Source organism: Heyndrickxia sp. FW510-T9, assembly GCF_058781025.1.
The window spans coordinates 1-57,671 of sequence record NZ_JBYSWK010000025.1 but is presented as its reverse complement, the minus strand read 5'-3'; the positions used below and the strand labels follow the sequence as shown (position 1 = coordinate 57,671).

Annotated in this window: 54 protein-coding genes and 2 riboswitches; of the genes, 35 read left to right on the top strand and 19 right to left on the bottom strand. The window is 35.4% G+C overall.

The window, feature by feature from the left end; all coding sequences use genetic code 11:
• Positions 1-435 precede the first annotated feature (435 nt).
• Entirely contained in the window at positions 436-1,635 is a 1,200-nt protein-coding gene (locus AC3WJF_RS13800; protein ID WP_492453114.1) for an MFS transporter, read from the top strand.
• A 38-nt stretch (positions 1,636-1,673) separates the two neighbouring features.
• Here the strand turns inward: AC3WJF_RS13800 and AC3WJF_RS13795 are convergent, their stop codons facing one another.
• Positions 1,674-1,952, bottom strand: a complete 279-nt coding sequence (locus tag AC3WJF_RS13795) for a hypothetical protein (protein WP_492453100.1) — start codon at positions 1,950-1,952, stop codon at positions 1,674-1,676.
• A gap of 127 nt (positions 1,953-2,079) precedes the next feature.
• On the opposite strand from AC3WJF_RS13795, the gene AC3WJF_RS13790 reads away from it, so the two are divergent.
• From AC3WJF_RS13790 to crcB (AC3WJF_RS13755), 8 genes are all read left to right on the top strand, one after another.
• Positions 2,080-3,495 (top strand): SpoVR family protein, encoded by a 1,416-nt coding sequence (locus AC3WJF_RS13790; RefSeq protein ID WP_492453098.1) that lies wholly within the window; start codon positions 2,080-2,082, stop codon positions 3,493-3,495.
• A gap of 211 nt (positions 3,496-3,706) precedes the next feature.
• Positions 3,707-4,942: an MFS transporter gene (locus AC3WJF_RS13785; RefSeq protein WP_492453096.1), complete on the top strand. Its 1,236-nt coding sequence runs from the start codon at positions 3,707-3,709 to the stop codon at positions 4,940-4,942.
• Between the two features lie 292 nt (positions 4,943-5,234).
• Positions 5,235-5,570: an ArsR/SmtB family transcription factor gene (locus AC3WJF_RS13780; protein WP_492453094.1), complete on the top strand. Its 336-nt coding sequence runs from the start codon at positions 5,235-5,237 to the stop codon at positions 5,568-5,570.
• Positions 5,571-5,590: 20 nt separating this feature from the next.
• Positions 5,591-6,880, top strand: coding sequence for an arsenic transporter (locus tag AC3WJF_RS13775; RefSeq protein WP_492453092.1), 1,290 nt, complete (start codon positions 5,591-5,593; stop codon positions 6,878-6,880).
• A gap of 12 nt (positions 6,881-6,892) precedes the next feature.
• Complete coding sequence (gene arsC / locus AC3WJF_RS13770) at positions 6,893-7,309, top strand: arsenate reductase (thioredoxin) (RefSeq protein WP_492453090.1); 417 nt, start codon at positions 6,893-6,895, stop codon at positions 7,307-7,309.
• 804 nt (positions 7,310-8,113) lie between these two features.
• Complete coding sequence (locus AC3WJF_RS13765) at positions 8,114-8,716, top strand: cell wall hydrolase (protein WP_492453088.1); 603 nt, start codon at positions 8,114-8,116, stop codon at positions 8,714-8,716.
• Positions 8,717-8,783: 67 nt separating this feature from the next.
• Positions 8,784-8,843, top strand: a riboswitch (Fluoride riboswitch).
• A 60-nt stretch (positions 8,844-8,903) separates the two neighbouring features.
• On the top strand, positions 8,904-9,308 hold the full coding sequence (crcB, locus tag AC3WJF_RS13760; protein WP_492453087.1) for a fluoride efflux transporter CrcB: 405 nt from the start codon (positions 8,904-8,906) through the stop codon (positions 9,306-9,308).
• A 22-nt stretch (positions 9,309-9,330) separates the two neighbouring features.
• Complete coding sequence (gene crcB, locus AC3WJF_RS13755) at positions 9,331-9,687, top strand: fluoride efflux transporter CrcB (RefSeq protein WP_492453112.1); 357 nt, start codon at positions 9,331-9,333, stop codon at positions 9,685-9,687.
• A 133-nt stretch (positions 9,688-9,820) separates the two neighbouring features.
• On the opposite strand, the gene AC3WJF_RS13750 is transcribed toward crcB (AC3WJF_RS13755), so the two are convergent.
• Positions 9,821-10,807 carry an acyltransferase family protein gene (locus AC3WJF_RS13750; protein WP_492453085.1) on the bottom strand — a complete coding sequence of 329 codons (987 nt, stop codon included), beginning with the start codon at positions 10,805-10,807 and terminating at the stop codon, positions 9,821-9,823.
• A 561-nt stretch (positions 10,808-11,368) separates the two neighbouring features.
• Between AC3WJF_RS13750 and AC3WJF_RS13745 the strand changes: the two genes are divergently transcribed.
• Both AC3WJF_RS13745 and AC3WJF_RS13740 read left to right on the top strand, forming a co-directional pair.
• Complete coding sequence (locus tag AC3WJF_RS13745) at positions 11,369-11,941, top strand: GNAT family N-acetyltransferase (RefSeq protein WP_492453083.1); 573 nt, start codon at positions 11,369-11,371, stop codon at positions 11,939-11,941.
• 358 nt (positions 11,942-12,299) lie between these two features.
• Positions 12,300-13,214 carry a cation diffusion facilitator family transporter gene (locus AC3WJF_RS13740; RefSeq protein ID WP_492453110.1) on the top strand — a complete coding sequence of 305 codons (915 nt, stop codon included), beginning with the start codon at positions 12,300-12,302 and terminating at the stop codon, positions 13,212-13,214.
• Between the two features lie 641 nt (positions 13,215-13,855).
• Here the strand turns inward: AC3WJF_RS13740 and corA are convergent.
• Together corA and AC3WJF_RS13730 are read right to left on the bottom strand one after the other, a co-directional pair.
• On the bottom strand, positions 13,856-14,806 hold the full coding sequence (corA, locus tag AC3WJF_RS13735; protein ID WP_492453082.1) for a magnesium/cobalt transporter CorA: 951 nt from the start codon (positions 14,804-14,806) through the stop codon (positions 13,856-13,858).
• A 369-nt stretch (positions 14,807-15,175) separates the two neighbouring features.
• Entirely contained in the window at positions 15,176-16,036 is an 861-nt protein-coding gene (locus AC3WJF_RS13730) for an alpha/beta fold hydrolase (protein WP_492453080.1), read from the bottom strand.
• Positions 16,037-16,217: 181 nt separating this feature from the next.
• On the opposite strand from AC3WJF_RS13730, the gene AC3WJF_RS13725 reads away from it, so the two are divergent.
• Positions 16,218-16,931 (top strand): gamma-glutamyl-gamma-aminobutyrate hydrolase family protein, encoded by a 714-nt coding sequence (locus tag AC3WJF_RS13725; protein WP_492453078.1) that lies wholly within the window; start codon positions 16,218-16,220, stop codon positions 16,929-16,931.
• Between the two features lie 10 nt (positions 16,932-16,941).
• The gene (locus tag AC3WJF_RS13720) at positions 16,942-17,871 is read left to right on the top strand and encodes a dipeptidase (RefSeq protein WP_492453076.1); all 930 of its coding nucleotides are present in this window, start codon (positions 16,942-16,944) and stop codon (positions 17,869-17,871) included.
• Here AC3WJF_RS13720 and AC3WJF_RS13715 read toward each other — a convergent pair.
• Positions 17,856-18,209, bottom strand: coding sequence for a DUF3899 domain-containing protein (locus AC3WJF_RS13715; RefSeq protein WP_492453108.1), 354 nt, complete (start codon positions 18,207-18,209; stop codon positions 17,856-17,858). The genes AC3WJF_RS13720 and AC3WJF_RS13715 overlap by 16 nt on opposite strands.
• A gap of 170 nt (positions 18,210-18,379) precedes the next feature.
• Here AC3WJF_RS13715 and AC3WJF_RS13710 point away from each other — a divergent pair, with 170 nt between their 5' ends.
• The 8 genes from AC3WJF_RS13710 (at position 18,380) to AC3WJF_RS13675 (ending at position 25,658) form a co-directional block, all read left to right on the top strand.
• Entirely contained in the window at positions 18,380-20,026 is a 1,647-nt protein-coding gene (locus AC3WJF_RS13710) for a peptide ABC transporter substrate-binding protein (protein WP_492453074.1), read from the top strand.
• A gap of 94 nt (positions 20,027-20,120) precedes the next feature.
• Positions 20,121-21,053, top strand: a complete 933-nt coding sequence (opp3b, locus tag AC3WJF_RS13705; protein ID WP_492453072.1) for an oligopeptide ABC transporter permease — start codon at positions 20,121-20,123, stop codon at positions 21,051-21,053.
• Positions 21,050-22,120: an oligopeptide ABC transporter permease gene (gene opp3C / locus AC3WJF_RS13700; protein ID WP_492453071.1), complete on the top strand. Its 1,071-nt coding sequence runs from the start codon at positions 21,050-21,052 to the stop codon at positions 22,118-22,120. Before opp3b ends, opp3C begins: the two co-directional genes overlap by 4 nt.
• Positions 22,121-22,134: 14 nt before the next feature.
• The gene (locus AC3WJF_RS13695; RefSeq protein ID WP_492453069.1) at positions 22,135-23,154 is read left to right on the top strand and encodes an ABC transporter ATP-binding protein; all 1,020 of its coding nucleotides are present in this window, start codon (positions 22,135-22,137) and stop codon (positions 23,152-23,154) included.
• The gene (locus AC3WJF_RS13690) at positions 23,154-24,122 is read left to right on the top strand and encodes an ABC transporter ATP-binding protein (protein ID WP_492453067.1); all 969 of its coding nucleotides are present in this window, start codon (positions 23,154-23,156) and stop codon (positions 24,120-24,122) included. Before AC3WJF_RS13695 ends, AC3WJF_RS13690 begins: the two co-directional genes overlap by 1 nt.
• 169 nt (positions 24,123-24,291) lie before the next feature.
• Complete coding sequence (locus tag AC3WJF_RS13685; protein WP_492453065.1) at positions 24,292-24,942, top strand: GDSL-type esterase/lipase family protein; 651 nt, start codon at positions 24,292-24,294, stop codon at positions 24,940-24,942.
• A gap of 99 nt (positions 24,943-25,041) precedes the next feature.
• On the top strand, positions 25,042-25,185 hold the full coding sequence (locus AC3WJF_RS13680; RefSeq protein WP_492453063.1) for a YjcZ family sporulation protein: 144 nt from the start codon (positions 25,042-25,044) through the stop codon (positions 25,183-25,185).
• 194 nt (positions 25,186-25,379) lie between these two features.
• Positions 25,380-25,658 carry a hypothetical protein gene (locus AC3WJF_RS13675; RefSeq protein WP_492453062.1) on the top strand — a complete coding sequence of 93 codons (279 nt, stop codon included), beginning with the start codon at positions 25,380-25,382 and terminating at the stop codon, positions 25,656-25,658.
• Between the two features lie 257 nt (positions 25,659-25,915).
• On the opposite strand, the gene AC3WJF_RS13670 is transcribed toward AC3WJF_RS13675, so the two are convergent.
• Positions 25,916-27,025: a histidine kinase N-terminal domain-containing protein gene (locus tag AC3WJF_RS13670; RefSeq protein ID WP_492453060.1), complete on the bottom strand. Its 1,110-nt coding sequence runs from the start codon at positions 27,023-27,025 to the stop codon at positions 25,916-25,918.
• A 165-nt stretch (positions 27,026-27,190) separates the two neighbouring features.
• A riboswitch (TPP riboswitch) is annotated at positions 27,191-27,295 on the top strand.
• 249 nt (positions 27,296-27,544) lie between these two features.
• Between AC3WJF_RS13670 and thiT the strand changes: the two genes are divergently transcribed.
• The 4 genes from thiT to fumC all read left to right on the top strand — a co-directional run bounded on the left by thiT (position 27,545) and on the right by fumC (position 34,000).
• Complete coding sequence (gene thiT, locus AC3WJF_RS13665) at positions 27,545-28,126, top strand: energy-coupled thiamine transporter ThiT (RefSeq protein ID WP_492453058.1); 582 nt, start codon at positions 27,545-27,547, stop codon at positions 28,124-28,126.
• Positions 28,127-28,520: 394 nt separating this feature from the next.
• Complete coding sequence (locus AC3WJF_RS13660) at positions 28,521-30,587, top strand: transglycosylase domain-containing protein (protein WP_492453056.1); 2,067 nt, start codon at positions 28,521-28,523, stop codon at positions 30,585-30,587.
• 588 nt (positions 30,588-31,175) lie between these two features.
• Positions 31,176-32,447 (top strand): MFS transporter, encoded by a 1,272-nt coding sequence (locus tag AC3WJF_RS13655; RefSeq protein WP_492453055.1) that lies wholly within the window; start codon positions 31,176-31,178, stop codon positions 32,445-32,447.
• Between the two features lie 170 nt (positions 32,448-32,617).
• Positions 32,618-34,000: a class II fumarate hydratase gene (fumC, locus tag AC3WJF_RS13650; protein ID WP_492453106.1), complete on the top strand. Its 1,383-nt coding sequence runs from the start codon at positions 32,618-32,620 to the stop codon at positions 33,998-34,000.
• A gap of 220 nt (positions 34,001-34,220) precedes the next feature.
• Here fumC and AC3WJF_RS13645 read toward each other — a convergent pair whose 3' ends face one another.
• Positions 34,221-34,424 (bottom strand): alpha/beta-type small acid-soluble spore protein, encoded by a 204-nt coding sequence (locus AC3WJF_RS13645; protein ID WP_492453104.1) that lies wholly within the window; start codon positions 34,422-34,424, stop codon positions 34,221-34,223.
• Positions 34,425-34,829: 405 nt separating this feature from the next.
• Between AC3WJF_RS13645 and AC3WJF_RS13640 the strand changes: the two genes are divergently transcribed.
• On the top strand, positions 34,830-35,084 hold the full coding sequence (locus AC3WJF_RS13640) for a hypothetical protein (RefSeq protein ID WP_492453053.1): 255 nt from the start codon (positions 34,830-34,832) through the stop codon (positions 35,082-35,084).
• A 72-nt stretch (positions 35,085-35,156) separates the two neighbouring features.
• On the opposite strand, the gene AC3WJF_RS13635 is transcribed toward AC3WJF_RS13640, so the two are convergent.
• The 8 genes from AC3WJF_RS13635 to AC3WJF_RS13600 form a co-directional block, all read right to left on the bottom strand.
• The gene (locus tag AC3WJF_RS13635; RefSeq protein ID WP_492453051.1) at positions 35,157-36,257 is read right to left on the bottom strand and encodes an ABC transporter ATP-binding protein; all 1,101 of its coding nucleotides are present in this window, start codon (positions 36,255-36,257) and stop codon (positions 35,157-35,159) included.
• An 84-nt stretch (positions 36,258-36,341) separates the two neighbouring features.
• Positions 36,342-37,274 (bottom strand): PucR family transcriptional regulator, encoded by a 933-nt coding sequence (locus AC3WJF_RS13630; RefSeq protein ID WP_492453049.1) that lies wholly within the window; start codon positions 37,272-37,274, stop codon positions 36,342-36,344.
• 120 nt (positions 37,275-37,394) lie between these two features.
• Positions 37,395-37,586 carry a hypothetical protein gene (locus AC3WJF_RS13625; protein WP_492453047.1) on the bottom strand — a complete coding sequence of 64 codons (192 nt, stop codon included), beginning with the start codon at positions 37,584-37,586 and terminating at the stop codon, positions 37,395-37,397.
• 289 nt (positions 37,587-37,875) lie between these two features.
• The gene (locus tag AC3WJF_RS13620; protein ID WP_492453045.1) at positions 37,876-38,088 is read right to left on the bottom strand and encodes a YheE family protein; all 213 of its coding nucleotides are present in this window, start codon (positions 38,086-38,088) and stop codon (positions 37,876-37,878) included.
• Positions 38,089-38,295: 207 nt separating this feature from the next.
• Positions 38,296-39,480, bottom strand: coding sequence for a YheC/YheD family endospore coat-associated protein (locus AC3WJF_RS13615; RefSeq protein WP_492453043.1), 1,185 nt, complete (start codon positions 39,478-39,480; stop codon positions 38,296-38,298).
• Positions 39,477-40,838 (bottom strand): YheC/YheD family endospore coat-associated protein, encoded by a 1,362-nt coding sequence (locus tag AC3WJF_RS13610; RefSeq protein WP_492453041.1) that lies wholly within the window; start codon positions 40,836-40,838, stop codon positions 39,477-39,479. Before AC3WJF_RS13610 ends, AC3WJF_RS13615 begins: the two co-directional genes overlap by 4 nt.
• An 11-nt stretch (positions 40,839-40,849) precedes the next feature.
• A complete protein-coding gene (locus AC3WJF_RS13605) occupies positions 40,850-41,938 on the bottom strand; it encodes a YheC/YheD family endospore coat-associated protein (protein WP_492453039.1) in 1,089 nt (362 codons plus the stop codon).
• On the bottom strand, positions 41,898-43,283 hold the full coding sequence (locus tag AC3WJF_RS13600) for a YheC/YheD family endospore coat-associated protein (RefSeq protein ID WP_492453037.1): 1,386 nt from the start codon (positions 43,281-43,283) through the stop codon (positions 41,898-41,900). Before AC3WJF_RS13600 ends, AC3WJF_RS13605 begins: the two co-directional genes overlap by 41 nt.
• A 317-nt stretch (positions 43,284-43,600) precedes the next feature.
• On the opposite strand from AC3WJF_RS13600, the gene AC3WJF_RS13595 reads away from it, so the two are divergent.
• The 3 genes from AC3WJF_RS13595 to AC3WJF_RS13585 all read left to right on the top strand — a co-directional run bounded on the left by AC3WJF_RS13595 (position 43,601) and on the right by AC3WJF_RS13585 (position 45,559).
• Positions 43,601-43,951 carry a YlbF/YmcA family competence regulator gene (locus tag AC3WJF_RS13595; protein ID WP_492453035.1) on the top strand — a complete coding sequence of 117 codons (351 nt, stop codon included), beginning with the start codon at positions 43,601-43,603 and terminating at the stop codon, positions 43,949-43,951.
• 170 nt (positions 43,952-44,121) lie between these two features.
• Entirely contained in the window at positions 44,122-44,988 is an 867-nt protein-coding gene (locus AC3WJF_RS13590; RefSeq protein ID WP_492453034.1) for a Cof-type HAD-IIB family hydrolase, read from the top strand.
• Positions 44,989-45,322: 334 nt separating this feature from the next.
• Positions 45,323-45,559: a hypothetical protein gene (locus tag AC3WJF_RS13585; protein WP_492453032.1), complete on the top strand. Its 237-nt coding sequence runs from the start codon at positions 45,323-45,325 to the stop codon at positions 45,557-45,559.
• 91 nt (positions 45,560-45,650) lie between these two features.
• Here the strand turns inward: AC3WJF_RS13585 and AC3WJF_RS13580 are convergent, their stop codons facing one another.
• A complete protein-coding gene (locus tag AC3WJF_RS13580) occupies positions 45,651-45,836 on the bottom strand; it encodes a YhzD family protein (protein WP_492453030.1) in 186 nt (61 codons plus the stop codon).
• Positions 45,837-45,996: 160 nt separating this feature from the next.
• Here AC3WJF_RS13580 and AC3WJF_RS13575 point away from each other — a divergent pair, with 160 nt between their 5' ends.
• The 5 genes from AC3WJF_RS13575 (at position 45,997) to yhaM (ending at position 53,503) form a co-directional block, all read left to right on the top strand.
• The gene (locus AC3WJF_RS13575) at positions 45,997-46,896 is read left to right on the top strand and encodes an ABC transporter ATP-binding protein (RefSeq protein ID WP_492453028.1); all 900 of its coding nucleotides are present in this window, start codon (positions 45,997-45,999) and stop codon (positions 46,894-46,896) included.
• Positions 46,889-48,142: an ABC transporter permease gene (locus AC3WJF_RS13570; RefSeq protein WP_492453026.1), complete on the top strand. Its 1,254-nt coding sequence runs from the start codon at positions 46,889-46,891 to the stop codon at positions 48,140-48,142. Before AC3WJF_RS13575 ends, AC3WJF_RS13570 begins: the two co-directional genes overlap by 8 nt.
• Before the next feature lie 116 nt (positions 48,143-48,258).
• Complete coding sequence (locus AC3WJF_RS13565; protein WP_492453024.1) at positions 48,259-49,494, top strand: metallophosphoesterase family protein; 1,236 nt, start codon at positions 48,259-48,261, stop codon at positions 49,492-49,494.
• Positions 49,495-49,509: 15 nt separating this feature from the next.
• Positions 49,510-52,479: an ATP-binding protein gene (locus AC3WJF_RS13560; protein ID WP_492453022.1), complete on the top strand. Its 2,970-nt coding sequence runs from the start codon at positions 49,510-49,512 to the stop codon at positions 52,477-52,479.
• Between the two features lie 79 nt (positions 52,480-52,558).
• Positions 52,559-53,503, top strand: a complete 945-nt coding sequence (yhaM, locus tag AC3WJF_RS13555) for a 3'-5' exoribonuclease YhaM (RefSeq protein ID WP_492453020.1) — start codon at positions 52,559-52,561, stop codon at positions 53,501-53,503.
• A 286-nt stretch (positions 53,504-53,789) separates the two neighbouring features.
• On the opposite strand, the gene AC3WJF_RS13550 is transcribed toward yhaM, so the two are convergent.
• The 3 genes from AC3WJF_RS13550 to AC3WJF_RS13540 form a co-directional block, all read right to left on the bottom strand.
• The gene (locus AC3WJF_RS13550; protein WP_492453018.1) at positions 53,790-54,521 is read right to left on the bottom strand and encodes an EcsC family protein; all 732 of its coding nucleotides are present in this window, start codon (positions 54,519-54,521) and stop codon (positions 53,790-53,792) included.
• A gap of 133 nt (positions 54,522-54,654) precedes the next feature.
• Positions 54,655-55,881, bottom strand: a complete 1,227-nt coding sequence (locus tag AC3WJF_RS13545; RefSeq protein WP_492453016.1) for an ABC transporter permease — start codon at positions 55,879-55,881, stop codon at positions 54,655-54,657.
• A complete protein-coding gene (locus AC3WJF_RS13540; RefSeq protein ID WP_492453014.1) occupies positions 55,868-56,614 on the bottom strand; it encodes an ABC transporter ATP-binding protein in 747 nt (248 codons plus the stop codon). Before AC3WJF_RS13540 ends, AC3WJF_RS13545 begins: the two co-directional genes overlap by 14 nt.
• 523 nt (positions 56,615-57,137) lie before the next feature.
• On the opposite strand from AC3WJF_RS13540, the gene AC3WJF_RS13535 reads away from it, so the two are divergent.
• Positions 57,138-57,560, top strand: coding sequence for an HIT family protein (locus tag AC3WJF_RS13535; RefSeq protein WP_492453012.1), 423 nt, complete (start codon positions 57,138-57,140; stop codon positions 57,558-57,560).
• Positions 57,561-57,671: the final 111 nt, after the last annotated feature.

The following is a 57,671-nucleotide window of genomic DNA, read 5'->3' as shown; positions in this document are numbered from 1 at the left end:
TAAAAAATGAAAGCAGGTAACCAATTCATCGAAATAAGGCACAATAATTTATCCAAGGCACATAGAATCGCGTTTGGGTCACATAAAAAAGGAAAAAGGGCACATTAAAACGAAAGCGAGTCACAAAATCATCTAAATGAGGCTCAATAAATCGCTCCGGGCACATAAACATGATTCTGGGCCACATAAAAAAGGAAAAAGGGCACAATAAAACGAAAGCAGGTCACAAAGCCATCAAAATAAGGCCCAATAAATCATCCAGGGCACATAAACACGAATCCGGGTCACATAAAAATTCACCCAGATCACAAATAATCTCTAAACAACAAAATACCCGAATATGTTAAAATAATGAAAAAACGAATGAAAGGTGATATACATATGTGATGTAAATTCCTCTATAAAGACAAATTAATAAATGAGGAGGAATGACATCTGCGATCGAAAGCCTTTCGATATTTATGGGTTGGACAGTCCTTTGCAAGTGCCGGCGATGTATTATATATTGTTGCATTAATTGCAGCCATTTATCAAACTACAGGATCAGCATTTCAGATGACGCTAGTCCCTTTTGTGATAACCTTTTCCAAATTTATCAGCAGCGTAATCACACCATTATTTTTGGATAGATATACGATAAAGCACTTATTAGCCACTTCACAAGCATTAAAAACAATTTTAATGTTTTGTTTATTTATAGTCGTTTTAAAAAGTATTCCTTTCGTTTGGATCATCTTTTTATTGGCAGCTATCATTGCTGTTTTAGATGGATGGGCACTCCCTGCGTCTAATGCACCTGTTCCATCAATTGTAAAAAGAGAAGAATTGATGAAAACAACTGGATTTTTATCCAGCTTGGGACAATCGATTCAATTTACCGGATGGGCCGCAGGTGGAATAGTAACAGCAGTGATTCAGCCTGCAGGTACTTTATTTATAACCGGAATATTTTTTTTAGTAAGCACTATTTTTATGTATAGTATCCCTTTCTACCATGAGAACAATGCACCGAAAACAAGTGAGCACAAATTTTCAACCTATATGTCACAGCTTTCTGTGGGCTGGAAAGAAATATGGAAAAATAAAACACTCCGTCAAATCCAATGTATCAGCTGGATTGAAACGATTGCGGGTGTAGTGTGGATAGCCGCCATTATGTACTTATTTGTAGACAAACGGTTGCATGCACGTGAGGATTGGTGGGGATTTATTAACAGTGCGTTTATTGCTGGGCTGCTTATAGCAAGTATCGTTTTGTTAAAATTTCATGCCTTTTACCGTAAGTATCAAAGGAAGATATTGGTCATTTGTGGTTTCGGTACAGCCTTTGTTACCTTAGCATTTGGAATTAACGAAATTCCCATTTTTGCACTCGTTCTATCTTTACTATTTGGGGTGTTTGACCAGCAAAAAGCAGTAATTTTGCTAACCTTGGTTCAAACGAAAACGAGTCCGGATAAATTACCGAATGTTTATGCCACCCAGGCTGCTATTTCTGCATTATCATTTGGATTGGCATCATTACTTTCAGGTACTCTTATAGAAATTGTAGGGGTTCGAAATATCTATATTTTCGCTTCAATCCTTCTTTTTATTGGCGTTTTACCTATGTATATACTAAGAAAGAATATATAAAAAAAAGCGAACCAATTGGCCGAAAACCAATCAGTTCGCTATTTTTTTGACAAAAAGACGGAAAAATACACAATACCAGAGGCAAAGAATAGCCCCATATTCAAAACCATCCAGCTAAGGGAAGTATCAATAGTCAGCTGAATATTTTTTGAAACTATTAGAAAGATAATTTCCGATATTAAAGCGATCACAAACGTTATTCCAAACGGAAGAAATTTTTTCGAATGATTTTCTTTAAACAATTTAATGGAATAACGGGAACCTATTATGGTACCTATGATAAGTAGGATAAAAACGGCGATAAACAGCCATAACATGTAATCAACCTCCTTCTTAATATTAGCACAAAAACAATATAGTGAAAGGTAATAAAACTACATGATTTCTACTTTTTTCTCATACATTGTTGTGAGAGGAAGAATTAATTGAAAAGGGGAGAAGTGGATGAATATGGAAGAAGAGAAAGCCTTAGAAAAAGCTATATCGGAAATAACCGAGATCGCTAGTGGCTTTGGCCTAGATTTCTATCCGATGCGCTATGAAATTTGTCCAGCAGATATAATATACACATTTGGTGCTTATGGAATGCCGACACGCTTTTCCCATTGGAGCTTTGGAAAACAGTTTTTCAAAATGAAACTGCACTATGACCTAGGTCTAAGCAAGATTTATGAACTTGTCATTAATTCTAATCCTTGTTATGCCTTTTTACTTAACTCTAACTCATTGATTCAAAATAAATTGATTGTTGCACATGTTCTAGCACACTGTGATTTCTTTAAAAATAATGTGCGTTTTCAAAATACAAAACGAGATATGGTCGAAAGTATGGCGGCCACAGCCGAAAGAATTCGCGCATATGAAATTAAATACGGAAAACGTGAAGTCGAGACGTTCATCGACGCTGTTTTATCAATTGAAGAGCATATTGATCCTTCCTTAATGAGGCCAAAACTGGCTTGGAATGCAGAGGATGAAGAGGAATGGGAGGAAGAAGATCATACTCCAGTTACGCCATATGATGATTTATGGTCAATAGACGATCGAAATAAGAAACCTTTAAAGAAAAAGACAAAAAAGAACTTTCCACCTCAGCCAGAAAAGGATATTATGCTCTTCATCGAACAATATAGCCGTGAATTAACCGATTGGCAACGAGACATTATGACGATGATCAGGGAGGAAATGCTGTATTTCTGGCCGCAACTAGAAACGAAAATCATGAACGAAGGCTGGGCATCCTACTGGCATCAACGAATTCTTCGAGAAATGGATCTAACAAGTGATGAATCAATTGAGTTTGCTAAACTAAATGCGGGAGTAGTGGTACCTTCAAAAACGGGGATCAATCCATATTACCTTGGGGTAAAAATATTTGAGGATATTGAAGAAAGGTATAATAACCCAACAGAGGAGATGCTCAAACGCGGAGAAAAGCCAAATTCAGGAAGAGAAAAAATGTTCGAAGTCCGTGAAATCGAATCAGATATATCTTTTTTAAGAAACTATTTAACAAAAGACCTTGTGATGAGAGAGGATATGTATCTATTTCAAAAACAAGGACGTGAATATAAAATTGTTGATAAAGAATGGAAACAAGTTCGTGATCAGCTTGTCAGTATGCGTGTAAATGGAGGATTTCCTTATATCACGGTAAATGATGGAGATTATATGAAAAATGGAGAGTTGTATTTAAAGCATTGGTATGAAGACGTTGAGCTTGATTTGAAGTATCTTGAAAAGGTCCTTCCATATGTTCATCAGCTTTGGGGAAGAACCGTTCATTTGGAATCTATCGTCGAAAGCAAGGAAATGTTGTTCAGCTATGATGGACGGAGTGTTCAGAGGAAGTATTTATAAAATTGCTGAATTTATTCAGCAATTTTTTTGTGCGTCGTGCAATCGTATAGAAAGACAGGAGTTTGTAAAATTAATTTTTCGACAAATGCAAGTTCTTGTCACGGAGGTCCAGTGCCGGTTATATTAGAAGTGAAAAATAGTTCTTGTTGCGGTTAAAAGATAATAACCAGTCCAACAGCCATGGACTGGTTTTTCATTTAGGGGGTGACACATGAGTCCAAAATATAAACAATCGATCATTGCCATCGCACTTATCACAGCCATTTGCCTAGCTGGGGACTCCATGCTTTATATTGTGTTGCCGACACACTGGAAGTCAGTTGGATTAACATCCTTGGTGCAGGTAGGAGTTCTTTTATCTGTTAATCGGTTTGTTAGGCTACCGTTAAATCCGTTGATTGGGTATATCTATAAGAAATTTAGTTTTCGGAATTTGATTTTATTTGCAGTTCTATTAAGTGGATTGACTACGTTAAGTTATGGTTTTGTTAAAGACTATCCGATCTGGATTTTGCTGCGTTCTGTTTGGGGACTATCATGGTCGCTATTTAAACTAGGTGCGTATTTATTGGTGCTCCAATACTCAACGGATTCAAACCGTGGAAACCTAATGGGAACCTATAATGGACTGTATCGTCTTGGCAGTCTAATTGGAATGCTGTTAGGCGGATTTTTAGCCGACCTTTTTGGGCTGAAATTGATTGCTGTGCTTTTGGGCTGCATGGTCTTTTTGAGCATTCCGTTGGTTTTTAAATACTTACCGAAAACAATCCTTACAGAGCAGGTGAATAAACCAACAATACAAGCTCGGACTACATGGTTGAGACCAATCAAAAACAAAATGTTTCTAAAAATCCTTATTACCGCCTTCCTTTTAAGCATGCTTTTGGATGGCATGTTAACAGCAACTTTAAGCCATATTATTGAGGAGAAATTTTCGAATCAAATTCGTTTTTTTGGTCTTATGATAGGTGCAGCAACCCTTTCAGGGGGAATGCAGGCGTTACGGTGGGGGATTACACCATTTTTAACACCGAAAATTGGGGTAATATTTGATAGAGCTAAACAAAAAAACAAAGTATTGGTCCTTTTCTTAATAAGTGCATCAATCTTTTTATTCCTGATTCCATTGCCGCTTAAACTAGTTATTTGGCTACCTGTACTTCTTGTTCATCTTTTAGTGGCAACCGTAATTACCTCCGTTCTAGACGGTGTTACAACAGATTATGCTTCAAAAATGACAAACCGCTTATTTTTAATGACGACTTTTACCATCGTCCTTGATTTAGGAGCAGCTCTTGGACCCATTGCAGGATATAGTTTGGAACAACAAATCGGACTTTCCAATCTGTTTCGGCTCGCATCGGCAATTTGCCTAATACTAATGATTTCATGGGCTATTCCTCATAAAAGACAGTTAAAACAAAGTGTGTTTAAAAATATGTAACGAATAAAAGGAAGCGTTCTGTGCTATTCAGAACCCTTCCTTTTAATTGGTTAAATGACGATAGGAATAATCTTATTGATAAAATAGCAATTTATAATATGCCAGGTGTACTTGAAAAGTTGTAAAGCATTGGTACAAAGAGACAATCTGATATTTCTGCGTGCTTTTTTTATTGAAAAAAGAAGTGTATTAACTAATATGATTTAAACAAGTACTTGATTATATAAGTAAATGCTTATATAATCGTTATATAAGTAAATGCTTATATTGATTATGCATATGGAGGTTTTATATGCCAACTATAGAAAATATTAATATCACTGCCGCAGCGGGAATCCTAAAACTCTTAGGGGATAAAACGAGATTATCAATGATAAAGATTATGTCAGAGCATGAAGTCTGTGTTTGCGAAATGGTTGATTTATTCGAAATAAGCCAGCCAGCCATCAGTCAGCATGTGAAAAAACTAAAAGACAGTGGACTTATCAAGGAAAGACGAGGAGCTCAGTGGATTTATTATTCATTAAATTCAGATTTTCCTCATTACGAATATCTACTAAATATCATAAAAGATTTACCTAGTCAGAGGTACAAAATCGAAGAAAAATGTCAAAATTGTTGTGACTAGACACAGGGAGAAATACATCAGTGATTATTTTATCTATCATGATCTTTTTAATTACATTAACGCTTGTCATATGGCAGCCGAAAAATTTATCTATCGGTTGGTCAGCTTGTGGAGGGGCCGTTTTAGCCCTTCTTGTGGGAGTCGTTGATTTCCACGATGTTATCGAAGTAACGAAAATTGTATGGAATGCAACTTTTTCTTTCATCGCAATCATTATAATATCTTTAATCTTAGATGAAATTGGTTTCTTTGAATGGGCAGCCCTTCATATGGCTAAAACGGCTAAAGGCAACGGAATTAAGATGTTTGTATATGTAAGTATTCTAGGTGCGTTAGTGGCAGCATTCTTTGCCAATGACGGGGCAGCACTTATCCTTACACCAATCGTATTAGCCATGGTAAGGAACTTAAATCTTGAAGAAAAAATGATTTTTCCGTTTATTATTGCAAGTGGATTTATCGCGGATACGACATCTCTTCCACTTGTAGTGAGTAACCTTGTTAACATTGTTTCAGCCGACTTTTTCGGGATAGGATTCGTTCATTTTGCTTCCAAAATGATCATTCCTGACTTATTTTCTTTAGTTGCTAGTATACTCGTTTTATTTCTGTATTTCCGAAGAAATATACCGAGACAATATGATTTATCCAAATTAAAAAATCCTTCCTATGCGATCAAAGATAACAAGATGTTTCGAATGTCTTGGATTGTGCTAGCAGTATTATTAACAGGTTATTTTATCAGTCAAACGTTCCATATTCCTGTATCCATTATTGCGGGTGTTGTCGCCATCTTCTTTCTACTTATGGGAAGAGAAAGTAAGGCGATTGAAATCAAAAAGGTTTTAAATGGTGCACCTTGGACAATCGTATTTTTCTCTATCGGAATGTATGTTGTCGTTTATGGATTACGAAATGCTGGTTTAACTAACGTATTAGGTGATGTGATTCAAGTGGCTGCAAATAATAGTTTACTGGTTGGAACCGTTTCGATGGGATTTTTGGCGGCATTTCTGTCTTCTGTTATGAATAACTTGCCAACCGCTATGATTGATGCTCTCGCCATCTCTGGAACTCATACGGTAGGAGTGGTAAAAGAAGGTCTTATTTATGCGAATGTCATTGGTTCCGATTTGGGGCCAAAAATTACACCAATCGGCTCTTTAGCAACCCTTCTATGGCTTCATGTATTAAAAACAAAAGGTGTAAAAGTATCATGGGGAACGTATTTTAAAACTGGTATTGTTTTAACAATACCAGTTCTGCTAATTACTCTTTTAGGACTATATCTAAGCTTAAAACATGTTTAAAGGAGAATAGGAATGTCAAAAACAATCTACTTTTTATGCACAGGGAACTCCTGCCGCAGCCAAATGGCTGAAGGTTGGGCAAAGAAATATCTAGGGAATGATTGGATTGCTAAAAGTGCTGGTATAGAAGCACACGGTTTAAATCCCAATGCGGTAAAAGCAATGAAAGAAGTAGGGATTGATATATCGAATCAAACATCAGATATCATTGACAATGAAATATTAAACAATGCGGAATTAATAGTCACTCTTTGCGGGGATGCAGCGGATAAATGTCCCATAACACCACCGAAAGTAAAACGAGTTCATTGGGGATTTGATGATCCTGCAAAAGCGCAAGGAACTGAAGAAGAAAAATGGGCTTACTTTGGACGAGTTCGTGATGAGATAGGGGAGCGAATTAAATTTTTCGCAAATACTGGAAAATAAAACTTGTTGCTAAAGCAGAGAACCTAGCAAAAAGTAATAATGTCAAAACCTCGTCTCTTTAAAAGTGACGAGGTTTTGAAAAATGTGGAAAGAAATACTTACCATTATCTAAAAGCTAACATCCTTAATGAAAATGTATATCTATAGCTTGAATTTTCTAGTAAGAATATAGCTTTCTTTACAAATGAAATGATTGTAGATAACATGCTGATAAGTAAATTCAAAATATATCCCTCCACATTCATATTAGTGTTAAAAATAACACTAATTTTATTTTTACGTTGCGACATAAATTTATTCATTTTCAGTAATTAATGGAGATCGCTCTTCCATTTATGGCGGTTCCTCTTAATCATGAGTTTAATTCGTTCGCTACTAATACAGTTTGCATAGAAACATCTTTTCTTAAACTGAAGATGGAGCCAAAGTTGCTTCCGACTATTCCGAAACCATTAAGGAGATATATACAAAACATCATAAGCATTTCGGAAAACTGAGCAATTTATGAAGTCGTTACAATGCACCTGAAGTTTAAGCATATAGTTTCGCTCCATGATACAAAAACCTAACATTGATACACATTTGAAACAATTTGTAAAAATGAATCCTGTTTTTTCCCTGACTGGTTTATTTACGGTAATATTGATTTTTTGGGTAAAAATACCTAAAGTGGAGTGAACAGTTTGATATCAATGAATCATTTGGTTTTATTTTGATTACTAATTTTTGGATAATGAATAACTATGTTACAACTGATAGTCTAGTAGATAAGCAGAACAGCGAAACTACTAGGAGGTTATATACATGAAAAAACTAAAAAAACTAGTAATTGTTGCTGGATTAATGGTATCAATATCAGCATTTACTTTATCAAATCAAATAGATGCAGCAACAACTACTCACAAGGTACAAAAAGGTGAAACGTATTGGAAGCTTGCAGAACAATTTGGAGTTTCTGTTAATAGCTTAATGCAAGTTAACAATGCAAAGAATTCTAAACTTTATGTTGGTCAAAATATTGTCATTCCTAATTCTACTATTTCAGCAGCAGACAAAGAATTAATGGCAAAACTTGTTCATGCAGAAGCAGGTGGCGAACCTTATTCTGGGAAGGTTGCAGTAGCAACAGTCATTTTAAATCGATTAAAGAGTCCTGATTTTCCATCTACTGTTAAGGGTGTTATTTACCAAATAGATTCAGGGCATTATGCATTTACACCTGTTCAAGATGGAAGAATTAATCTGCCAGCAGATGATGATTCAAGAAGAGCGGTTAATGAAGCAATAGCTTTTAATGGACAAGGTAAAGGATCATTGTATTTCTACAATCCAAAAACAGCCAAAAGTACATGGATATTATCACGTCAAGTAACCGTGACAATAGGTAACCATCGTTTTGCAAAATAAGTAGTGTAGCGCCAATCATTCCGATTGGCGCTATTGGCATTTATGCCTTCATCTGCTAAAATAGTTATAAAAAATAGGCGATGGAGTTCGCCATAATCGCTTTTAAGCTAATGACTCCTACCAGTAATTTTATTATTGTTGGTAGGAGTTTATTTTTTTGCACAAATTAATAAAAAGAGGTGAGATAATGATTTATATTGTTGTAGGGATTGCTGGTGTAGTAGGAGCTTTACTAAGATACTATTTAGGATTAACCGTCGATTTATGGTGGCATCAAGCATTTCCACTAGCTACTCTTATTACTAATTTGATTGGTTGCTTTGTTTTAGGATGGTTAACGACATATGTATCTCGCTTGAATATTTTCAATCCAATCATTATTACAGCACTGGGAACAGGCTTAATTGGATCATTTACAACTTTTTCAACTTTTAGTTTTGAAATGGTTCAACTTATGGAAAAATCCCATTGGATATTGGCTTTTACATATATTTTAATAAGTCTTTGGGGTGGACTATTTATGGCCGGGATAGGCTATCACTTTGGAAAATGGAGGTTTCTAGAATATACAAACAGAAAGTCTTCTAACTGAAGGATGGAGGAACTATTTCATGATATTAAATAGTCTTTTTGTAGCGATTGGTGGATTTTTTGGGGCTATCACGCGTTTTGGGATAAGCAACTGTATAAAAAAACGATATCAATCTTCTTTTCCATTAGCTACATTTATCGTCAATATGCTTGGTGCTTTCTTACTAGGCTATATTAAAGGGAAAGGGTTGGGAAATGTAGGAACATTTCTTCTCGGTACAGGGTTTATGGGGGCATTCACGACATTTTCAGCGTTTAAACTTGAAAATGTACAGCTTTTTGAAGATAGAAAATGGTTTGTTATGGTAATTTATTTAGGACTTACTTATACTATAGGTATTTTGCTTGCCTTCCTCGGAATGGAATTAGCTAAAATGTAAATAAATAAAACTATCATGTGCGACAGCTCGAAGGCAAAGTATGTGAATGTTGGCAGATCTACTTTCACTAGTTCAAGTAGATCTGTTTTCATATAGAAAAATGAAAGAAGGAGCGGGACAACTGCTCCTTCTCTTATATCCTTAGCTCTATTAATGGTCGTGTATATTTTTTGATAAAATAGCTACCAAGTACTAAACAGATTCCTAATGAGAAGACCATAAGGGCTAAGTAATGGTCAGACATTGTATTTAATGTATCATCAGAAACAAATGTTTCAATTAATTTAATGATAAAGCCATGTAAGAGATAAACGTACAAAGTACGTTCCCCAATTGTCGTCCATTTAAATCCGTTCGATGGGACGATGGCTAAAAACCCGTAAATAACGATTGCTGTTAATAAATATTGTGAGGCACGGATAAGCCCATCTGTTAATTCTTTATTTCCCATACCTGCATAAGAAGTGTCACCTAGTAGCCATGGAACAGCTTCCTTTGGAAATAAAGTCCAGAACAGAACCATCGTTCCAATAAGGACAATAAAACCGATGAAGGTAGAATATTTTACTTTTTTAACAAGCAGAAAATGCTTTCTCTCTATCAAATATCCTAAGAGAAAATAAGGGAAGAACACAAAAGTCCTGGAAAGAGATAGATAACTACCTACATTGTCCAAATATCCAATGCCGATTCCAATCCCAACAGCAATTACCAAACCTATCCATTTTAATCTCGCAAAGACATAGAGTAGAAGATTCCAAAAAAATAAGCTAAGTAAAAACCATAATGTCCAATGTGGTTGAAGTAGATTGAATGTAAGATCTGAGTCATTACCATTCCAATAATAGAAAATAGAATAAATTACTTGAAAAATAATATACGGTAATAAAATCTTTTTGAACGATTGCCAAAGATGTCCTTTCTTTCGAAATCCTTTTGAAAAATACCCAGAAATAAGGATAAATGCAGGCATGTGAAATAAAAAGATTACTGTATATAAGGTAAATAAAACATCATCCTTTCCTTTTAAAGGACTAATGACATGACCAAATACCACTAAAAAAATTAAAATAAATTTTGCATTGTCAAAGTAAAGACTCCTTCTTGTAGAGGAAGTCATACTTAACACCTCCAGAAATTTCTTCACAAAATGAAATTAATCCTATTTTAGGATAGCTTTTTATACCCGTTTTCAACCATGATTAAACTAGTGGAAATACCGTTTTTACAATGTGGTTTCAATAGTTGGTTTTCTAAATGGATTTGTCCAATCTGCATTAATACTACTCTACGATATTAATGTTACAGAAATATGAAAAGCCGTTTAAATTGAAATGATAATATTTATCTAATTTGCCATTTTTGAAAAAAAAGAAACAAAAGAAAGAGATCCAAAGCGAAAATAAAAGATTTATTAAAAATACATAACAAAAAGACACCTTTATCACAAATGAAAAAAGTGTCTTTCGAAATTTTCTTTAACTACAGCGGTTTACTTTTCCCCCTTCAATACCCTCTTGATAAATTTTACATGTGCAAAAAACAATGGAAGGTACCTTCGAGTACAATTTTATAAACGCTGCTGTGAGTGCTGGTGGGAAATCGGCCATGCCACACTCGGTAATCACCATTATTGTTTGTTTTTGTTACAATGTAAGTAACAACTAAGGAGGAGAACAAATTGATTAGATTTGCAAAAAAGAATGAACCGCAACATATCGTTGAAGAAATAGCAGAATTAACGTATGAGATATTAAAGGATTTAGGAATTGGTGTCCTACAAAATCAATCACAAAAGAAAATAGTGAGTTTTCTCACAAAGATATTCTATATGGATGGAAATCGATTCAGCTATCATAATTTGTTGGTAAAAGAATCAGATGGACATATATTAGCAATTGCAATCATTTACCACGGGAAGGATGCGGAAGAGTTCGATCGGAGTTTTGTAACCTATCTTCAACAGGAATTTAATTCTGACCAAATAGAGCTTTCTAAAGAAACGGAGCATGATGAATTTTATTTGGATTCATTAGCAGTTTCTCCAACTCAGCGAAAAAAAGGAATCGGCAGTCAATTGCTAAGAGCGTTTGAAGACATAGCCAACCAGAAAGGCTTTCACAAAATAAGCTTGAATGTTGATGAAGAAAACACAAACGCATATCGTTTATATTTGAAAAGTGGATTTGTGTATCAGTCTACTTTCGACTTATATGGGCATCCTTATTTACATATGGTTAAACAATTATCATAATTAAATGTTGTTTATATATTTGAAATGTGCCCAACATTTCCTTAAAGTTTCGTTTGAACAACATTTTTTGAATAATTTCAAAGAGTTCACCTCATATTAAAAGCGTATATATAGGCAAAATTCTTTCTCTAGACCCACCAGATCAATGTTTGTTAAGATTACAATACTGTTGTTTTCTAATAAGTTATTACTTTTCGTCATTGCTTAATATCCCAAACAAGTATCGTTTTGGGTATCTTTTCTTAAGGTGATTTCCATTCTAAAATCTGATGGAGAAAGCTATGGAATTTCAATTTATGTAACAACAAAGTCTAAGAAAAAGAGCCGTGACAAAAGATTATTTAATTGAGGTGTTTATATAGTGGGTGCACGAGAATCTTTAGCGAGAAGAGTCGCTTGGATAAGTGTTTGGAGTAATCTGGTTTTAACCATTGGAAAGCTAACTGCTGGCTGGTTTGGCCATAGTGATGCCGTTTTGGCAGATGGTATTCACTCTTCCGCAGATGTATTTGCGTCTATTATTGTGCTACTCGTAATAAAGTTAGCCAATAAACCTGCGGATGAAGATCATCCATACGGACATGGAAAGGCGGAAGTAATCGTCTCTGGTGTAGTAGGGATATTACTATTGCTTATTTCCTTTTACATACTTTACGAAGGAATAATGGGCTTTTTTCAGCCGATTGAGACTCCTATGCTTTTGGCAATGTGGATTGCTCTTCTTTCATACATTATTAAAGTATTATTATACAGATGGTCCTATAAGGTTGCTAAACAACACAGTAGCAAGGCGATAGAAGCAATAGCTTTAGACCATAAAGCTGATATTGTAGCATCAATTGCTGCAGCAATAGGGGTTTTCATCTCATATTTGGGCAGCAAACTTGATTTGCACATTTTATTATATGGAGATAAGCTTGCGAGTATTTTTGTTGCTTATTTAATATTTAAAATTTCGAAAGATATGCTAAACGAGGCATTTCAAATTCTAATTGAACGTAACATTGATATGGAAATCCTCCAAGGTTATCTCTCTATCATCTCCGAATTCGAGGAAGTAAGAAGAATTGATAAAATACGTGCTCGTGAACACGGGAACTATATTTTAGTGGACTTGAGAATTTCCGTTGATCATTTTAAGACAATAAAAGAAGGTCATGATCTTTCTCGGAAAATTAAAGAGGAACTAATGAAGGAAAATGATAATATTAGGGAAGTACTAATTCATCTAAACCCATATTTCCCCAAAGAGACAAATATGAAAGATAAATAAAGAATGGTAAATAATAGGGTGAAGGTTAAACTTTTAAGATGTAAAAAGGAAAAAACAAGACATATAAATTTCTCGTTATCAAAGTTTTTCACTATTAAATTTTCAAAACAATTTACAGATAGGTTTATGAGAGAGGTTAGTTTAATCGAACAATTTTGGTAACCAAACGAAGATATTGATGACCGAAAAAAGGGAACAAAAGCGATTAGGGTAATCAATCAAGTCTATTGATGACCGAAATGAAGGAACAAGAGTGATTAGGGTAATCAATCAAGACTATTGGTGACCGAAATGAAGGAACAAGAGCGATTAGGGTAATCAATCGAGTCTATTGACCACCTAAATATAATTAAAAGACAAAAGGTATGCCAAATTTCAATTATTAACTTCTTACTCCAAATTCGCATATACTCCAATAATTATTTCATTGTTTAGAATAACTATGTAATTTTGGATGCGAAAAAGTAGAAAAAGTCTAACTAATCCTTGTAAAAGCAATAAAAAACACACTGCAAATTCAATTGTGAATACCAGTGTGTTTTGCTTTATTATTTGATCATTTATACCTCTAAACTGAACCAGTTAATTATTAATAAGCAGCTCTTATATATATTTTTTTGTCTCTCTATACTTTTATCCATCTATATTTTGTCATTGAACCAGCCTTTTTTCTTAAAGTAAAGTGGAAGCCCTATTCCAATAGTAAGCATAATTATCCAAACCAATAAGTATCCATACTTCCATTTCAACTCAGGCATTCGATCGAAATTCATCCCATATACCCCAACGATGAAGGTAAGAGGTAGAAAAATGGCGCTTAATATCGTTAGTTTTATCACAATTTGATTTCCGTGAAATGCATTTAATGATATGTAAGAATCACGAATATCTGCTGTAAGTTCTCTTGAATCCTCCACTATTTCCGATAATCTCAGCAAGTGATCATAAATATCACTAAAATAACCACGATATTCTTCAAAATCGGTTATGCGACTAGAATTTAAAATTCGATAAACTAAATCTCTCATAGGATAAATGGTTCTTCTTAGACGTAATAGATCGCTTCTAATATCGAATACTTCGTCCATTAATGCCGTAGTCGATAATCCTTTCGTATTTTCTTCCGCATCATTTAAGCGATCTTCCATCGTATAGATGATTGGAAAATACAAATCCACCGCTTCGTCAAGAATGGAGTGAAATATAAGCAAAGGTGTATTCAAGGCACCAGATTCAATTTTTTTATAAATTTTATCCAAGTATCTAAGCGGTTCAAAATGAAAAGTAACAATAAAATTTTTGCCAAGGAAACAATCTATCTCTTTAACTTCCGAAGTATCAGGATTTAAAGCATGAAAAACAAAAAATGAATAGTCCTCATAATGGTCTAGCTTAGGTCTCTGTATATAATGAAGGCAATCTTCTATTGCCAAAGGGTGAAAATGAAAAAAGGATGATAGTAGTGCCGATTCATTTTCCGTTGGTTTTTCCAAATCAACCCAGTACCATTTGTATGAATCACTGGAAATATCTTTTAGTTCCACGTTTTTCTGCAGTTTTCCATCGTGTGTTAGTGCAACAATCTTTAACATAATATTCACCTTGTCCCATCAATAAAAACGTTATCCTAAGGCTCTTTTCTTAAACTTTGTTGTTTTTGTAAAGAAGATGTTATTACTTTCCTTATGCGACTTAAGTTTGGCAAGTATTTTTTAGATAAAATGCAATTCACGAAAAACAACAATACATACGAAAACAGCAAAATAAAATCTAATGTATTTACTAATATACCCTTGAAAGACAGAGAAATCATCATTTTTAGTGAAAATATCCTTCATTTTATGGTGAAAAACATAGTAATCGGATTTAAAGTACTTTAGGGATGTATCAACGGGTACTGACTATAAATGAAAAAAGCTTGGGATTTATAAGATAATAAAGTCCCAAGCTTCTATTTTCATTTAATTGTGTGTCAAATATCGTACTACTTCTGCCAAAGGAGCAACAACTGCAACATAGTGATTCAAGCCGGAAAGTCTATGCAGCTCTGAATTTGGAAGCCTTTCAGCTAAGTATTTGCCATTCTCAATCGGTACATTTGTGTCATCCTCACTATGCCATAAATGAACGGGAACAATTATTTTTTCAAAAGGAATATCCCATGGTTTTGAAAAAATAAGATAGTCGCTTAGCATGCCTTCATAACTTTTACATGCTTCATCAAGCGACTGAATATATATTTTGATGAGTTCAGCAGGGATTCGTTTTTTCTCTTCTTCTGAAAAATTTGCTAACATTCGGTTTACAAAGGCTGCTGGATCTTGATGAATTCTTTCCATCATGTTTTTTAATTGTTCTGGAGCGTAAAGTGCTGCATTTAATGCATTTTGTTCTTCTACAGAAACATATTGTTTTAATTCAGGTTCGGTAAATGGGCCAATTCCACTAAGTAAAGCAATTTTCATTACTCGATCCTGCAGCCCATATCCACAAGCCAATGCATAAGGTGAGCCTCCAGATGTTGCGAGGATAGAAAATTGATTAATATTTAACGAATCAGCCAATTCTTCTACATCTTTTATCCAATCGTGTAGGGTACGATTTGGCGATGGGTCTGATAAACCGTAGCCTGGTCTATCTATTGCGATAATTCTCAAAGGGATTTTATTTTCTAATATGGCTGTGTGTAAAGTTTCGGATACAGTATTGATTCTAGATGAAGGTGTACCATGAAATAATAAAACGGGAAAACCATCGGGGGTTCCTAAATCTGCGTAACCTAATTTTCTTCCATTAGACAGAACTTCTATATTATTCCTCATTTTTTCACTCCCTTGTTTTATATTTTAGTAGATGAATATACAGTTTTTATATTCGATAAGCGGAGGGAAAACCCTTTAAAGGAAAATAAATAATAAAAAAATTCACAATATTAGTCGTTATTCCAACAAATTGCGATATAATAATTTCACAACAAAAGTATTAAAACAAGGAGGATTGTTAATGAAACCGATAATTGGGGTAACAGCAAATGTTGAATTAGATGGAAAACATACTCTTGCCAATGACTATATTCAAGCAGTGATAAAGGCGGGAGGAATTCCAGTTATCCTACCGATTGGAATTGATTCGGATGTGAAGCAATTAGCTGATAAACTTGATGGATTGGTATTATCAGGGGGCGGAGATATTGATCCCACACTTTTTGGAGAAGAGCCGCATCCAAATCTTGGATCGATTTCGCCTGGACGCGACAGCTTAGAGATATTACTTATCCAAGAAATGCTGCAAAAGGATAAGCCAATCCTTGCTATCTGCCGTGGTATTCAAATTTTGAACATTGCTGCCGGTGGTGATATGTATCAAGACATCTATAACCAAATCAACGCGCCATTGCTTCAACACTCACAAAAAGCAACTAGATCCCATTTATCGCATTATGTAAAAGTGGAGCCTAATAGTTTATTAGCAAAAATAGCAGGTCAAAAAGAATTTAAAGTCAACTCCTTCCATCATCAGGCGGTAAGAGATGTAGTCCATCCGCTTATGATATCAGCTCAGTCATCCGATGGGGTAATTGAGGCGATTGAAAGTGTGGCACACTCATTTGTAGTCGGAGTTCAATGGCACCCTGAACCATTAGCTTTAAATGATGATCATATTTCGGAACAATTATTCCGCGAATTTGTAGATAGCTGCTGCAATTATTTTAAATGAGGTGATAGGAATGAATATAATCGATTTACATTGTGATGCATTAATGAAACTAGCTGATAGTAAAGGAACGCTAAATTATGCAGATGCCCCTGAATTAGATACGAACAAAACTCGTCTTCAAAAAGGAGGGGTTAAGGTACAGTGCTTCGCTATCTTTATTCATCCAAATATGAAAGCTGAACAAAAATTTCAAGCTGCACTTGACCAAATCGATTATTTTTATAACGAGGTACTCGCAAAAAATCCTGAGATGAAGCAAATAAAGGATTGGGAGGATTTTGATCATTTACTAGCCGGGGAAATTGGTGCAATGCTTACACTTGAAGGTGTCGATGCCATCGGAAATGATATGCAAAAGTTAAGCATTTTATATCAACTAGGTGTACGATCTGTCGGATTAACCTGGAATAATGCTAATTTAGCAGCAGACGGTGCCGGCGAACCACGTGGTGCCGGCTTAACTTCATTTGGCAAGGAAATAGTTCAATTTAATAATCGGAATCGTGTGTTTACAGATGTATCGCATCTTTGCGAAAAAGCGTTTTGGGATGTCATGGAGTATTCTGATTATCCAATTGCAAGTCATTCGAATGCAAGGGCAGTTTGTGATCATGTCAGAAATTTATACGACCAGCAGGCACAAGCAATGTTTGACCGCGGTGGATTAGTCCATGTAGTTTACTGTCCGCCTTTCGTCAAATCAGGTGGTCAAAATGTAAGGATTTCGGATTTAATTAAGCATATTGATCACTTTTGTGCACTAGGCGGAGTAAACCAAATTGGATTTGGATCGGATTTTGATGGAATCGACACATATATTCATAAGTTGGAAGATTCATCTATGTATCAAAATTTAATTAATGAACTATTAAAGTATTATTCTGAAGATCAAGTAAAGGGATTTGCCTCCCAGAACTTTTTAAATCATCGACCAAAATAAACAATTTGCAGTGAAAAGATAATACTCACTAAACAGTAGCATAACCCAATAAAAATCCAAGGCTTTGAGGGGATAGGCGGTTTCTTCTTTTGAAGAAATTCTGTCATATTCCCCTCTATTTCTTGGATTACCTGTTCCTTTTTACTTATTATTTGAAAAAAATGCTTGCAACTATATAAAAAGGCAGAGAAAAAATTACTCGACCAAACTATAATAATGCAGCCAATTAATAAATAAACCAATCCAATATAGAATAATACATTCGTCCAATGCAAAAAACTCCATCTATGAAAAAGGACAATAACGTACAAGATTGAAAATATGAATGTAATGTACATACTGAAATAGATTTTTTTCAAAGAATCTCTTCCCTTCTTTTTGATTAATTAGTATTCTATCATATTAAATATTTTTGGAATATTATAATTAGTATTGAAATTAATTTACAAAAAGTATAAACTATTCCATAAATAGAAATATTATTTCAAATGAAAACGGGAGGAAACGCATGAGTAGAAAAAAAATTACATCTTTTATTATTTTTATGGTTGTTGCTGTCTTATCACTTTCTGGTTGTGGTTTCGGTTCCAATAAGGAAACAGGATCGCAGGAAACCGGTAAAGGAAATACTGGGAGTAAAAAACAAGTTTTAAATGTAACCGCGTCATCAGAAATTCCTACGATGGACTCCACAAAAGCTCACGATGCAGTAGCCTTTACAGTATTAAATAATACAAATGAAGGGCTTTACCGCCAAGATCAAAATAATCAACCAATTTTAGCAATGGCCGAAAAGGATAATGTAAGTTCGGATGGGTTAGTACATACCTTTACAATCCGAGATGCTAAATGGAGTAATGGTGACCCAGTAACCGCACATGACTTCGAGTATGCATGGAAACGGGTTCTGAAGGAAGCTGGCGCATACAATTATATGTTTGTTACAGCTGGTGTCAAAAATGCCCAAGATATTATTGATGGGAAAAAGTCAGTAGACGAATTAGGCGTGAAAGCAGTAGATGATAAGACATTGCAGGTAACATTAGAAAATCCAAATCCATTATTAGAAACTTTACTTACATTCGGAACTTTTCTCCCGCAAAATCAAAAATTTGTAGAGAAAATGGGAGATCAGTACGCACTTGAGGCGGAAAATCTTCTTTCCAATGGTCCCTTTAAATTAGCGGAATGGAAGCATGAATCCAGCTGGAAATATGTTAAGAACCCAACTTATTGGGATGCCAATAATGTAAAACTTGATGAAATTAATGTGTATGTTGTAAAAGATGATGCAACTGGTCTAAACCTCTATGAAAGTAAAAAAATCGATAGAGTCGGATTAACTGCTTCTTCTGTTGATAATTACCGCGATGATAAAGAATTTAAAACAAACACACTAGCAGGTATTGGGTTTTTGCGATTTAATTTAAACAATTCGATTTTAAAGAACAAAAATATTCGTAAGGCTATCAATATGGCTATTGATAAAAAGGGCTTAACTGATATTGCTTTAAATAATGGTTCAGTACCTTTATATGGGATTGTACCAAAAAATTATTATTTCTCACCTGATAAAAAGGACTTCAGGGAATTAAATGGGGGTTTGCTAAAAGGAACAACGGAAGAAGCAAAACAATATTGGAAACAAGGATTGAAAGAAACAGGTGCAAAATCTGTTAAACTATCTATCAATATTTCAGATGCCGAATCTAGTAAGCAAATGGCAGAGTTTATTCAATCCCAGTTGGAGACAAATCTTCCAGGATTTAAGCTTGAAATTAAAGCAGTTCCATTTGAACAAAGACTAGAAATAGAAAAGTCGATAAAGTACGATATCTCTTTATCAACATGGGGACCTGATTACAGTGATCCAATGACATATTTGGATATGTGGGTAACTGGAAGTTCTTCTAACCGTGAAGATTACTCAAATCCAAAATACGATGCATTAGTTGAGCAAGCTCGTCTCGAAACAGACAAGTCAAAACGCTACGAAATGCTTTTACAGCTAGAAAAAATGTTGATAGAGGATGATGTGGCGATCGCACCATTATATCAATCTGGAGAAGCAATATTACAGCATAATAATGTGAAAGACTTAGTAGAACACCCTAGTGGAGCAGATTATAGCTATAAATGGACATATATAGAATAAAAAAAGCTGCTAACAAGACAAGGGATGTATCGATTGGTGCATCCTTTTTCTTTTTCTACTTATGTTTGAAATCCCAACGAATTGAGGTGCACTAGTGAAAAATTATATTCTAAAAAGAATCGTTTACATGCTCGTTACCCTTTTTATCATCATCACATTCACCTTCTTTTTAATGCATCTTTTGCCCGGTACACCTTTCAGCAATCCTGAGAAGCTTTCGGACAAGCAATTGAAAATATTAAATGCGAAATATGGATTAGACGAGCCTGTTTCACTTCAATATATTCGTTATTTAGGTAACTTAATTCACGGAGATTTAGGCATGTCCTTTCAATATCCAGGAAGAACAGTGGATAGTATGATTATTAGTCGGATTGGACCATCTGCTCTTATTGGTTTTCAGGCAATGGTATTCGGAACGATCGCTGGCTTAATTTTTGGGGTTATTTCCGCGCTTAAGCATAATACCATATTAGATTACGGTTCAGTCACATTGGCGGTCTTGGGAATGTCAATTCCATCCTTCGTATTTGCTGCATTACTACAGTACTATGTTGGAGTTAAACTTGGATGGCTTCCACCTGCATTATGGGAGAGCTATGAATATACATTGCTTCCTTCATTTGCACTATCAGTAGGTGTAATAGCAACAGTTTCTCGATTTATACGAACTGAAATGCTGGAGGTATTGGGTCATGATTATATAACTACTGCACGAGCGAAAGGACTTTCTGAGTCGAAGGTAATTTCACAACATGTTCTGAGAAATGCATTGATTCCGGTGGTTACGATGCTTGGACCAATTGCGGTTGGGATCATGACAGGTACCTTGGTTATTGAGAAAATTTTTGCAGTTCCAGGGTTAGGTGAACAATTTACTTTATCCATATTAGTAAATGATTATAGTGTGATTATGGGAATTACTATATTTTACAGCGCATTATTTATTTTTGTCGTGTTTATTGTAGATATCCTCTATGGAGTACTTGATCCCCGAATTAATTTCAAGAGAGGGGCAGAAATATGAATCTAGAAATAAAGAATAACAATGCATCCCTCCCAATAAAAAATAAAGAATGCTTTGAAAGCCATCAGATTCCAACAGAAATTACGGATGATCTTTTCGTTTCAGCACCAATTGATTTGAATAAACATGATGAATTAATCTCAGCTCCAATTACTTTTTGGAAAGAAGCCGTAGGAAGACTTTTGAAAAATAAAGGGTCAGTTCTCTCTATTTTTATTTTAGTGATTATGATTTTGCTGGCAATTGTTGGGCCTCAAATAAGTGGTTACACAGATAAACAACAAAATATAGCCCACACGAATTTGCCCCCGAAAATATCAGGCTTGGAATGGCTTGGTTTTAACGGTAAGGATGTACATGGCATTGATCAATATAAAAAAAGAAACATTACATCCAACCATTGGTTTGGGACTGATGAATTTGGCAGGGATTTATGGACAAGGATATGGAAAGGAACACAAATATCCTTATTTATCGCATTAGTGGCTGCATTACTCGACCTTTTTATAGGTGTCTTGTATGGAGGGGTTTCAGCTTTTTACGGTGGTAAAGTAGACAATTTCATGCAAAGGATTATTGAGATTTTAGTAGGAATTCCAAATTTGATTGTTATTATTCTATTTATCTTGATTCTTGAACCAGGTATCAAATCAATTATTTTAGCTATGGTTATTACTGGATGGGTCGGTATGGCCAGAGTTGTACGTGGACAGGTTCTGCAATTAAAAGGACAGGAGTTTATACTTGCCTCTCGTACACTTGGGGCTTCCAATCGGAGGTTGATAGGCAAACATTTACTTCCGAATGTCATGGGACCCATCATTGTTACCTTAATGTTTACAATTCCAACGGCAATTTTCTTCGAGGCGTTTTTAAGCTTCATCGGACTTGGTTTACAAGCGCCACTGGCATCTCTTGGAGTATTAATTGAAGATGGATATAAAGCGTTGCGCTTTTTTACATACAAGCTTATTTTTCCAGCGGTTGTGATAAGCGCTATCATGATAAGTTTTAATCTTTTAGGAGATGGACTTAGAGATGCGCTTGATCCGAAGATGAGAAAATAAAGGAGGCACTGTAAATGAAGGAGCAGATATTAAATGTAGAGGATTTACATGTTTCCTTTCACACGCAAAATGGTGTGGTTAATGCAGTTAGAGGTGTGGATTTCACTTTAAACAAAGGCGAAACACTAGCAATAGTTGGGGAATCAGGATCGGGAAAATCGGTAACAGCAAAAGCAATTATGCGTTTATTACCAAAACAAAATGCAAGAATTACTTCTGGGAAAATTATTTATGAGAATAATAATTTATTAGAGATGCCAATCAGGAAGGTTCAACAAATAAGAGGCTCGCAAATTTCAATGGTATTTCAAGATCCGATGACCGCATTAAACCCTACAATGAAAATAGGCAAGCAAATTATGGAAGGACTTAAAAAACATCAAAATCTGACAAACCAACAGGCGAAAACAAAAGCAATTGAAATGCTCAAATTGGTTGGCATTCCAAATGCGGAAGAACGTCTCGATTCCTATCCTCATCAATATTCGGGTGGAATGAGACAACGGGTAGTAATTGCCATGGCATTAGCCTGCAATCCGAAAATTTTAATTGCAGATGAACCAACAACTGCGTTAGATGTAACCATTCAAGCACAAATCCTAGAGTTAATGAAAGATCTACAGAAGAAAACTGGTGCTGCAATTATTATCATTACTCATGATCTCGGAGTTGTAGCTAATATGGCCGATCGGGTAGCAGTAATGTACGCTGGAGAAATTGTTGAGATGGGAACGGTAGATGAATTATTCTACAGTCCTCAGCATCCATATACGATGGGGTTACTGCATTCAATGCCAAAGCTTCATGAGAGTCGTACGAAACCATTAATTCCGATTCCTGGCTCTCCACCGGATTTAGCAAGTATTGGCGCAGGATGTCCTTTTGCGTCAAGATGCCCTTATACAATGAAAGTTTGTCATTATTTTTCACCTGATAAAATAGAACAAAAAACGGGTCATTTTGTTTCGTGCTGGCTCCAAGATCAAAGGACACCAAAAGAACTACAGCCTACAAGTATTGGAGGGACCTTCTGATGCAGAGCATGACACCATTAATCGAAGTTGAAAATTTATCAAAGCACTTTTCGGTAGGTAAAAATAAAACCCTACATGCTGTAGACGACATTAGTTTTACCATCTATAAAGGAGAAACACTAGGATTAGTGGGTGAATCTGGATGTGGAAAGTCTACAGTTGGACGAACACTTATTCAACTTTATACACCGACTTCCGGTCATATTAAATTTGCTGGGCAAGATTTGGGGGATAAGATAGGAAAGACGAACAAAATCGATATTCATAAAAATATGCAAATGATATATCAAGATCCGTATTCATCTTTAAATCCGCGCATGACCGTTTTAGAAATAATTTCTGAAGGGCTGGTTATCCACTATCCGAATATGGGCGGGAAGGAAAGAAGAACGCGTGTATTAGAACTTTTGGAACTAGTAGGATTAAATCAAAACCACGCTAATCGGTACCCACATGAATTTAGTGGTGGTCAACGACAACGAGTGGGAATTGCCCGAGCGTTAGCAGTTGATCCAGAGTTTATCGTTGCCGACGAACCGATAGCAGCCTTAGATGTTTCCATTCAAGCACAAATTGTTAATTTGCTGAAAAATTTGCAAGAAGAAAAAGGGTTAACATACTTATTTATTGCACATGACTTATCGATGGTAAAACATATCAGTGATAGAATTGCTGTTATGTATTTAGGGCATATGGTGGAACTATCTGAAAGTGAAGAATTGTATGAAAATCCACTTCATCCTTATACCGAGGCACTTCTTTCCGCGATACCTTTACCTGACCCTAAATTAGAGCGTGCCCGTGAACGGATTATTCTTAAAGGGGATGTTCCTAATCCTATAAACCCTCCGAGCGGATGTAGGTTTCAGACAAGATGTCCGAAGGCAATGGATATTTGTTCACAAAAATCACCAGCATGGTTGGAGGTAAAACCAAGTCATTATGTAGCTTGCCATTTATACGAATAATTAGGAGAAGGAGGAACGAATATGTGTTTCTCCTTTTTTATTTTATATCAAATAGATTTAAGAAAAAATTTTGTTAAAAGCCTATTTTTATCGAACCATGTGACCTCGGTTATAAAAAATGAATACACATGAATAAGGATACATCATGATTTTTGTTGGGGGGATAACGATGAGGTATCTAGCAATAGGAGATGGTTTATGCGCTGGGATAGGAGCATCGTTTTTAGCACCAGGTTTTATCCATAGACATGCAAGAATGTCAGAAGAAGTGTTAAAGGAGAGAGTCCATGTAACAAGTATTGCTCGTACTACCTATCACTCCAATGACATATATAAACTTCTTGAGGAAACGAGAGTAACGAATGCAATAAAAGATAGCGATATTATTGTATTATCCGCTGGACATCAGGATTTTATTAATGCGAGGAAGAAGTTTGAAGAAACCGAAAGTGAAGATGAGTTTTTCAAGTCGCTAAAAACTTGCAAAAGTAATATTGATGATATCATCAAAAAAATTAAGGACATTAAATCAGAGAAGAACACTAAGTACATGCTGACAATCATAGGCTTGCATAATCCATATCATGATGATAAAGCTGCCGAAAAATGGGTTAAAACCTTTAATCGGCATATGGAATGTATGGCAGGGAAACCACATATATACACATTGAATATTAATAAGCATTTTAAAGGAAATGAAGGTAAGTGGTGTACAAGAGATTTACTTTTTCCAAATAATGAAGGACATCAAGAAATTGCAAGGAAAATGCATGAAATTGGGTACGAAGCTATCCAAGGCATGGTGCCAGCTAATGAATAATTGTTTTAGCTGATAGAATCGACAATGCCCATGTTCAATAATGAATAATGTAAGGATGTAGAAAAATTATTGAACTCCTTTTTAAGGAGGTGATACTTTATGTGTGGATGCGGCGGAGGATATGGCTACGGAGGATATCCTGGATATGGATATGGCGGTGGTTTTGGAGCTGGACGTGGATTCGCGTTAATCGTAGTATTGTTTATTCTTCTTGTAATCGTAGGTGCAGCTTATGTTTATTAGATAAAAAAATATCTTTCCCATCTAATATTGGGAAGGATATTTTTATGGAGAAATCAAACAGAAATCACCAATATCTACCATTTACCTCCGCGTTTGAATATAAAATAAGCTATCAGCCCTATACGATTGTCCATCTCAAAATATATAAATATCCATACACTAAAAGTGTAGGAATTTATTGGAGGTGACAATGAGTGAGTTACTATCATATGTGTCAAGGCGGAATTGGTAGACCCGTAGAAATTCGAACAAGAGATGGGAGAATTCACCGAGGGATTATTCATCGCGTAGATAATCGAATGGTTTATCTTAGACCTTTTCCAGGTGCAGGATATGGAGGATATGCTTATCCAAATTACGGTGGATATGGTTATGGATATCCTTATTGGGGAGGCTGGGGCTGGGGCTTCGGTGCAGGAATAGCATTAGGTGCTATAGGTGCTTTAGCCTTTTTACCTTTTCTCTTCTGGTAATAAATAAACGCAATGGAGCTCGCCCAAAAAAATGGGAGGGCTTCATTGGTATATTTTTATATGTAAGGTTCTTTTCTTATACTTTATTGCTCTTGTATACTTAAGCTCTAGATAACAATCGTATCTAGGTTAAAATGAATGAACTATAAAAAAAAGATGCCCCGAAGATACTCTAGATTAGTATTTATAACGATTTGCGAAAACCAAAAATTCATAAGAAAACAGCCATATGTATAGATATTGTACAATATCATTTTTTATGTATATGGAAGAAGTATCTTAAATACAGTCCAATCATCTGTCGAGTCGCATGTTAACAAACCACCATGCTTCTCTATAGTATTTTTGCAAACATATAATCCTAAGCCAGTCCCTGTTTTCTTCTGGGATACAAATGGTTCAAAAATATGCTCTATTAAGCTTTCGGGGATTTTAGGTCCATTATTGGCGATTTCTAAAGTTATAAATTGATCTTGTTCATCCAATCGTATTTGAATGATTGGGTGATTAATATTAAGTAGGACATCTATCGCATTAAAAATAATGTTGATAAGAACTTGTTTGATTTCATCATGATAGCCTTGGATACTGTAATTTTTTTTGTATACTTTTTGCACATCTACATTTACTTCTAATATTCGAGGATATAAAAATGATACTACTTGTTCTATTAAATCATTGAGCTGAACTGTTGTTTTTTCATTTTCGATAATTTCCTTTTTGGAAAGCATTAGAAATTGGGAGATACTAAACTTTAATTGTTCCAGTTCGTTATATATGATGTCCAAATAAGGAAGTCTTGGATAGTCTGCTTTTAATAATTGAACAAATCCGTGAATAGATGTTAGTGGGTTGCGAAATTCATGAACAAAACTAGACGTCATTTGTCCAAGAAGTGTTAGTCGATCTTGATGAGTGGTATTGATGTACTGGCTTTTTTCCCTAATAATCGTATCTTGCATTTCGGAATAATAGGATACCGTATAATATAGTAATTGATCGAATGTATAATTTATTTGGTCAATGGCAGGAAGCAGCTCGTTCCAAAGTGGATATTGGCAGTATAAATCTTTGAAAATAATCGCTCTGCCAATATTTACATTGAACACAAATTCACCAATATTAATATTTGCGATTCTTCTTTCCTCTGCAAGCTTTTTAGCCAATGGCTGCAAAAGATCATCAATTTGACTCTTACTTTTTGTGATCGATTGTACTACGATATCATACATAGTTCTTCCATTGAGAGGCATAGCTTCCTTAAATGGATCATTCTCATTTATGCGGTTTTCATTATTCCATATGGATAATAGTACATCTCGACGTCCTTCTAGAAAATCAGAAATAACATCCTTTAACGGAATCATTTTTGTCACCTCCAATGCATTAGTTTTAAAAAAGAAAATTTAATTTAAATATATCAAAATTATCAAAAACTTTCCAAACTTTTTATTAAACCTATTAGTTAAGTAGTAAATTGAATGTATTGTCAAAAAAATAATTTCGTAGTATAGTCATTATGACAATATGAATATTCCCACAAGGGGAGCCAATAATGGCTGAGAGTGAACGAATGAGTTCTGACCCTATGAACCTGTTAGATAATGCTAGCGCAGGGACTGTGGTTTGATGGAATGAAGCAATACAAGGACTTTCCTAAAAACCGTCCTGTATTGCTTTTTTTTATGAAGGCTCTTTTTTAAAGAATTGTTGCTTTTAATAATATTATAAACGTGGAAAGGAACGGTCCATTGTTTATTTTCAAAAACAACAAACTTTACGAAAACAGCCTTTATCAAAAACAATACAGAGGTTTATCTTTCCCAGTCCCTATTTAGGGAAATTCAGTTGAAAATTTATTATATAGGGAAATGGGGAGGAAAAAAGTGAATAGAAAGACGTTATTTCTTGTAGAAGTTGCAGTACTAGGTGCACTTGCCTATTTGTTAGACCTTGTTTCAGGTTTAATTTGTCAAGCAATTTGGCCAGAAGGTGGATCTATCACATTAGCGATGATTCCAGTTTTTATTATGGCTTTTAGATGGGGAGTAAAGGGCGGATTATTGACCGGATTTCTTTTAGGTCTACTACAATTCGTAGCGGGATTCCCGAAAATTTATACCGTAACTCAAGGTATCTTAGATTATTTTGTTGCGTTTACAGTAATTGGTTTTGCGGGTATATTTGCAAGCCAAGTCCGTAATGGATTAATCGATTCTAACAAAGTAAAGTGGATTACATTTTCTGTTATTGGGATATTTATTGGAAGCTTGCTTAGATTTGCCGTTCATTTTTATACGGGTATTGTCTTTTTCGGGAACTATGCACCAAAAGGACAGCCAGTAGGAATTTATTCCTTCCTTTATAATGGAGGTTATTTGCTCCCAAGCTTTATTCTAAGTGTTATATTAGTTATTTTTATTCTTATAATATCACCAAGACTTATTTTAAGAGGAATTAAAAAATAGAAGGAAAGGGTATCCCTTTCCTTCTATTTTTTAAAATAAAACTATTTACAAATAGATTGGGATCTAGCTCCAACCCCTATCAGCTAGCGTATTTCTCCGTCTCCTCCCTACGATAAGTCAACATCAGGTGAAATTGGTAATACTAATTTCACTCGGTGAAATTTGAAGTGCCAATTTCAATAGCTCGTGAACTACCTCTTTATGTTTCCTTTATCTCAGTCGAAGACTACGAAATCCGTACGCCGATGGGCAATGCGCTTCCTCTTTTAAATTTTTCGTTGATTTTTTTTTAGTTCCATAATATCCTTTAGCATAGAACAAGAGTTATATCATATTTGAAAATATTGGTATGGAGATTTATATTCCAAATGAAATAAAGAAAGCAGGGAACAACATGGAACGGTTACAGCAATTTTGGTCAGCTGTAAAACGGTTATGGAAAAAAGCACACATGAATCAAATAATGCTTTTGGCCCTATCACTTTTTGTGTTAGGTTTTTTAGGTTTCTTTACTTATTTTGCGAGTACGGTTAATGTGGGCTTATTGAAAAAAGGACTATCACAATCTACGGGTATTTATGATAAAGATGGTGATCTTGCTAGTAAAATTTCAGCTAATCGAACAGAAGGGGTCGCTATAAAACAAATGCCGGATAATTTGAAAAATGCCGTTGTTTCTATTGAGGACCATCGATTCTATGATCACGGTGGGTTCGATCTTCGAGGTATGACAAGCGCCTTTTTTAAAAACATTGCGGCTGGTGGTGTTACTGCTGGCGGAAGTACGATTACCCAACAGTTAACGAAGAATGCACTTCTTTCACCTCAAAGAACATATAGACGTAAAATTGAAGAGCTATTTTTAGCGATTAAAATTGAAAAGTATTATTCCAAAGATGAAATATTGGAAATGTATTTAAACCAAATTTATTTCGGGCATAGCGCTTATGGTGTTCAAAATGCAGCTAAAACGTATTTTGGAAAAGATGTACAAAATGTTGATTTGAGTGAGGCTGCTACATTAGCCGGAATCATCAATGCACCATCTGCATTGGATCCATACCATCATATGGACCGTGCAATACAACGTAGAAATGTTGTTTTGGGAGCTATGAAACAATATGGTTACATTACTAATGAGCAATACAAACAGGCAGTTGACGAGAAATTAGTTTTAAAAGATAGAGGAGGAGATCCTTTAAAAGGCAAATATCCTTATTATGTTGATGCAGTATTAAATGAAGCAACCAATCTTTACGGGTTGACACAAGATGATATTTTAACACGAGGATATCGCATATATACGGAAATGGATCAAAACATTCAATCCGGACTTGAGCATGTATACCAAAATGATTCGTTATTTCCAGCGGGACGAGGCGGAGATTTAGTACAAAGCGGAGGGATTTTACTGGATCCGAAATCGGGTGGAGTAAGAGCCCTTGTAGGGGGGAGAGGCCAGAAAGTATTCCGTGGCTTTAACCGTGCAACTCAGCTGCAAAGACAACCAGGGTCTACCATCAAGCCTTTAGTGGTGTATACCCCAGCATTAGAAGAAGGGTATACACCAAATTCCTCTTTGAAGGACGAGAAAATGACCTTCGGAGATTATGCTCCAAAAAATTATAATGGGCAGTATCTCGGAGAAGTTCCTATGTATAAAGCGGTTGAAAATTCTATCAATTTACCAGCGGTATGGCTCTTAAATGAAATAGGGATAAATAAAGGAATGGATGCCGCCAAACGTTTTGGGATTCCATTAACAAACGAAGATAGAAATTTAGGGTTGGCTCTTGGTGGGATGAATAAAGGTGTATCACCAATGCAAATGGCTGATGCATTTTCGGTTTTTGCTAATGGCGGAAAACGCTATGATGCCCATCTTATTACAAAGATTGTGGGACCTACTGGCAATATAATTGCCGAAAGAAAACCGAAGGAAACAAACGTTACAAGTAAAAAGGTCTCAGATGAAATGACTTCGATGTTACTAAATGTTGTGGAAACAGGAACCGGGAAAGGTGTAAACGTTCCTGGTTATACCATTGCCGGAAAAACTGGATCCACACAATCCACCTATAGCTCAAATGGTACAACAGATCAGTGGTTTGTAGGATATACCCCAAATCTTGTTAGTGCTGTATGGATTGGATATGATAAAACAGATTCACAGCATTATTTATATGGACTAAGCTCTCAAGGGGTTGTGCCAGTTTTCCAAGCTGTCATGCAAAACACATTGAAATACACGGAACCTGGTCAGTTTGACGTACAGTCCATAAATGCCAATCTTGCTGGTAAAAAGGATAGCCAATCTATCATTGAAAAGGCTGAGGAATTTGATAAAAAATTAAAAGAAAGCGCAAAAAAACTCAAAGAAAAGATAGACGAACATAAAAGTAAGTGGAAGGACCTAACAGATCAGTTCAAAAAGAAATGGAACGAAATTAGAGGACATTAATCATCAAAAGACTCCAAACTATGTTTGGGGTCTTTTATTATGTAAACATAAAGGGAACGAAAAACTGGTCGGGTCACATAAAGCAGGATTCGTGTCACATTCAAGTATTAAGAGGGCACATAGAAAAGCAATCAAGTCACATTAAATTAGATAGAGGGAGCGAAAAACCGTTCGAGGCACATAAAACAGAATATGGGTCACATTCATGTTGAAAACGGTCACATAAAATAGCAAACAGGTCACAATAAATTGAATGTAAGGAGCGAAAAACCGTTCGAGGCACAAAAAAACAGAATATGGGTCACATTCATGTAGAAAGCCGGCACATAAAATAGCAAACAGGTCACATTAAATTAAATAGAGGGAGCGAAAAACCGGCCAATGCCCATAACACGAAAATACGTCGCATCAACTCAGAAAGAGAGCGAATAAAAAACTAGCCATGTCAATAAATCGAACAAATAGCATTAAGGATAGGTTAAGATCAATTTCAGCCCTCAGACTGATATAAAACCATTCATAAGATCCTCTCGAAAAAATATTCTTCAAAATATAATTAGAGTAACTTAAACGAATGAGGTAAAAAAAATGAAAAAAATGATTGAATTATTTAAAAAACCTAGTTTCGCAAAGTTGTTTTTTGCAAATTTCACTTCGCAAATGGGATCTGTTATTGGAGTGACGGCCTTTACATTCTACTTGCTTAACCGTTTTTCTAACCAACCAGGATATGCATCAATTGCCGAAATGATGTATTCTTTGCCAACATTAGCTATCTTTTTCATTGTTGGTGTTGTTGCGGATCGTATGGATCGCCAAAAGGTTGCCTACTATTGTGATACAATCAGTATATTTCTTACAGTTGCATTATTTGGGGCTATTTATGTTGGATGGATGCCGCTAGTATTTGCAGTCCTCTTTTTAAGAAGCGGTGTTCGGAAGTTTTTTGGTCCAGCTGAATCAGCTATCTTGCAAGGTGTTTTAGCTAAAGATGATTATGCAACAGCGGCTGGATTAAACCAAACAGTTTCAAGTGTTTTTATGCTTTTTGGGAGTGGTATGGGTATTCTTGCTTATAAGTTTACAGGGGTATATGGTGCCGTTATTATCGATGCCATATCTTTCTTCATCAGTGCCATCTTAATAAAAGCCAATCATTTTGAAGAGAAAGTCAGACTTCCAAATGGCAAGCATACATGGAGAGATTTAAATATTTCACTTGTCTTTAAGGATTTCAAATCTGGTGCAGGCTATATTTTACAGCATAAGATCCTGCGTTCCTTAATTGTTGGTTTTGCAGTATTCGGAGTAGCAAATGGCGGATTTTCCGTTATCCCTATTTTTATTCTAAAATATAAATTGGCTCCACACTCCTATGAAGAATATTCTGTTTTAATTGGCATTATTTTTGGATGCGGGGTTTTAATCGGAAGTGTTATCAGCTCCATGCTCGTTCAAAAGTTTAAATTTCATCAATTAATCATTATCGGTTTGCTGATTTCAGGAGGATTTGTTGCACTATCTGGATTTGCAACATCTATCCCAGTATTTCTATGTTTGATTTTTATATCAGCACTTAGCTTGCCAGTCGTTAATGTATCAATTGGCGGGTGGATGCCTAGTATTGTTGATCCAAAATTAATGGGTCGTGTACAGGGGTGGATTGATCCATTAATGATGTCATCCCAAACCATCACATTAGCTTTTATTACGATAGCTTTCCAAAAGTTCCTAAGTATAGAAGCATTATTCTGTATAGTCGGTGGATCATTAATGCTACCTGCTTTTTATTATATGATTGTTTTACCGAAATTAGTAAAAGGGAGTACAGTTACTCCAGAAAAATTACCTGCAATGTGATGAAATATAGGTTGAATGAAAAGCAGCTTCTGATCGAAGTTGCTTTTTTACTGTTTCTTCAAATAAAGCATTCCACATGAACTTTAAAAATAATTATGAGAAAATAAACATGAAAACAGATCAAATGGGAAACAAATGTATAGTATATGACGCTTAAGGAGGAATGTATGATGGAATATCGTATTGAAAAAGATACCTTAGGAGAAATGCAAGTTCCAGCGGATAAATATTGGGGTGCCCAAACACAAAGAAGTAAAGAGAATTTCCCAATTGGTTCTGAAAAAATGCCTATGGAGGTTGTTCGAGCATTTGCACAACTAAAAAAGGCGGCAGCTATTGTTAATCAAGGTCTTGGAAAACTTACTGCAACAAAAAGCAATGCCATTGTGAAAGCATGTGAGGAAGTTTTAGAAGGTAAATTTGATGACCATTTTCCACTCGTTGTTTGGCAAACTGGCAGTGGAACACAATCTAATATGAACGTAAATGAAGTGGTAGCTAGAAGAGCAAATGAAATACTGAAAGCGCAAAATAGTGACGAAAAAATTCATCCTAATGACGATATCAACATGTCACAAAGCTCGAATGATACATTTCCGACTGCAATGCATATTGCAGCTATTAACGAAATACAGACAAGATTATTGCCCTCCATTGAACAATTAAAAAATACTTTAGCGCAAAAAGAACATGCATTTATGGACATTATTAAAATTGGCCGGACACATCTTCAGGATGCTACACCATTAACACTAGGACAGGAAATCAGTGGTTGGAGAGCGATGTTGGAAAAAAGTGAACAAATGATTAAAGAAAGCGCAAAACATATTTTAAATTTGGCAATTGGCGGTACGGCTGTTGGAACCGGTATTAATGCAGATCCTACATTCGGGGATGCGGTAGCAGTTCAATTAAACAAGCAAATGGGCTATGCTTTCTGTTCTTCCAACAACAAATTCCATGCCTTAACAAGTCATGATGAAATAGTGCATGTACATGGTGCTTTAAAGGGACTTGCAGCAGATTTAATGAAGATTGCAAATGATGTTAGATGGCTTGCGAGTGGACCAAGAAGCGGAATTGGCGAAATTTCCATTCCTGCAAATGAACCAGGTAGCTCGATAATGCCAGGAAAAGTAAATCCGACGCAAAGCGAAGCCCTTACGATGGTAGCGGTTCAAGTGTTTGGAAACGATGCTGCCATTGGTTTTGCTGCAAGCCAAGGCAACTTTGAATTAAATGTTTTCAAACCAGTCATTATTTACAATTTTCTTCAGTCTTTACACCTTCTAGCAGATAGTATGAAATCATTTGATGAAAGATGTGCAATTGGAATTGAACCGAATAAAGATGTCATTACTCAAAATGTGAATCGTTCCTTAATGTTGGTGACAGCTCTTAATCCGCATATTGGATATGAAAAAGCTGCTGAAATTGCCAAATTAGCTTTTAAAGAAGGATCCACTTTAAAAGAAGCTGCGATTAAAACCGGATACTTAACAGAGGAACAATATGATCAATGGATTGACCCAAGTAAAATGGTAAACCGATAAGAAGTGGAAGCGCCGTAGCTCTATTGTACAGATGAGTGAAATTTGTACTCCCAATTTCACCGAGTGAAATTTGTACTCCCATTTCACCTTCGTAGTTTTGACTAAGATAAAGGGAACCGTTCTACGGTAGTTCACAAATTATCGAAATTGGCACCTAGAACAGAAAATTAAAGGGAGACACTCATGGTGTCTCCCAAGCCATTACTATATTTATTTTTGATTATTGATGGAAGCCCCCGCCTAATTGTTGTTCAGCCATTTGAACAAGGCGTTTTGTAATTTCTCCTCCAACAGATCCATTAGCGCGAGAAGTTGTATCTGCACCAAGGTTAACACCAAATTCAGAAGCAATTTCATACTTCATTTGATCGATTGCTTGTTGTGCTCCAGGAGTTACTAATTGGTTAGAACTGTTGTTAGGCATAATTCTGTCATCTCCTCGTTGAATTTTTATGGTTGGGTTAGCTGGACTTGCACCAGCACACAAAATACTTTGTGACCATCTATGGTATAAACCCAATGTTGATTGCTGCTTGTACTAGTATTATGTTTTTTAAAACATAAAATATACGACAAAATGAATAGGAAATTTATTCCGTTTTAAAACGATTTGCAGAATGATTTTATGAAAGATTACACAACATATAAGAAAAGAGAAAGCGCCGAAGATTATGGATTTCCTAGTCTCAGGTATGATGAGTTTGTTCACGAGCTAGTAAAATTTGAAGTTTAATTTCACCTGATGCCTTTTGACAAATGGAGGATAGGACAAATCCACAAGCAGGTGGCTACTTCTTTAGACAGAGTCTTATAATATTGGGGGGATTCCATGCAGTGGTGTGAATTATGTAATGGCGTTTCGGAATTGACGATTCCTTGTATTCAGTGCGGGGAGGAGATGGAGGATCAAGGGCGTATTTATGATTATTATGAAAACTATAGTCCGTACATGGAAATTGATTTGTTAAAATTAGAGGACGGTGATCTAACCAGTTCAAAGCGCTCGGAATGTGTGCATTTATTTAAATGCAGAGAATGCGGGTTTGATTTCCAAAAAACAATAGATTTACAGCCTCAAAAATAAAAAAGCAATCGGAAAAACCGATTGCTTCAAAAAATATATAATAAAAGGGTGGTACCAAAGTTATAAAATAAACTAACCAAGATTAATTTCTGTTTCTTGATCAAAGAAATGTGCTTTGTTCATATCTAAAGCTAATTCGACTTTATCGCCAATTCGAATCTCTGTACGGGAGTCCACTCTGGAAATAAAATCTTGACCTTCGATTTGTGAATATAGCATAGTTTCAGCACCTGTTAATTCTGAGACTTCAATAGAAGCAACAATTTTTGAACCAGGTGAGGCATCAAGGAAAATAGGTTCATCATGGATATCCTCAGGTCTAATTCCTAAGACAATATCTTTACCGACATAGCCCTTTTCACGAAGCATCTTCATTTTTCCGTCTGGAACTGCAACTTTAACTTTATTTGAAATAATAAAGCTGCCATCTTCTAATTTTCCTCTAAAAAAGTTCATCGCTGGCGAACCGATAAATCCAGCTACAAACATATTAACCGGATGATCATAAACTTCCTTTGGAGAGCCCACTTGCTGAATAACCCCGTCCTTCATAATGACAATTCTTGTTGCCATTGTCATCGCTTCTGTTTGATCATGTGTTACATAGACGGTAGTCGTATTTAATCTTTGATGTAATTTAACAAGCTCAGCACGCATTTGCACCCTTAATTTTGCATCCAAATTTGAGAGTGGCTCATCCATAAGGAATACCTTTGCATCACGTACAATGGCACGTCCTAATGCAACACGCTGACGTTGACCGCCTGATAAAGCTTTAGGCTTGCGGTTTAAGTATTCCTCAAGACCAAGAATGCCTGCAGCTTCTTTTACTCTTTTATCAATTTCTGCTTTTGACACTTTTCGTAGCTTAAGACCGAACGCCATATTATCATATACACTCATATGCGGATATAACGCATAATTTTGGAATACCATCGCAATATCGCGGTCTTTCGGTGCGACATCATTTACGCGCTTCTCATCAATGAAAAAATCTCCATCAGAAATCTCTTCTAATCCTGCAATCATCCGAAGAGTTGTAGACTTACCGCAGCCAGAAGGACCAACAAATACGATAAATTCCTTATCTTTAATATGCAGATTGAAATCCTTAACTGCTGTTACTTTATTATCATAAACTTTATAGACGTGCTCTAATTTAAGTTCTGCCATTTTTATTCCTCCCTCTGCTTCTATAAATTAATAATAGAGAAAGCCCTTTCATGAAGAAATGGTCAACTTGCACAAAAATATAGACTAGTTTTTCGGCATATTTTTATTGTTAGTCAAAACTCCATAATCAAGACATACTAAATAGCTAGTGATGGCAGCCGGAAAGCTTTTTAAGTCAATTCCGGTTTTTTCAATAAATTTATCAATTTTATATTGCAGACTGTTGCGATGCATGAATAATTGCTTTGCTGTTTGACTCGTATTGGAGTTATTTTCTAAATATAGTTTAATGGTATTCCTTAAATCTTTATCTTCATTAAATGCTTCAAAAATTCGTGTATACAAAATTTTTCTAGAGGCGGAATCGACGTTTTTAAGAGCAAATGATGGAAAAACATTTGCAAATGTATGAATTCTTTCTTCCGTCATTTCCCGGAGAGCAAATTGAAATAATTTTTGCTCTAATTGGTATAGTTTTTTTAGCTGATAATCCAACGATCGAAATTGTCCTATGAAAAAGTGGATTTTAAAATAAAAATCACTTTCAAATACTTGGATGGCAGAATTGAGCTCTTGAGCCGAAAGCAATAGAGGATGATTGTTTTCGACAATCAATCCTTCAGTCTGCGAGGTGAAAACCGGTATAACACTATGCGAAAAAATATTATGAAAAACCTCTTCGATATCCTTTAATTCAAATTCTTCCTTGTATCCTGAAATCGAATATTGAATAATGCGAAACTCTTCCATTTTTGATTCATGCGGTATTTCAGTTTCAGTGCCAAGCAGGAACTTATACCAATCCTGTGCTTTTTTTCCTGTATTTAATGGTAAGGAACTTGAACTCACAGGAAAAAGGGTGTTCATTAATTCTAGTTCTGGTTGTGATATATCTGCTTCAGGAATAGCTATGTAAACATTTTCTGTTTTTAAGTAAAAGCAAAAATAATGAGCAAGCTGTGGCTGTATTGGTTGAACAATGGCATTTGGATAATGTTTTTTTAATTGGTTAATCATATCAATACCTCATTTTACATGTCTTATGAAATATTGTATTAAAAAAGTGCTAAGCTTTCAAAAAATTAAATTTACATAAAAAAAACAACCCTGATGGCAGGATTGTTTTCGATTAGTTTCTTATTTCAATTCTGTTGGTGGATCTTCTTCGAAGAAATCTAAGACTTCTTCAATATTTGTGGAGTCATCTCGCATATGAACAGATCCTCCAGACATTCCTTCATTAATCATTCTGTCGACATCTAAATATGCTTTATTTTTTCCTTCATAATGCGTGTCCGGCAGGAACTCCGGATCCTTAAACATTGACATGCAACCACAACTCCTTATGAATTAATATTCTTGCTTAGTTTAAGCATGGAGTGAATGGTTACATACAAATATTTTTGTGGTAAATTTACCCATAAAGACTAGTATTTATGGCTAGTTCTAGCGCCTATCGGCTAGCGGATTTCTCCGTCTCCTCCCTACGATAAGTCAACATCAAGTGAAATTTGAAGTGCCAATTTCAATAGCTCGTGAACTACCTCAGCACGGTTTCCTTTATCTCAGTCGAAGACTACGAAATCCGTACGCCGATGGGCAAGGCGCTTCCACTTTTCTAATGGTCATACACATGAAATAACATAATTTCATGGATTTGTTTTTTCAAATCTTCCTCATTGTCCGGAATAACTCCATCCATTTTCCATTCGATCATGCCGTCTGGGTGGTAAATTCCAGTAATCATTTGTTTATGATAAAAAAAGGAGAAAGACCAGCCGGGTAAGTTCTCATTGGAATATAAGGATTTGTACTGAAAATGTTGGATCAATCACACCAGCCTCCATTTGTTTCAATAGCTATATTATAACGTATTAATAAGGTTCTTTTCTTAAACTATGCTAATTTTGTAGGAGAAAATCCTTATTAACTCCCATGTTAAGAATAAAAAAACTATTTAAGAAAAGATACCCGAAACTAAGACTATTAAGGATTTATAGCCATTTATGAAAAGCTACAATCTATACAAAAACAGCCATTAATAATTTGTCAGCTCATTAAAAAGCTGAATTAATTTAGCGTGTTTTTTTCTTTCAATTTCTAGTTCATCAAACTTCATAGGTTTCGCGTTTACTTCAAATATCCAAAGCTTTCCGTTAGTATCCATGCCAACATCTATCGAAAATTCTCCAAAAAAACTAAGATCCTCCGAAAGAGATTTTCCGCATTCATCAACCATATTTTTGAAGTCATGTATTAATCTTTTATGAGTGCTAGGCTGGAATGGAAATATTTCTCCTCCCTTTGAAACATGGGTCGTGATTCCGTCCATTTTAGCCATTCTAACCCCGATACCTGTGATTTTGTATTTATCTTTTTCAAAATGGGAAAGAATTCGAAAATCATATTTTTTGCCGTTTATTAAATCACTGTCAATGGCAACTTGTGCAATATAAGGTTTTTTTAAACAATGTTTTTCTAAATAACGAATGAGAATTGGTAGTGAGGTAAAATATTCGATTTTTGCATTCGTTCGAATTTGAAACTTGTTCCCCTTTTGGGTGGTTAATAACTTTATGCCATTCCCTTGAGAGCTTTTCGTTGGTTTTAAGTACAGTTTGTTGTGGGTTTGCAAAAATTGCTGCAAAGCATGACTTTCTTTTTCTACTAAAATGGTTTCTGGTAGCAATGGTTTTAGTTGTTGATTTTTCGAGAAAATTTGATGCATCAGAAATTTATCTATAAATCCAGGGTTGAACAAAATAATATTATTTTCCCTCATCCATTCCACATGCTGAATAAACGGTTCTTCTTCTTCATGCAATCTGGATGAAATACGATTATAAACGAGCTGTGGGTGGGGGAAGCTTGCTTGAATCCATTTTTCAGCCACCGTGCAATAGCAAGTGCCATTGATAAAATCCTTTCCACAATTACCAAGACTATAAAGAAAGGAAAGTCCACCTTGTTTTTGCAATTCCTTTTGAATTCCGATATAAAGATCAATGTCACCAATCACTTCATTGCGGCTGTTACGGCTTATTAATATTCCAATTAGTGGCCCAATCCTCATTTTGTTTGTTTTCATTTTAAAAACAAATGGAGGTGAATCAATTTCTTCCGAACAAGGAAGAAATTCATCATTTTTACCCCAAAAATATGGTCCATTCTTTTTATCTATATGAACGAAAGTATTCTTTTTGGGATGAAAATAAATATTCATAAAAACAATTCCTCAGGCTTTTTCACTGCCTTTTCTGTTAAAAACACTGCGAAAGATAATGAGAGTTTCCGTGTTAACACATCGAATTCCTTAAGATTCGGGTGTGTGAAAATGGATCTTCCCGGCTTAGAATTTGCTTCAAATAGCCATATATCGCCGTTTGTGTCGATCCCAAAGTCATACCCAATTTCCCCAACTATTCCTTCCATTTGCTCTTCAATAATACCAGCTAGATCTAATGCTGCTTTCTCTAGCTTTTGCTTATAATTTTGACATTCGTCTGCATTATCGAAAACCTCTTCGATTGTTTTAATACTTCCTCCATTTTTTATATGTGTAGTAGGACTACCATTTCCAGCAACCTTAGCTGCTATTGCGCTTACTTTCCACTCGCCATCTTTGTTTTTATTGACATGTACCCTGAAATCAACTGGTAGCTGATTAAATCTCCTCAATAGGATTCCTTGCTGTATAACCATTCTGTCAAGGTTTTTCTTGCCAAATACTTTTTTCATTAATGCTTCTAATGATTTAAATTTGATTAAATGATTAGTTTCATCATGATATCTACAATAATAGGCTTGCTCTTCGCGGTGATAAAGAATTTGATGTACCCCGAGACCTAAGCTTCCATTCATTGGCTTTATATAAACATGACCATACTTCGAAAGCATTTGTTCAATTTGTGAAAAAGAGGAAAAAGGAAACGTTTCTGGTAAATATTTTTCAGCAATGTCGCTTTGTAATAATCTTTCATACACATCTAATTTATTGAAAAATCCAGGGTTATACCATGGAATCATATATTCTTGGCTAAGCTTTTCTTTTACATCCTGTGTCGCTCGTCGTTTTTCACTTCTTCTATTCGGCAATCGGTCATATACTACATTAGGAAAAGGTACCTTTCTTGTCTCCCAGCCATCTTTCGTATAGAAAAATCCTTCTATCATCCCTTGGTCCCAATCAATATGCTGCTCACCAAATAAAAATGGGACGACACCGACGGAAGATTGTACTGATAATAGCTTTTCAAATATAGAGGTTCTTTCGCCAATCGGCTTTATTTGATATGGTGTAAATCCGGAAGAAAAGATTCCGACTAGAGGTCCAATAACGAGAAGATCATCTGTTTCGAATATATATATAGACCTAACGAATTCTGGTAGTTGGAGCTTCTGCGCCAGTCCCTTACTTATGGAAATGATATTGCGGCCATTTGGTTGTCGTTCACATTTTGTTTCTATGATATTGGAGCCAAAGGAGATTTTTTGCAATTGATTTTTTAGATTCATATTCACAGGAAAATAAAGCTTTAGGCTTGATTGATCAAAAAATTCTATGTTATAGCGGGTAGGCATGGTCATACCTCCTAATAATCTTCTATAGGTGTTTTGATATTCGTAGCTAAATACTGACAATATACAAGTGGGGCTTCATATATAGATTCCATATGGTCAGGATTTGTCATACTAATAATTTTTCTGCCCGGTTTAGAATTTATATCTAAAACCCAAATAGATTGATCCTTGGCAATAATGATATCAATACCGAGCTCAAATAATGGATGGAACATCGTCTCTAATTGCGAGGGAAGTATCGATAGCAATTCCTCAATTTCATTTTCTAAATAGAAGTGGTTGAATCCGGTAGCTTTTGAACGCCATAATTCGTAGGAATGCACACTGGCACCGGCTGAAATATTTGTTAATAAGCCATCTTCACTACCGATGCGAATGGCTTTGCCTCTTTCTAACCAATTACCGCTTCCGTCTTTTTGTATTAAAAGCCGTAGATCAAAAGGGGCTCCTGTCTTATCTCGATTATCTAATCTAGGCTGGATGAGGAATATTTGTTTTGTGAGCAATTTCTCTAACCAAGTTTTTGCTTGTTCATGATTCGTAAACGTTTTTTCAATCACTTTTTCTTGCTTGGTTGTTTGAATTTTAATAGTATTATTGATAAGCTTGAGCGAATAAACAGCATATCCGTGTGCACCATCTATCGGTTTCAAGATAATTTCGTTATATTGCTTGATTGCTGCAATTATTTTTTCAGGGCTAGAGGCTTTTTTGGTAATTGGTAAGTAAGGGGCAATATCAGGGCTTTTGATCAGTGTTTCGTATAATCTCCATTTGTTTGGCAAACCATAGCCTAGGAATCTATTATCTTTTCTAGATTTTAACCATGAAACGATTGCTTGGGCTTCATTTGATTTGCGGTCTTCACCATAGAAGCAGCGATCATAAAGAAATTCCGGAATCGGATACTCCTTTTCTTGCCATCTCTGTTGGTCATAATCATAATAGAGGCCATTTACTAGTAAGGAAGTAGGGTTAATCATTTCTGGCGAAAAGAGATAAATATCTATTTCGTATTGTTTTGCTCGTTTAGCAATTTCATCAAAATAGGAATTGTTTTCATGTGGATGGAGCGTTAAAATCCCCAACGTTATCATCATTGTGACTCCTTTCTTTCCAATTGTTATTGCAGTAATTAATAATAGCCTTTGCAGAAGGGCGTATCAGATTTTTTACAGTGTCCATTTGTTTTGATGGCTTTGAATTTACCTCAATTAACCATGGTTTTCCTGTTATATCTACTCCAATGTCGATGCCTAATTCTACAAATAATCCATCAAAGCTTTGATCCACTACCCTTGAAACTTCTAGCGCTAAATCCTTCATCAGCTGATTTGTGAGAGTTGCTTTTTCCTTAGTGAAATGGTTGTTTAATATTTCCATAGGGCGAGATAAAGTACCACCTTGAGCGATATTTGATACAAATTGGTCATCAGCAGATATACGTCCCACTGCAGATGTAATTTTCCATTCGAAATTATTAATCTTATGGCATAAAAAACGAAAATCAATTTTTTTATTCTCGATTGTAATTAATGGAAGTGTTTCTTGAATAATAAATGCTTTTTTATTAATCCATTTACGGATGTCTGAAGCTGCTTGAACGGCTGATTGATATCTTAACTTGTTCGGTAGAGATAAACTGGTTCGTTCTATCATAATCTCATTATTGTTTTGAAATACATGGATAATCCCCCGTCCTTGGCTTCCATTTACAGGCTTGATAAAAAGATCCTTATATTGATACAACCACTCAGGAAAATTTTCTTTATCATAAAGGTATGTTTTTGGTAAGAAAGATTGAAGCTGGTTGGATTTTTTAAATTTCTCATGAACTACCCATTTTGATAGAAAGCAAGAATTAAAGAGGATGGATTTGTTTTTTCCCCATTCCAGCGCTGTTTGTTTGAATAACTTCCCTTTTTCAGTAATTCTTGAATGAATTCGATTATAGATAAAATCTGGATATGGAATACTTGCTTCAACCCAACCACTATCCATAAGGTAGTATCCTTTGTGTGGGTACTTGGTAAAGGAAGTAATATAAACAACGGCTCCCGTTTGTTGGCTATAATGATGAAGTTCTTTGCAAAATTCATGGATGGAACCGAAGATAGGAGACTCATTCTTGCTAGACTTTATCTCTGTTAAGACAGCGATAAATGGTCCAATCCAAAGCGCATGATTTTGGTAATTTGCCGTTATTTCGAAAGTTATAGATGGAAGTGATAATTGTTGGTAGAGTTTTTGATTCATTATTAGATTTTTATTTTTTTCTTCCTCTAATAAAAGCAAGTTTGCTAATATACATTTGTTTCCAGCTCGAATTTGGATTGTTTTTTTTATAGGTATATTTAATTGTCTAATGATCCATAAAGGGATTTGAATAGTAGGCGTATGTCCTGCCAATTCATTCGAACTTTGAAGAGAAACTTGTAAGCTCATAAACATTTTCCTCATTAAAAAAATCATTTTTTGGGCTCTTGCTGATATCGTATGTATTTTATTCTTATTTGGTTCATTTTTTTCTATAAGTGGAATTTAAATTGGTTTCCCCAGTATACCTTATAGGGATTTTGCTTATTATTTTGTGTAATTCATATAATTTTTTGTGTGGATGAAAGCTTAACATGTACAGTTCATGTGGAATTGCATGCTGTTGCTAGGCTTTCGAACCGAAACATTCAAATTATGGTAGCAGATTGGATAGAATGCCCATACTTTGTTATAGTGGGTAAGAGATCTTAGAGGAGGTTTTATTAATGGCAACAAATTTTTACGATATTGCATATGAATTAGAAAATGCACTAAAAAATAGTCAAGAATATAAAACATTACAAGCTAGATATGAGGAAATAAGAAAGGATCCGGCTGCGAAAAAATTATTCGACCATTTTCGTAATATCCAAATGAAGCTTCAAGAAAAGCAAATGTCAGGTCAAAACATTTCACAGAATGAAGTACAAGAGGCACAAAGTGTAGCAGCAATGGTGCAACAAAATCAAAAAATCGTACAATTAATGGATGCTGAACAACAAATGAGCATTGTCATTAATGAAGTGAATAAAATTGTTATGAAGCCACTTGATGAATTATACGGAAAGATGAGTTAATAAACGAAAAAGGGTAACCCAAAAAGTGTCCATCGCTTGCGGGTTGCCCTTTTGTTTTGTTCTTTTTTCCCATTCAAACTAATCCCTTTCAAAAAGTTCTAGACTGTAAAAAAAACACATAAGTTTATAGAAACAAAGTGGTAATGCTGCAAACAAGAGGAGGTACATCTATGATTTATAAACTGCTTGCGCTGAATATCGATAATACTTTGTTGAACACGGGTGGGCGTTTAAATAAAGCAACGAAGGAAGCAGTAGAGTATGCAGTTGAAAAAGGGATTTATGTATCCATTGTTACTTCGAAAAATTTTTCAACTGCAAGCAGGCTGGGAAATACTTTAAAAGTAAATGCACCATTGGTGACACATCAAGGTGCATTTATTGCAAATGAAAAACAAAACCCAATATTAGTTAAAAAAATAAGTGAGAACTCAACCATTGACTTGGTTCGATTTTTAGAAGCATTTCGATGCCAAATTCGTCTAGTCCATGAGGATTTCACCCTTGGCAATAAGAGTAAAATGCCTAGCAATTTAATGGGCAAAATTGTGTTTCAATCATCGAACCGTTATTCCTATTCGGAACAATATGTTGATTCATTAGTTGAAAAATTAAGAGAAACACCAGTTGCACCTCCAAAAATAGAGGTAATCTTTAATGATTTAGAGGATTTGCATGATGCGACTAAGGCTATAAAGGAAATGTTCCACGAAGTAGATTGTATTGAAAACGACGATACAAAATTGGAAATTGTACCTACTGGTGTGTCAAAGCTTAAGGGGCTCTTATATGTATGTAAACAATTAAATATTGGGCGGGAAGAAGTGGTTGCAATTGGCTCAGGTATTGATGATCTGCCATTATTAGAATGGGCAGGTCTTGGAGTAGCAATGGGAAATGCGTCTGCAAAATTAAAAAAGACGGCTGATTGGATAACTCGATCCAATAATCAAAATGGAGTATCCTATATGGTGAAGGAACATTTTCGAAAGCAACCGCCAATAGAGTTTTTAAAGAAAATGAACGTAATAAAATAATTGTTGCTTAGAAGGCAGGTGCCAGTGCGGCATACCTGTCTTTTTGTTTGGAAATCCTAAGTCAAAAGGACATTTCACTTGGAAAACATGTGGGAAATGTCGTTTAGAATCTGAACAACAGTCAAAGTGAAAGTCGGCATGTACTTGTTGCCGTGGCGATGACAGAGGTTCGGTCACAATGTGAAAGGGAAAGTGCTCTTTGTCATGAGAAAAGCAGAGGAACGGTCATAATGAGGAGTGGAACGTGCCAGTTGTCGCGAGAAAAGCAAAAGAACGGTCACAATGAAGAAGGGAATGTGCCCGTTGTCGCGAAAAAAGCAAAGGAACGGTCACAATGAAGAAGGGAATGTGCCCGTTACCGCAAGAAAAGCAGAGGAAAGGTCACGATGAAGAAGGGAATGCCCGTTGTCGCGAAAAAAGCAAAGGAACGGTCACAATGAGGAAGGGAATGTGCCCGTTGCCGGGAGAAAAGCAGAGGAAAGGTCACGATGAGGAGTGGAACGTGCCAGTTAAATCGAAAAAACTGACGAAAGGTCATCTACCTCGTAAAATGGAAGGAAAATATGCCTAGAACCTGTCAGAAAAGTATAGATCGTTCGGAAAACATAAGGGGAAACCCGGAATTTCTAGGAAAATAATAAATCGACCTAAAAAAGGCCGATTCATCGATGGAATAATAATAATTTTCCAGAAGGGGAGGTGCATCGATGCGTTTTTTCGAGTGCTCCTTTTTCTATTAAAATGGATTCACCTATTCTCTTAGCTTCATTGTCATTTGTAGCCTCAAATGTTTCATCGCATAATTTTTCCCCATTGGCTTCAAATGCTGTTAATTTATAGTTAGGCATGGTTGCTCCTCCTTCATTGATACATGTTAATTATAGTTTATCATAGATTTTACAATATTTGATCAATTTAAATACCATATTGTAGTAGAATAGAAAGGAACCTTTTCGTAATTCTTCCGTAAAGGAGATTGTGAATGCAATATAAAGGAGGATTTTCATTTTGTCTTTAAACATAAATCATGTTACAAAACAATTTGGCCATTTTACCGCTGTCAATGATTTATCATTAACGATTCCGAAACAGCAGATATTTGGATTTTTAGGTGCTAATGGTGCGGGAAAAACAACAACCTTTCGTATGATCTTAGGCATCTTAACTCCCAATCTTGGTGAGATTACCTGGAACCAGAAGCAAATTAATGAAGCTGCAAGCTCACTCGTTGGATATTTACCAGAAGAGCGTGGGCTTTATCCAAAGCAAACGGTGAAAGATCAACTTATCTATTTAGCAAGATTAAGAGGAATGGATAAACAAAGTGCGGAAAAAGAATTGAAACAGTGGTTGAATCGATTCCATGTACCAGAATATGAAAATAAGAAAGTGGAGGAACTTTCAAAAGGGAATCAGCAAAAAATTCAATTTATTGCCTCTGTTATTCATAAACCACAGCTGTTAATCTTGGATGAACCATTCAGCGGTCTAGATCCGATAAATGTAGAGCTGCTGAAATTAGCTGTTAACGACTTGAAACATGATGGAGCAACCATTGTATTTTCCAGTCACAGAATGGAGCATGTTGAAGAGTTATGTGAAAGCCTTTGTATCATGCATCACGGTAGCCCGGTCGTTCATGGCGGCCTAAAGGAAATAAAAAGAGCATTTGGAAAGAAAAATGTGACTATCCATGCAGATTTTGATCTTAGCTTTTTGCAGGATGTTGATGGCGTTGTAAAATGGAAGAAGACATCAGAGGGTGCATATCTGCAAATAGCATCAGAGGAAGTATCCCAATCGATTTTTTCCGAAATAAGCGGCAAAGGCTTTATACGCAAATTTGCATTAGAGGAACCTTCTTTGAATGATATTTTTATAGAAAAGGTAGGTGCTTCCTATGAATAAATTTTGGATTATGCTATCTCACACCTATATCACGAGATTAAAATTCAAGTCTTTTATTATTACCTCTATCATTATGCTTGCCGGTGTTTTGCTGTTAGGAAATATGAGCAAAATTATCGACTTGTTCAGTAGCGGTGATAAGGAGAAGAAGATTGCTGTTATTGACGAAACCAATGGTGTCTTTCAGCCGTTTGAAAACCAATTAAAAGCTGTGGATAAAGATATACATTTGGAAAAAGTACAAAAATCTGAAAATGAGCTCCAAAAAAATATTAAAGACGGTAAATATGATGGATATATGGTAATAACCCTTGATTCCAATCAAATGCCAAGTGCTGTTTACAAAGCAAAAACCATTACAGATTCAAGTACGATAAATGCTGTAAAACAAGCACTGCAAACAGTTAAAACGATGATGGCTGCAACAAGTTTAAAGCTGACTCCGGAAAAACTAACATTATTAAATAGCCCGATATCGTTTCAAAAGGTAAGCTTAGGAGAAAATGCCAAATCCGAAAAAGAACTTGCACAAGCAAGAGGTCTTGTCTATATCTTATTGTTTGCTATTTATTTTTCCGTCCTTTTCTATGCCAACATGGTCGGAATGGAAGTAGCAACAGAGAAGGCATCGCGGGTAATGGAAATTCTTATTTCAAGCGCATCGCCAACGAAGCAAATGTTTGCAAAAATATTTGGTGTCGCCCTTTTAGGATTAACACAAATGGTCGTATTGCTTCTTGTTGGGTATTTTTTAATCAAACAAAATTTAAAAGATATGACTGGTGGATTTTTTGAAGCATTTGGATTTTCCAGTACACCAGTGTCGACTATTCTTTATGCAGTGATATTCTTCTTGTTAGGGTATTTACTTTTCGCCACTTTGGCAGCCTTTCTTGGGTCCCTTGTTAGTCGGTCCGAGGATGCACAGCAGATGATGATGCCAATGACATTTTTAGTCATGATAGGCTTTTTCATCTCAATGTTTGGATTAAATAATCCTGAATCCGGATTTGTTACTGTTACATCATTTATTCCATTCTTCACACCGATGATTATGTTCATGAGAATTGGTATGCTGAATCTCCCAGCATGGAATGGAATAGTAGGAATCGTAATCCTTGTTATCTCAATTACTATTATAGGAATGATCGGTGCACGAATTTACCGCGGAGGTGTTCTTCTATACGGTAAATCGAATTCATTGAAAAATATTAAGAATGCATTACAAATGTCTAAAAATAGATAAAATCAGTGGAAAAAACACCTTTTGAGGTGTTTTTTTCTATTTATAACCTTTTATAATCTAAAATTTTGTTTATAATAAAAAATAGAGAACGTATATTCGAGAGGAGGCGTATTCCTTTGGGAAATATCACATTTATTCATTGTGCAGATCTTCATCTGGATAGCCCTTTTGTTGGTTTGCAATATATGCCGAAAGAAATTTTTAAAAGAATACAAGAGAGTACATTTCGTGCTTTTACGAAGATAGTGGATGCTGCCATTTCGATGAAGATTGATTTTGTCATCATTAGCGGTGACTTATATGATGGGGAAGACCGCAGCATTAAGGCACAAGCAAGATTGCGCAAACAGATGGAAAGACTTCAAAAGGAAAGCATCGATGTTTTTATCATACATGGAAACCATGACCATCTGGGAGGGCATTGGACAACCATTGAAATGCCTGACAATGTTCATGTGTTTTCCTCCGAAGTAGAGACAATGGAGTATATTACAAATAAAGGTATCAAGGTTCATTTATATGGATTTAGCTACCCCGAAAGACATGTAACAGATAGCAAAGTGGAACTGTACAAAAAAGTTCCTGAAGGTGATCTTCACATAGGGATTCTTCATGGTCATTGTGAAGGTGGAAGTACGCACCATCAGCCTTATGCTCCGTTTTCTATCCGCGATTTGCTAGAAAAGGAGATGGATTATTGGGCACTTGGTCATATTCATAAGCAGCAAATTTTACACGAGGACCCGCATATTGTCTATCCTGGAAATGTACAAGGTCGCAATTCGAAGGAACAAGCAATGAAAGGATGTTTTACCGTCACTTTGTCAAAACATGAAACCACCTTAGAATTTATTGAAACCTCCGATATTATTTGGGAATCCATAACCTTATCCGCGAAAGAGAGCAGTTATTTTCATGAACTGTTTTTAAAATGTAAAGAGGTTTTGGAGAATATTCGTAAAAAGGATCAAGCAATATTGCTTCGCTTGGAAATTGTGGATACGAACAATTTAGAGGTAAAAGCACTCGAAAAAATTACTAACGGTGAGTTATTAGAAAGTCTTCAAGATGGAGAAGAACACGAAGATAATTTTGTTTGGACCTATCAAGTGAAACAAAATAGCTCTAAAAAGGATGCAATTTTTTTAAGTGAATATCCATCTTTTAAAAATGAATTAGATAGAACATTAGATGTGTTGGATGATAATGCTGTTTTTGAAGAAGCAATCGGGGAATTGTATACACATATTAGAAGTAGCAAGTATTTAGACAATTTTTCTATTGAGGACAAAACAGAGCTTTTAAAAGACGCGGGGCAAATGCTAACACAATTGTTAAGTTCAAAATCGTAACAGGAGGTGGAAAAGGTGAAAATTAAAGAAATTTATATATATGGATATGGAAAACTAACCGATTTTCATTTTCCGTCCGTTACTCCTCTGCAGGTTATATATGGTGAAAATGAAGCTGGTAAATCAACACTGATGTCCTTTCTTCATAGTATTTTATTTGGGTTCCCGACTAAACAACAGACAGAACTCCGCTACGAACCGAAAAATAGCGGGAAATATGGAGGGAAATTAGTATTAGAAACAAAGGAACACGGAGAAATTACGGTGGAACGGATAAGAGGCAAAGCGGTAGGGGATGTAACGGTTATCTTAGAGAATGGTACTGTCGGAAGTGATGATCTTTTAAGTGAAATTCTAAATGGGATGGACAGGCGTATGTACCAATCCATTTTTTCCTTCAATATCCACGGGATTCAAGATGTCGGAAGGATGAAAGGAGAAGACATTAGTAGGTATTTAATAGCGGCAGGTACATTTGGAACGGATACGCTAATGAATTCGGAGCAGCAGCTGCAAAAGGAATTGGATGCACTTTTTAAACCAAATGGACGCAAGCCTGAACTTAATCAATTGCTAGATAGCCTAAAGGAAAAGGATGTCGAACTGAAAAAAGGAAAGAAACAGAATGAATCCTATACTCTGTTAAAACAGCAAGCTTGGCAAATGCAACAAGAGATAGAAGAATTGAAGGATCAAATACATAAGTATCAACAAAATATGCAAAGCTTGAACCAGCAAATTCAAGAATGGCCACTTCATCAAGAGAGAGAACAAATTAATAAGCGTTTGCAGGAAATAGGGGAAGTAAAATTCCCGATTGATGGCTTAAGTAGATTAGAGCATTTCGAAGACCAATTGCGTACCTTAACCAGTTATTTAACAACCATTCAGGAACGGAAGATAGCTTTTGAAACACAACTAGAAACGGTTATACCAGATTCTGTAATATTGGAAAACGAATCTGTCATTCAGATAATCGTGGACGGATGGTCGCAAGCACAGGAATGGCAAGACCAGTTGCAAAGATTAACATATGAATTAGAAGAAATAGATGAGCAAATGAAAAGACTGGCGAGGGATATTCACTATAACGATATGGATATCGACAAGCTAGGAACCATAGATTTAGGAATTGGGATGAAGGAGCGTATAAAGAAAGCTACAAAAGATTATTTCGCTTTAAGCACCCGTGAAAAGGATTTATCCAAGCAAGCTGAGGCGGAGAAGAAGTCTTTAGCTGAGATTGAATCGAAAATTGAAATGATAGAAGACAGACTAATTCCAGAAGACGAGTTTCGTAAGCTCTCTGAAAATCAAAAGAATCGAAATCGTTTGGAACAATTACAGTTAGAATGTCAGCATGTCAAAGAACAAATTCACATGTTGAAAATGGCAAGAGGGAATAATCAATCGTTTGCCAGTGGATTTCGTCTTATAATATTCAGCCTTCTTTTAGTTTGCTTAGTAGTATACAGTTTTCTATCTAAGCAAAGCTTCCTTGCGATTTTCGCCTTAATAGGAATTGTCTTTCTATTGGTTTCTTCTCGATTGGAGAAAGGAAAGCGGAAGAGTTCTTTTCGGGAGCTTTCAAAATTACAAGAAAGAGAAAAGGATTTATTGGAACAGTTGGGTGAACAAGAAAAAAATCATGACCATTCGGAAAAATATGCAAGTCAATTAGATTTAAGACAGAAATGGAAGGATCTGCTTCTGCAGCTTGAAATACAGCAAAATCGTGTTGAAAGTGTTCATACAGCATTAGAACATTGGAAACTAGAATGGAAAGAAGCTGAGGAAATTCTTAACAATATAAAAAACGAGTTGAGGTTACCAAGCCAATTTTCATCTGATCAGCTTTCTGATGCTTTCGAAATATTAACGGAGCTTTCTAAGATAGTTGAAAATAAAGAACAAAGAGGAAAAAATTACAATATAGTAAAAGCGAAATACGAGGAATGGGAATGTAAGCTTGAAGAGCTCACTAAAACAGATACCGAACAAGCATTGCCGATAAACGAAGCTATTATTCAAATAAAGAACGATTTGAACAAAGCAAAAGATTACCAAGGGAAATATAAGGAGATTTATGTAAAAATCGAAGAACTAAAAAACGATGAACGAAAATGGTCAAATGAAAATACAGCTCTGAATAATGCTATGGAAGAACTCCTACAGGACGCAGGTGCAAAGGATAAAGAGGATTTCCGCAAGAAAGCGAAAGTATACAATGAATTTCAAGAACTTCAATCCAATCTTGCCATTTTAGAGAAAAAATTCAATCACAATATTTTTACAGATGTTGAAATAGATTCTGTGGATGAGCTTGAAATGGAAAATCAAAAACTCGCTGATCTTGTTCAAACAAACTCGAAAAGACTGGATATCCTTCATAAGGAATTTGCACAAGTAAATTATGAAATTGCTGTATTAGAAGAAGGTGGAACGTATACAGAAAAACTCCATGAATTCTATCAGTTAAGGGATCACTTCAATAGTAAAGCAAAACAATGGGCAAAAGTGGCGATTGCAAAGCAAATGCTAAATCTAACAATGGAGCGGCAAAAAAAGGACCGTTTTCCGAAAGTAATGGAAAAATCGAAAGGCTATGTACGACTGCTTACAAATGAAGAGTATGTACAAATACATTTGCAGGAAGACGGAAAAATTGTGGTGGAAAGAAAGGATCGTATGATTTTTGCTCCGGAAGAGTTAAGTCAGGCAACCGCAGAGCAATTATATGTGGCTATAAGATTTGCACTTGTTCAAGTATTAAAAGATGAATATCCTTTTCCAATTATTATCGATGATAGCTTTGTAAACTTTGATAATAAAAGAACGAATAAAGTTCTGGAATTATTAAAAGAAATCAGCAAAACAACCCAGATACTGTTTTTTACCTGTCATCAGCATCTTTTACAAGAATTTTCTCATGATACAATTATAGATTTAAAGGGATCTCAGCAAAAAGTAGAAGCAATTGGATAATTTTTAAAAAGTAATCTTTATGCAAATTATGGTATACTCGGTGTAAACATTAAAGAAGCGAGAAACGGGGGTTTAACAGATGACCAAAGGACTTATGGAATTTGAAGTCGGAGAACAAATCGAATTGTTTTTACTTGTAAAATCATCTACAAAAGGAATTGCCAGTAATGGGAAACCTTTTTTATCAATAGTATTACAGGACCGGTCTGGCGATATAGAAGCAAAGTTATGGGATATTTCTGAGACTGATGAACAGGCCTATAAGCCGGAAACAATTGTGAAGGTGAACGGCGATGTTCAAAATTATCGCGGACGGATGCAATTAAGAATACGCCAAATTCGCCCTGCAAACCCACAGGATAATGTTCAAATCTCAGACTTCTTAGAGACAGCACCGCTTAGTCAAGATGAGATGATGAGTCAAATAACTCAATTTATTTTCGAAATGAAAAACCCCAATCTCCAAAGAATTACGAGACATTTATTAAAAAAATATAATAAGGGATTCCTAGAATATCCAGCAGCAACAAAAAACCATCACGAATTTGTATCAGGGCTTGCATACCATGTTGTATCCATGCTCAATTTAGCAAAAGCAATTGCTAATTTATACCCTTCCTTAGACACGGATTTATTATATTCCGGTATCATCCTCCATGATTTAGGAAAAGTAATGGAGCTGTCAGGACCGATTTCGACTACGTATACAGTAGAAGGGAATTTATTAGGCCACATTACGATAATGGTCAATGAAATTGGTAAAGCGGCGGATGAACTTAATATTCATGGTGAAGAAGTTATGGTGCTTCAGCATTTGGTACTTAGCCACCACGGGAAGCTTGAATGGGGTAGTGCCAAGACTCCAATGATCAAAGAAGCCGAAATACTTCACTATATTGATAATGTCGATGCGAAGATGAATATGTTAGATCGTGCATTAAAACATGTGAAGCCGGGAGAATTTTCGGAAAGAATCTTTGCTTTGGAAAATCGTTCTTTCTATAAGCCTACTTTTCATAATTAAATACCACTAAAGAAACCGAGTAAACTTTTACTCGGTTTCTATTTTTTATAAAGAATTAATAATAGTGATTAGGGGGTATGAGGACACAGAATCCGTTATTTTAACAAAATGTCCTTTATTTAAGCGTTTAGCGGACACTGATTCCGCTATTGGCGGAAAAACACAAGGAAATCAATGCTTTTTTGCCTAATAACGGAACGTGTGTCCGCAAACAACGGAAAATAAGCCATTTTGTCACAGATAACGGAACTGGAGTCCGCTCAACTCATGAAGTCCACTAAGCTTTTTACTCAGTTTCAATTTTCTTAATAGAATGATTCAATATTCTAATCCGATACGCATTAAGAGCAGTTTCTCCTAACTGCTCAATTAAATTATAATTAGCATACGCCCCAACAACAGCACCAATTCCCGGTACTAGCTGCAGCGTTTTTACAAAATCAAGATGATCACGATACTCTTGCTGCAATGTACGCCAATCTACATCCATTAAATGCACTTTTTCTTGATCCCAATTTTCTATAATAGATAGCACTTTCCCGCGGTGTTCATCACTTGAAAATGCCAATTGGAATACATTTAAAATAAATAATCGTTCTTCATATTTAGATGTATCATAACCATGAATTGTAGCTACTTCAAATAAAAATTTCATTTTAATGGAAAGCAGCAGCGGAAAATCAGCTAGGCCGAGTAAAATGCCGCCTGCACCTGTTCCAGCTCCTTCCACAACAGCTGTTTTTCTGTACACTCCAAGCTTTTCCTTTATTTGCTTTTCTTTTTCTTCTAATGATAATGCAGATGTGTCTCGTTTCTTTGTTAAAAAGTCCGAACCGAAAAGTGTCGTTTGAATCATTTTTTTGATGCTCTCCGTGATTAACTTATGGGCTTTTTCAGGAATAAATTGATTTAATTTTTTTTGTGCTTTTTCGGATAGACGTTTTACCATGCCTGAACGTTTTGATATACGACGTTTCCAAATTTCTGCTTCTGAACGTACCATTGTTTCGTAATCCATAAATGATACCCCTTTTGAATCTATTATGTTTAAAAGATAAGCCTAATGTGTACACGTGATCGACTTTTATTCAGTACGAATAAGTTTAGTGAACGCGTTCGCATTAGGCTGTATAAACGTTTCATATCCTTGATTACAAATTTGTATCTAACTTTTTTAACCGGGATGGTATATAAGCTTTCACTAATAGTAATACAAATACAATGCCAATTAGAAGGACAAGGACTCCATTTACCCAGGAACTACTAATCAAAGCGAGAATCCCGAATATTACTGCTTGAAGTATTAAGACAAGCGTAATCACCTTTAAAAAGGAACTGTTTTTCAGATCTTTTGAAACTGGATATAGATTCAACCATATTTTCAATTCATGGAATCGCACCATCGGGATAAGCTGAAACCCTGTTAAATATAAAAACAAAATAGCTACCCCAATCATTAAATAACGCTGATCGCTGAAAAGCAGAATTAATCCGCCAATGATGGTTAATCGAACGAACAATCCAAAGTATTCACTTGTTCTGACAAAGGTTCTCGCAAATAAATAACGATACGTATTTTGTTGACCATATTTTACTCTATTAAGAATAGGATCTAACCATTTGCGGCGTTTTATCTGACCTTTTAATTTTGGAACGTCCGTAAATAAATTCGCAAACCGATAAAATCCAGTCAAGCGCTTTTCTTCTTTTTCAATCAACAAATCCCATTTTATCGTTTTTCCTTTCGCCAAACGATGGAAATATAAATAGACACTTAAATAGAGAAGTACTAAAACTCCAATGTACCAAAAGGGAGTATTTTCAACGAGCAAAAACACAAATATTGTGTTTAAAGCGAATCGAATGATCCAATCGGAAATTTCTACTTGTGGATCTCTAAATTTTAATATGTCCCAATGCATGTAAAGATTCCAATATTTCAATATCCAAATGATGATTAAATAAAAGAAAAAGGTTCGGAAGCTTCCTCCTGTTGAATGTACATACATCGGCATTAAAACGGCAAGAACCATTAATAATATATACGCCTGTATGAGAAAGCTTAATGTTATCGCTTTGCGAAAGTAAGAATGTAGCTTTGTTTCAAGAGGCAATAAGAATACTTTATCCGCATTTTTCAGTAATGTGTAGATCGGACTAATCGTCAAGACAAGACCCAATATAAGTCCCATTACCCACCCAATTGGAAAATGGTTATCAAGTGTTTTTACCCATTGGCTGTAATAATATGCCCCACCACTCAAGGCGAAAATCGCAACAAACAATAGATGATCATTAAAAATGTATTTTAAATACTTGCGCATTTCGATGGAATATAATTGCAGTCTTTCAATCCAAAGGTTCTCAATTTTCTTCATCTGAATCTTCCTTTGTTAACTGAATATAAATATCGTCCAATGTTGCTCCCGGCATATTAAATTGCTCTCTCAATTCTTCCAATGAACCTTTAGCTCTAATCGTTCCGTTATGTAAAATGATAAATCCGTCGCAATAACGCTCTGCAGTCGCTAATATATGGGTCGACATTAAGATACCAGCACCGTTTTCTTTCATTTGCTTCATAAGATCAAGCAAGGATTGGATACCGAGCGGATCAAGTCCAAGAAAAGGTTCATCAATTATATACAGATTAGGTTCTACTAAAAATGCGCACATGATCATAACCTTTTGCTTCATACCTTTAGAAAAATGGGCAGGGAACCAATTTAATTTTTTATGTAAACGGAATTCTTTAAGTAATGGTGTTATACGTTCGTTATATGTATTTTCATCTATACCGTATGCCATTGCTGTGATTTTTAGATGTTCATCCAATGTTAATTCATCATATAGAATGGGTGTTTCCGGAATAAAGGAAAATTGTTTTCTATACTCATCTGGGTCGGTCGACAGCTCTTTTCCGCTAATTTTAATGGATCCTTTTTTTGGTTCCATTAATCCGATAATATGCTTAATCGTTGTACTTTTTCCAGCACCATTTAAACCGATAAGTCCAATAATTTCATTTTGGTTGATGGAAAAAGAAATATCCTTCAATACTGGCTTTTTCGTATATCCGCCAATTAAGTTTTTCACTTCAAGTAGAGACATTTTCTACGTCCTTTCCTTCTTTAATCGTTATGGTTATTGTAACATTAACTATCACTATAAATAAAAAAGAAAACTGTCATTTTGTAAAAAGGTGTATATCTCCTTTAAAACTGCACATCATATTATCGAAGGGGATTTACCAAACTTATAACGGGGTGGTTGTTAAAGACCGATTTCCGTAATATAAGCTGATTAGGGAAAAGTCATAAAATGACACAACGTATTACACCAACAATTAAATGAGGTGTTTGTCGTAGATCGCTTACTGTTTTAAAAGCATATAAAAATGACTTTTAAACAATAAGGGGATGATTACGTTGAACAAAGGTCATTTACTCCACTAGCTTTATAACACATTCATCGAAAAAATGAGGTGTTTATCAAAGGCTGATTAGACGAAAACCTATATCTATTTTCCCCTTCAAAGGACGGGATCCATACGGAAATCCCGTCCTTTTCTTATGCCTTCCATCTTTCACCATTTCTTTGTATAATAAATAAAAAATGAAAAGGTGGAATTGATGTGAGTGATTGTATTTTTTGTAAGATCGTTAATGGTGAACTTCCTTGTGCAAAAGTGTATGAGGACGAACATGTCTTTGCTTTTCTTGATTTAAGCCAAGTAACAAAAGGTCATACACTTGTTATTCCGAAAATACATAAAATGAATGTCTTTGAATTAACTTCAGAAATTGCTGGACATCTGTTTGAAGCAGTGCCGAAAATTGCGAATGCCCTAAATACTGCTTATGAACCAATTGGTATGAATTTGTTAAATAATAATGGCGAATTTGCTGGACAATCTGTATTCCACTTCCATTTACACCTAATTCCTCGCTATGGAAAAGGGGATGGATTCGGCGCAATTTGGAAATCACATCAATCTGATTATAGTTCAGAGGAACTTCAAAAAATTGCGAGTGAAATATCTAATCATATTCAATAATGAATCAAAAAATCCTGCTGAAATGCAGGATTTTTTGATTACCCAGAGATAATTCCGCCAAACCCAGAGATAATTCCGCCAAACCCAGAGATAATTCCGCCAAACCCAGAG

Coding starts and splice junctions, on each gene's coding strand:
- crcB (WP_492453087.1), top strand. CDS start 8,904: ATGATTTATATTGTTGTAGGGATTGCTGGTGTAGTAGGAGCTTTACTA.
- AC3WJF_RS13645 (WP_492453104.1), bottom strand. CDS start 34,424: ATGCCTAACAACAGTTCTAACCAATTAGTAACTCCTGGAGCACAACAA.
- AC3WJF_RS13685 (WP_492453065.1), top strand. CDS start 24,292: ATGAGGTATCTAGCAATAGGAGATGGTTTATGCGCTGGGATAGGAGCA.
- AC3WJF_RS13545 (WP_492453016.1), bottom strand. CDS start 55,881: ATGAAGAAAATTGAGAACCTTTGGATTGAAAGACTGCAATTATATTCC.
- AC3WJF_RS13790 (WP_492453098.1), top strand. CDS start 2,080: ATGAATATGGAAGAAGAGAAAGCCTTAGAAAAAGCTATATCGGAAATA.
- AC3WJF_RS13610 (WP_492453041.1), bottom strand. CDS start 40,838: ATGCCTACCCGCTATAACATAGAATTTTTTGATCAATCAAGCCTAAAG.
- AC3WJF_RS13605 (WP_492453039.1), bottom strand. CDS start 41,938: ATGATGATAACGTTGGGGATTTTAACGCTCCATCCACATGAAAACAAT.
- AC3WJF_RS13785 (WP_492453096.1), top strand. CDS start 3,707: ATGAGTCCAAAATATAAACAATCGATCATTGCCATCGCACTTATCACA.
- AC3WJF_RS13765 (WP_492453088.1), top strand. CDS start 8,114: ATGAAAAAACTAAAAAAACTAGTAATTGTTGCTGGATTAATGGTATCA.
- AC3WJF_RS13635 (WP_492453051.1), bottom strand. CDS start 36,257: ATGGCAGAACTTAAATTAGAGCACGTCTATAAAGTTTATGATAATAAA.
- AC3WJF_RS13670 (WP_492453060.1), bottom strand. CDS start 27,025: ATGATTCCGTTAAAGGATGTTATTTCTGATTTTCTAGAAGGACGTCGA.
- AC3WJF_RS13615 (WP_492453043.1), bottom strand. CDS start 39,480: ATGAATATTTATTTTCATCCCAAAAAGAATACTTTCGTTCATATAGAT.
- AC3WJF_RS13595 (WP_492453035.1), top strand. CDS start 43,601: ATGGCAACAAATTTTTACGATATTGCATATGAATTAGAAAATGCACTA.
- AC3WJF_RS13695 (WP_492453069.1), top strand. CDS start 22,135: ATGAAGGAGCAGATATTAAATGTAGAGGATTTACATGTTTCCTTTCAC.
- AC3WJF_RS13580 (WP_492453030.1), bottom strand. CDS start 45,836: ATGCCTAACTATAAATTAACAGCATTTGAAGCCAATGGGGAAAAATTA.
- AC3WJF_RS13640 (WP_492453053.1), top strand. CDS start 34,830: ATGCAGTGGTGTGAATTATGTAATGGCGTTTCGGAATTGACGATTCCT.
- AC3WJF_RS13690 (WP_492453067.1), top strand. CDS start 23,154: ATGCAGAGCATGACACCATTAATCGAAGTTGAAAATTTATCAAAGCAC.
- AC3WJF_RS13550 (WP_492453018.1), bottom strand. CDS start 54,521: ATGGATTACGAAACAATGGTACGTTCAGAAGCAGAAATTTGGAAACGT.
- AC3WJF_RS13585 (WP_492453032.1), top strand. CDS start 45,323: ATGAAGAAGGGAATGTGCCCGTTACCGCAAGAAAAGCAGAGGAAAGGT.
- AC3WJF_RS13715 (WP_492453108.1), bottom strand. CDS start 18,209: ATGTACATTACATTCATATTTTCAATCTTGTACGTTATTGTCCTTTTT.
- AC3WJF_RS13750 (WP_492453085.1), bottom strand. CDS start 10,807: ATGACTTCCTCTACAAGAAGGAGTCTTTACTTTGACAATGCAAAATTT.
- AC3WJF_RS13540 (WP_492453014.1), bottom strand. CDS start 56,614: ATGTCTCTACTTGAAGTGAAAAACTTAATTGGCGGATATACGAAAAAG.
- AC3WJF_RS13660 (WP_492453056.1), top strand. CDS start 28,521: ATGGAACGGTTACAGCAATTTTGGTCAGCTGTAAAACGGTTATGGAAA.
- AC3WJF_RS13590 (WP_492453034.1), top strand. CDS start 44,122: ATGATTTATAAACTGCTTGCGCTGAATATCGATAATACTTTGTTGAAC.
- AC3WJF_RS13680 (WP_492453063.1), top strand. CDS start 25,042: ATGTGTGGATGCGGCGGAGGATATGGCTACGGAGGATATCCTGGATAT.
- AC3WJF_RS13795 (WP_492453100.1), bottom strand. CDS start 1,952: ATGTTATGGCTGTTTATCGCCGTTTTTATCCTACTTATCATAGGTACC.
- AC3WJF_RS13710 (WP_492453074.1), top strand. CDS start 18,380: ATGAGTAGAAAAAAAATTACATCTTTTATTATTTTTATGGTTGTTGCT.
- corA (WP_492453082.1), bottom strand. CDS start 14,806: ATGTTAAAGATTGTTGCACTAACACACGATGGAAAACTGCAGAAAAAC.
- AC3WJF_RS13600 (WP_492453037.1), bottom strand. CDS start 43,283: ATGAGCTTACAAGTTTCTCTTCAAAGTTCGAATGAATTGGCAGGACAT.
- AC3WJF_RS13655 (WP_492453055.1), top strand. CDS start 31,176: ATGAAAAAAATGATTGAATTATTTAAAAAACCTAGTTTCGCAAAGTTG.
- AC3WJF_RS13625 (WP_492453047.1), bottom strand. CDS start 37,586: ATGTCAATGTTTAAGGATCCGGAGTTCCTGCCGGACACGCATTATGAA.
- AC3WJF_RS13725 (WP_492453078.1), top strand. CDS start 16,218: ATGAAACCGATAATTGGGGTAACAGCAAATGTTGAATTAGATGGAAAA.
- yhaM (WP_492453020.1), top strand. CDS start 52,559: ATGACCAAAGGACTTATGGAATTTGAAGTCGGAGAACAAATCGAATTG.
- AC3WJF_RS13720 (WP_492453076.1), top strand. CDS start 16,942: ATGAATATAATCGATTTACATTGTGATGCATTAATGAAACTAGCTGAT.
- opp3C (WP_492453071.1), top strand. CDS start 21,050: ATGAATCTAGAAATAAAGAATAACAATGCATCCCTCCCAATAAAAAAT.
- AC3WJF_RS13630 (WP_492453049.1), bottom strand. CDS start 37,274: ATGATTAACCAATTAAAAAAACATTATCCAAATGCCATTGTTCAACCA.
- arsC (WP_492453090.1), top strand. CDS start 6,893: ATGTCAAAAACAATCTACTTTTTATGCACAGGGAACTCCTGCCGCAGC.
- fumC (WP_492453106.1), top strand. CDS start 32,618: ATGGAATATCGTATTGAAAAAGATACCTTAGGAGAAATGCAAGTTCCA.
- AC3WJF_RS13780 (WP_492453094.1), top strand. CDS start 5,235: ATGCCAACTATAGAAAATATTAATATCACTGCCGCAGCGGGAATCCTA.
- AC3WJF_RS13730 (WP_492453080.1), bottom strand. CDS start 16,036: ATGAGGAATAATATAGAAGTTCTGTCTAATGGAAGAAAATTAGGTTAC.
- AC3WJF_RS13570 (WP_492453026.1), top strand. CDS start 46,889: ATGAATAAATTTTGGATTATGCTATCTCACACCTATATCACGAGATTA.